We start from the raw sequence: 57671 nt of genomic DNA, 5'->3' as shown, positions 1-57671 counted from the left end.
TGGATGCCTGCGGCTGCCCGAGCCCGAGACGATCGGCGATTTCCCCTACGGTCAGAGGGCCGTCGCGCAAAAGCTCGACAATGCGCAGGCGGTTGGGCTCGGCAAGTGCGCTCAGCGTTGTCGTCGTTCCGCCCATATCGCAACTCTCCTTTCGTAATTAACTTACCATGCTCGGAATATTCCTGTAAAGGTATATAAATGGCGGAAGGCGGCCTGCGGGTGCGATAGCGTCCTATCCTCATTATTGCCTCCGTTAGGGGAAACCAGCCGCGCGAAACGGAGCGGCTTTAAACCCCGCATCGGAAAAACGTTCTCGAGGCGAGCGGGGCGCCGCGAGCCGAACGGCGGACTTGTCCCCGACACGGGATTGGCATACACTAATAACCGACCCGACCGTTATCGGGAAGGCACATCCTGTGCGATCGCCGGACAAGCGGTCGCTTGCCGCGAGGGGAGTCCGGACATGGCCGATTTCGAATGGTACCGCAGCTTCGTCTCGATCTACAAGCACAACTCCGTCTCGGAGGCCGCCAAGTCGCGCATGATGACGCAGCCGGCCATGAGCCAGCATTTGGCGTCGCTGGAGGCGGAAGTGGGGGAACCGTTGTTTTTGCGAATGTCGAGGAAGCTCGTTCCGACGGAGAGGGGCAAGCAGCTGTACTCGCATGTGGCGCCGCTCATCGAATCGTTGGAGGAGACGACGATGAGTCTCAAGGCGGCTTCCTTGCCCAACCTCAGGATGATCAAGATCGGAGCGGCGCACGAATATTACCAGGAGCGGATCGTCCCGCTGCTGCCGTTGTTTCAGACGTGCACGGTCTCCTACTTCGGAACGGCCGATCAATTGCTCGACCTTTTGAAGGAGGAGAAGGCGGACCTCGTCATCACGTCCAAAAAGTATATGGCGCCCGGGATCGAATACGAGAAGCTGTGCGACGAGCAGTTCGTCGTCGTCGCCCCCGAGTCCGTCCGGGCGCCGGAAACGGACAGCCTCAAGGATCGGGAGCAGTGGCTGTGCGGGCAAACATGGATCAGCTACGGGCTCGATTTGCCGATCATCCGCCGATTTTGGCGGGAGCATTTCAAGAAGCGTCCCCTGATCAAGCCCGTTCACATCCTTCCGAACTTGCACATGATTTTGAAGGCGATCCGAAGCGGCGCCGGAATAAGCTTGCTGCCGACGTACATGCTGGGCGAAACGGCCGGCGGTCCCGCGAACGTGGTGTACGGGGATATGAGCGTGCGCAACGAGCTTTATTTCGCCTACAAGCTCAAGCATAAGCATCTTCCCGAGGTCAAAGCGGCGATGAAGCTCATTCGCAAACATACGTAACGGTCGGCCGGTTCAGCCGGCCGGCTTTTTTTTGTATAAATAAAATTATGAATCGTGCATAATTTCATAATTTGTTTTATAGAACATCCCGGCTTACAATAACGATGTAACCAAAAAATAATAAGCGAGGGGTGCCGACTCGATGACGAAACGCATTTTGATCGTCGTTACGAATCATAGCGAAATTCATGAAGGGAAGCCGACCGGCATATGGCTGTCGGAATTCGCCGAAGCCTATGCGGGTTTTACCGATAAAGGATACGAGGTGACGGTAGCGAGCCCGCTCGGAGGAAAAGCGCCGGTCGATCCCGGCAGCGTCGCGGCGGATACGCCTCCGTCGTTCTTGGACGCGCAGCGGCATTTGGAGCATACCGCGAGGCTGGACGACGTCGACGCCGAGTCGTACGACGCGATCTTCCTGCCGGGCGGACACGGAACGATGTACGATCTTCCGGGCGACAAGAAGCTTCAGGAGCTGTTGAGACAATACTATGAGAAGGGCAAGCTCGTGGCCGCCGTCTGTCACGGCCCGGCCGGGTTGGTCGGCGCCACCTTGTCGGACGGACGGCCGCTCGTCGCGGGCAAACGCGTCAGCGCCTTTACGGACAAGGAGGAGGCGGAGACGACGCTGGATCGGTACGTCCCGTTCCTGCTGGAGAGCAAGCTGCGCCAGCTGGGGGCGATCTTCGTGGCGGCTCCGAACTGGACGTCTCACGTCGAAACGGACGGCAACCTGATAACGGGCCAAAATCCGCAGTCGACCGTCGCCGTAACGGAAGCGGTTATCGAACGACTGGGATAAAACGAAGAGGAAGGCCGGCCCGCCGATGCGGACATCGGCCTTCCCCGTCCCCAAGAGGAGGGATTTCGCAATGACGACAAACATGGCCAACCGGTCCGCCGCCGTATCGGGCAAAAGCTCGACGATCGCGCTGTACGCCTTGACGCTGGGCGCGTTCGCCATCGGCATGACCGAATTTATCATTATGGGGCTGCTCCCCGAAGTGGCGGCGAACTTGAACGTCTCCATTCCGGCCGCCGGGCTGCTCATTACCGGGTACGCGCTCGGCGTGGCGGCCGGCGCCCCGATCGTCACGATCGCGACGCACCGGATGCCGCGCAAATCGCTGCTGATGCTGCTCATGATCTTATTCATCGCGGGCAACGCGCTTGCCGCGCTTGCTCCGAACTATGCGGTGCTGATGGCGGCCCGCATCGTGGCCGCGCTGACGCACGGCTCGTTTTTCGGCGTCGGCTCCGTCGTCGCCGCCCAGCTCGTTCCGAATGAGAAGCGGGCCGGCGCCATCGCGATCATGTTCACCGGGCTGACGCTGGCGAACATATTGGGCGTACCGATCGGGACGTTCCTCGGGCAGGCGTACGGCTGGCGGTCGACGTTCTGGGTCATTACCGCGATCGGCTTCATCGCGCTGGTCGGCGTTATGGTGCTCGTGCCGCAGGTCAAGGCGGCGGCGTCCAGCCTCCGGCAGGAGCTTGGCGTGCTTCGCCGGCCGGCCGTTCACGTCGCGCTGTTGATGACGGTGTTCGGGTTCGGCGGCGTGTTCACGGCGTTCACTTACATTTCGCCGATATTGGTCGATATTACGGGCTTCGCGCCAAGCTCGGTGTCCTACATCCTCGTCTTGTTCGGCGCCGGGATTACGCTGGGCAACATCCTGGGCGGCAAGCTGGCGGACCGGAAGCTGCTGCCGTCGCTGCTCGTCATCCTCGTCGTGCTGGCCGCCGTCCTTGCCGTATTCGGCGTCGTCGATCAGCATAAGGCGCTTACGCTCGTCACCGTATTCGTATTGGGCGTAGCGGCGTTCGGCACCGTGCCGGGGCTTCAGCTCCATATGCTGAATACGGCCAAGGAAGCGCCGACGCTCGCCTCGACGCTGAACATCGCCGCGTTCAACCTCGGCAACGCGTTCGGCGCGTACTTGGGAGGCGCCGTGATCGATTCGGGAATCGGCGGCGGCCTGCCCGCCGTACCGGCGGCGGCTGCACTCGTGACGGTCGCCGGGATCGCGTTCACTCTGTGGGGAATGCGGCAGGCGAAGGCGGGCATCCGAGCTTGAGGGGATCGCCTTTCGGCGAAGCAAACAAACAGCCTCCCGCAATCGGCGGGAGGCTGTTTGTACGTGCTACCGTTATGTCTCGGATGCGGGCTCCGGCATCTCGGGCCGGTCGTGCTTTATGATGTCCAGCTTGCGAATGCGGTGGCGCTCCTTTTCCTTGACCCGGAACGTATAGTTGCGGTAATGCCACTCGCTGCCCTTCTTCATGTCGGGGTGCCGGCCGTACAGCCAGCCGCCGATCGTATCGGGCCCGTCGCTTTCGATCTCGATGCCGAGCAGGTCGTTGATGCGCGCAATCGGCAATTTGCCGTCCACGATCCAGTGCCGCTCGTCGATCGTCTCGATGTCCTGCCGCTCCTCGGCGTCGAACTCGTCGCGGATTTCGCCGACGATTTCCTCCAATATATCCTCGATCGTAATCATGCCCGACGTGCCGCCGTATTCGTCGACGAGGACGGCGATATGCGCGCGCTCCTGCTGCATGCTGCGCAGCAGCGACTTGATCGGAATCGACTCGGGCGCCGTCATGACGGGCACAATCAGCTCCGACAGCTCGACGTCCGGATTGTCCTCGTGGCGAAGAAAAAACTGCTTCGTGTTGATCATGCCGACGATGACGTCCTTATCGTGGTTGACGACCGGGAAGCGGGTATATTGCTCTTCCTTGATCGTGCGCAAATTGTCTTCCTTCGAACGGTCCAAGTACAGGCATACCATGTCCGTGCGGGGAACCATAATTTCGCGGGCCAGCAGCTCGTCGAAGGCGAAAATCCGGTTGACGTAGCCGTATTCCGTGTTGTTGATTTTCCCGTGTTCGTAGCTTTCCGCCAAAATGATGCGCAGCTCTTCCTCGGAGTGGGCGTTCTCATGCTCTTTGGCCGGCTTCATGCCGAACAGGCGGACGAGGGCGTTGGCCGAGCCGTTCAACAGCCAGATGAACGGGTACATCAGCGTATGGAACCACAGAATCGGCCGTGCGGTCGCAAGCGCGATCGCTTCCGCCTTATGGATCGCCACCGTCTTCGGCGCCAGCTCCCCGAGCACGACGTGGATATAGGTCATGACGAGAAAGGCGACGAGAAAGGAGAGGAGCGATATCGTGTCTCCCGGCAAATGAAGCGGCTCGAGCAGCGGATGAAGCATTTTCTCGACCGTCGGCTCGCCCAGCCAGCCGAGACCGAGCGCCGTAATCGTAATGCCGAGCTGGCAGGCGGACAAGTAAGCGTCCAGGTTGCTCGTTACCTTTCGGACCGCCAGGGCGTTTTTCCGGTTTTCCGCCACCATCTGGTCGACGCGGCTCGGGCGAAGCTTCACGATGGCGAACTCGGTGGCGACAAAAAACGCGGTGGCCGCGATCAGCAGGGCGACCAAAATCAAATTCAAGGTTAACATTCCATCCTCCGGTTCAATAGGTTAATTTAAATGAACTTATAATGAATAAGTTCTTATGAACTTATAATATCGAATGAAAGGGAGCATGCGCAACGTCCGATTTCCCCCGTTTTGGCGGAAAATGCCGGTTCACGGAAAATGGGACCGCCCGGGGAGGGATCGCTCGCCCGTTTTTGCGGGCTTTGACAATATTGCGATCTGGTCTTATCATAAGTTCATATGAACTCGTAAAGTGGGGAGGATGGACGTGGAGACGTTTTATTTAACGCGCAAACAAATGGCCGGCTTGCTGCTGTCGCTGAACGGAAATACGGACAAGCCGCCGATCGCCGTCCTGCAGGAGGCGTGGGCGAAGTCGCACAAAACGGACATGGAGCACGGGAAAACGCTGGGTGCGTTCGTCTCGACGTCGCTTCCGCCCATCTTCGAAAAAATCATCAAAATGAAGCGGACGGGGGAAGGCTTTTCCCTCACCGATATTGTGGCGTTAGGCAACCAGATCGAATACAGCCAATACTCCGCGACAGCGATGCAAAATTGGGTGAAGCGGGATTTCAAGGAGCTGATCGGTGCGCCCCGGATCGGCAAAAAATATTCGTTCGACCAGACGGCGACCTTGTTCATCATCGACGACTTGAAGGCTACGCTCGATTTCGAATCGATCCGCAAAATGCTGACGCTCGTGTTCAACAACCCGGAGGACGAGACGGACGACCTGATCGGGCCGCTCCGGCTGTATGCCGCTTACTCGGCCTTGTTCGAGGAGCTCGATCAGAACAACGACCAGGTGCTGGACTTGTCCGGGCACGAATCCGGCTTGCGCAACCACGACCATATGCTCGAGCATTTGCTGAAAAAGATGGCGGACAAATTCGCCGATACGCTGGCCGGACTGAACCGCGACCAGAAGGAGGCCGTCAGCAATACGGTGTTCGTGGCGATGGTGTCGGTGCAAACGTCGTATTTTCAGTCGCTGGCTCGCCGTTATTTGAACGCCACGTTGTTTTTGCGCAATTTGAACGGCGGTTCGTGAACATATTTCCGCGAAAACGGGACAACTTAACCTCTGTCGCATCATTTTTCCAAGCGGAGGGAGAGTCTTCCCGATGGAACACAATATGACTTACGGCTCGGACTATTCGTTCATCCCCGCCGTATCGATCGGAAGCGGGACCGGGCGCGAGGTGCGGCCGGATATTTGGTGCCAGACGGTGCAAATCGTCAACGTGCTGTTCGTCGGCGACCCCGGACGGCCGGACGATTGGGTGCTGGTGGATGCGGGGATGCCCAGGTCGGCCGACGCGATCGTCGCCGCCGTCCGCGAACGGTTCGGATCGGACCGCCGTCCGGCGGCGATCGTCCTGACGCACGGCCATTTCGACCATGTCGGGGCGATTATCGAGCTGGTGCGGCATTGGGAAGTGCCGGTATATGCGCACGAGCGGGAATTGCCTTACTTGACGGGAAAGCTCGACTACCCCGAGCCCGATTCGTCGGTCGAAGGCGGACTGATCGCCAAGATGTCTCCGCTGTTTCCGAACGAAAGCATCGATCTGGGCGACCGCGTGACGGCGCTTCCGGCCGACGGCTCCGTGCCCGGCCTTCCCGAGTGGCGGTGGGTGCACACGCCCGGGCATACGCCGGGACACGTCTCCTTGTTTCGGGAGCGCGACCGCACGCTGCTGGCGGGGGACGCCTTCGTAACGGTAAGGCAGGATTCGCTCTATAGCGTGCTCGTGCAGGAGCAGGAGATAAGCGGGCCGCCGAGATATTTGACGCCCGATTGGGCGGCCGCGCGCGAATCGGTCGTCCGGCTTGCGGCGCTGAAGCCGTCCGTCGCGGCGACGGGGCACGGCGTCCCGATGGCCGGCGAGCCGCTCGCCGAAGGGCTGAGCAGGCTGGCCGCCGAATTCGACCGGATCGCCGTTCCGGATTACGGCCGGTATGTGAACGATGTCAACCATTGACCGGATCCGGGAGGGGCTGCCGATCGATCGGCAGCCTCTTTTGGCGTACGAGGGCCGGCATTTTGAAGTGGACATTCGTAACTGTATGCAATATGATAACAGTATGCCGTTGTCGGCGCAGACCGAACGACGACACCGTTTTGTGGAAGGGGGACGGCGCACGGCTGTCGCCTAATTGTATTCGAAATAAACACAGTTTATGAAACGAGGTGGCATGGTGAACAACGTTGCCTTTTCGGTGCTGGATGTGTCCCCGATCGTCGCGGGCGGCACGGTCGCCGATTCGCTGCGCAATACGCTCGATTTGGCCCGACATGCGGAGAAGTGGGGGTACGAGCGCTTTTGGCTGGCCGAGCATCATAACTCGCCGAGCATCGCGAGCTCCGCCACTTCGGTCGTCATCGCGCACGTCGCCGCGGGTACTTCGACGATTCGGGTAGGATCGGGCGGCATTATGCTGCCGAATCACTCGTCGCTCGTCATCGCCGAGCAGTTCGGCACGCTCGAGGCGCTGTACCCCGGCCGGATCGATCTCGGTCTCGGGCGCGCGCCGGGCACCGACCATTTGGCAGCGGCCGCGCTTCGGGGCGCGAGCGGGAGAGACGGCCACGACTTCCCCGAGCAGCTGGAGGAGCTTCGCGCGTACTTCGCCGGACGGATGCCGGTGAGGGCGATTCCGGGAGAAGGGACGAGCGTGCCGATCTGGCTGCTCGGGTCGAGCGATTTCAGCGCGCGGCTTGCCGCGGAGCTCGGCTTGCCGTTCGCCTTCGCCGGCCATTTCTCGCCGCAGCAGCTGATGCCGGCGCTGGAGCTGTACCATCGCAACTTCCAGCCGTCGCGGGTGCTGGAGGAGCCGTATGCGATGGTCGCGATGAACGTCATCCTGGCGGACACGGACGAGGAAGCCGCCCGGCTCGCCACCTCCGGCCAGCAGCTGTTCCTGAGCTTCATCCGCAACAAGCCCGGTCCGCTTCCGCCTCCGGTCGACAGCATGGAAGAGCTGTGGACGGAGCGCGAGAAATGGGCGCTGCAGCAAAACTTGGGCGGCTCCATCGTCGGCGGGCCCGACACGGTGCGGACGAAGCTGGAGAAGCTGATCCGGGATACGCGGGCGAACGAGATTATGGCCGTCGCCCACATCTACGATCATCAGGCGCGCCTCCGCTCGTACGAGCTGCTCGCCGACCTCGCCGGCTTGCGGAAGCCGGCCGCCGGGACGGTTCGGGACTGATTTCGCGAAGAGCGGAGCGGGTGAAGCGGGCTGTGCAAAAATAAAAAAAATATCGAAAGCCGTCCCGGCAGGGACGGCTTTTTCGTATGGGCGAAATAGCCGGGATTTCGATTTCCCGTGTTCGACACAACTAGTTTTGAGACGCGCATATTTTGTTGTATTATGTCGAAATTGTTCAGAATATGTTCAGTGTAACCTGGTACAATGGGACTACGTAACTGACGGCCATAGGCCGACAAGTACAAGCTAACGTTTCCGAGGGGTGAACAGCTTGAGATCAAGCAGCATTCGGTTTTTGTCCATGATCGCCATCATCTCGATCGTGGTCGGTATCGTCGGGGTTTTTCCGGGCGGCAGCGCGCAAGCGGCGGCCACCTGGAGCAAGACGAGCAGCAAGGTGTTCCACAGCATCGCTTACGGCAAGGACGCGCAGGGCAACGACATTTATGTCGCGTTTTCGTCCGCGGAGAAAGGCAAGGTGTACACGTCGACGAATTTGACGGATTGGACGTCCACCGACATTTCCGCCGTCTCCACGCGCGCCATCAAGTTCGTCAACTATGTGAACGACACGTTTATCGCCGGCGCTCAGCGCGACGACATGGCGACCGGCGGCCAATTCCTCTATTCGACGGACGGCGCCTCCTGGTCGGGAGTCGTCAACTGGCCCAGTTACGGTTTCACGAGCGTCGCTTACGGCGGCGGGGTTTACCGGATGACGTCCGATAACGGCCGGGGCGTCGTAGGTTCGCCGGACGGACAAACGTGGTCCGATGCGATGGCGGGGTCCGGTCCGAGATATTACGATATTCTTTATATCAACAACAGCTTTCTGGCGGCAGGAAGAAATGCCGGGTATTCGCAGGGTGGCCTGCGGAAGTCGAGCGACGGCAGCGGTACGACTTGGGATGCCGAAGTCGTCCTGCCCAAGCCGCTGTACGGCCTGGCAAGCAACGGCACGCAAATCGTTGCGGTCGGAGAGGGGGGCAAGATTTACCGGACGGACGCCGATGCGAGTCCGACTCTTCCGACGATCGAGGCCAGCGTGCCCAATTTGTTCACCGCCCAGCTGAACAGCGTCGCTTACGGCACGGTTGACGGAGCGGGATTGTATGTCGCCGGCGGCAACGGAGGGAAACTTCTCGTTTCCGAGGACGGCCTTGCATGGAACGAGGAAGCATCCGGCGCCACCGGAGACTTTTACAAAGTGATCTACGCGGAAGGAACGTTCGTCGCCGTCAGCGGCTCGGGCGTCTATAAAAGAATCAATGCGGATCCTCCTTCGGTCACGACTTCGACGGTGACCGAGGTCAGCTACGGCACGGCCAAAATCGACGCCGAAGTGACGTCGGATCACGGGTACCCGGTCATGGAGCGAGGCGTCGTGTACGCGACGTCTCCGAGCCCGACGACGGCGAACGGCAAGAAGGCGTCCGATACGCTCCTCGGTTCGACGTTCCAAGTCGAGCTGGACGGGCTCGTACCCAATACGCTTTACTACGCAAGAGCTTATGCGATGAATGTGGGCGGGACAAGCTACGGCGAGGAGAAGAGCTTTACGACTCTCGATCCGGTTCCGACCGATATTACGCTGTCGAACGGCTCCATTGCCGAAAACAGTCCGATCGGCACGACCGTCGGCACGTTGGGCGGGGTAAGCGCCTATATGAACGACACGTTCGCCTTCTCGCTCGTTTCGGGGGATGGAGACACCGACAATGCAAGCTTTACCGTTAACGGCAGCGGCCAACTGCTCTCCGCGGCCAGCTTCGACTTCGAAGCGAAGAGCGCGTACAGCGTTCGCGTTCAGGCGGCCGACTCCAACGGCGATCCGATTCAAAAATCGTTTGCGATCGCGGTGACGGACGTCAACGAGGCACCGGTTGCCTATGACCGCCTCACTCCTGTAATCGCCGGTTTCGATAGTCCCGCCATCTCGGAGCTGTCGGCAGCCGATGCGGACGGCGATCCGCTGACGTTCAGCATCGTCGGCCAGCCGGGGAAAGGCGTAGTGACCTTGAGCGATGCCGACGGGGGCCGCACGTTCAGCTATATACCGAATGAGGGAGCCTCGGGGGCCGACAGCTTTACGTTCAAGGCGAACGACGGACAGCTCGATTCCGGCACGGCGACGGTTCAAGTGAACATCGTGCCCGCGGGCTTCCTGAATCTGGGCTCGTTGTCGGTATCGGCCGGCGATTTGAATCCGGCCTTCACCTCGAATCGGGATGTATATGCCTTGGAAGTCGGGCATGCCGTCGACAGCTTGACGGTAAGCGCGGCCGTCTATGAAGCGGACTATTCGATCGTCAGCATTCAAGGTGTCGATACGGGATCGGCCACGGTTCCGCTGCAGATCGGCAGCAATCCGATTACGATCCGGGTCGTGGCCAAGCATGACCCGACGCTCGGCAAGACGTACACCGTCAACGTCATGCGTTATTCCGACAACGCCGATTTGGCCGGGTTGATCGTCAGCGGAGGCAGCTTGACGCCGGCGTTCTCCAAAGCGGAGACCGACTACCGGCTTACCGTAGACTATAGTGTCAGCCGGCTCACGGTGACGCCTTCGTCCGAAGAGTCGCATGCGGCGATCCGCGTCAACGGGACGCCCGTCGCCAGCGGAACCGCATCGCAGCCGATCGATCTGGTCGTCGGCGCGAACCGGATCGAAATCGAAGTGACGGCGCAGGACGCTTCGTTCCACAACCTGTACGTCGTTACAGTTCAGCGCGAGGAGGAGCCTTCGTCGCCCGAACCGGCCGTGCCGTCCGTACCGGCTGTGCCGTCCGCGCCGTCCGTTCCGACGCCGCCTCAAGCCGGGCCGAACGACCGGATCGAGGTGATCGTGGACGGTCGAAAGCAGGAGCAGTCGGCCACGATGAAGGTCGAGAAGAAGGACGACCGAACGGTTGCAACGGTTCAACTGGACAATGACAAAGTGATGGAAGCGATCAATCGGGACGGGAACAAGGTGCTTACGATTCCGGTTCAAGCGAAAGCCGACGTCGTCGTCGCGGAGCTCAACGGTCAACTGGTGAAAGCGATGGAGAACAAGCAGGCCGTCGTCGACATTCAGACGCCGCTCGCCGCTTACACGCTCCAGGCTTCGCAGATCCGGATCGATCAAGTATATTCCGCGATCGGACGGAACGTCGAGCTGGGGGATATCGCCATCCATTTCCGGATCGCCGAATCGCCGGAATCGAAAGCGCAGCTCGTCGAATCCGCCGCTTCGAACGGGAACATGGAGCTGGTCGTCAAGCCGATCGACTTCGAATTGTCCGCTTCTTACGGAGACAGCCGGGTAAACATCGACCGCTTCGACAGCTACGTGGAACGGGGCATCGCCCTTCCTGACGGAATCGACGCTTCCCGCATTACGACAGGCGTCGTCCTGGGCGAGGACGGTACGATTACGCACGTGCCGACCAAGGTCGTCACAAGGGACGGCAAGCCGTACGCGGTCATCAACAGCTTGACGAACAGCACGTATTCGGTCATCTGGAATCCGCGGACGATGGCCGACGTCGAAGGGCATTGGAGCCGGGACGACGTGAACGATATGGCGTCGCGTCTTGTCGTGCAGGGCGTCGACGATTCGCGGTTCGAGCCGGACCGCAGCGTGACGCGGGCCGAATTCGCCGCCATCGCGGTGCGGGCGCTCGGACTCAAGCCGAACGCGACGGAGGGCGAGACGCTTCCCGCCGACGTGAACGGCGGTGACTGGTACGCCGGATACGTCCGTACCGCCATCGGCTACGGATTGATCGCCGGGTACGAGGACGGCACGTTCCGTCCGGACCGCACCATTACCCGCAACGAGGCGGCCGTCATCGCGGCCAGAGCGATGCAGGTCGCCAAGCTGGGCGGGCAATTCACGGACGAGGAGACGAGCAAGCGGCTCGCCGCCTTCAAGGACGGAGACGTCGTGGCGGAGTGGGCGAGGTCGTCCGTCGCGGCCGCGGCCGCAGGCGGGATCCTGCAGGGCAACGACGAAGGCTTCGTTCGTCCGCAGGACGACGTCACGCGCGCGCAGACGGCGGCGATGCTCCGCCGGCTGCTCCTCGCCGCAGGGCTTATCGATTCGAACTAATCGCTTCGGCGTGCAAGGAAAGAGGACCGCTTCTACCGGGAATTCCCGAAGAAGCGGCCCTCTTTTTGCTACTCGATGCCGTACCGCCCCAAAGCCTTCGTCGCCGTCTCGTACATGCGCCGCTGCAGCTTGTGGCCGTCGACGATGCGAACCCGTTTGCCGAGGAAGCGGATTTTGGACAGCATATACTCCCCTTCGTCTCGGGGGAACGACAGCGTGATCCGGTACGTATCCGAGTCGGCGTCGTATTCCACGTCCTTCTCGAAGCACGAGAACGCGTACAGGATGCGCGACAGCTCCCGGTTGTACAGGCGGACGACCTCGACCGTCGCCGTCTCCTGACGCGACTCGAGCAGCGCGGCGAGCTCGGCGGCGATGCGCTCCGCCACGCCTTCCGCTAACGGCTCCTCGCGCACAGCCGATACGTTGGCCAGCTTCGTGTTCATGTGCGTCCGATTCCGTCTATGGTACCAGAACAAATACCATTCGCGCTTCACCATCGAATATTCCAGCTTGTACGGGAATCCCGGCTGGTTCTCGTACAAGGTGCCGTCCTTCACCGCGTAGTCGAGCCGGACGCCGCTTCGGGCCAGCACGATCCGGCGCAGCGGGCGCAGCAGCGGATGGTACACGTGCCGTTCCCGGCTGCGCGCCTTCTCGATATAGCCGCCGGACAGGTCGGGCGCCGTCTCGTCTTCCAGCAGGGCACGCAGCTTGGCGAGGGTGACCGGCTCGAACGCCTCGGCCGCGGCGGGACGCGCGAGCATCGCCTTCAGCCAAGCCCGTTCATGGGAGGTGATCGGGATCGCGCCGGACTGCTCGAGCCGGGAGACGATCTGGTAATTAAAGATTTTCTCGAACGGGTTCATAATAACCGCGAATCTCCTTCCATTCCTCGATCATCTCCCGGCGCAAATGATCCGGCTCCAATACCTCGCAGCTCGAGCCGAAGCTGCGCAGCCACGGCTTGATCTCCGTCGTGCCGTTCACCTCGATTTCGTACACGAACGAGCCGTCGTCCTCCTCCGCGATGCGTCCCCATTGGCCCTGCAGCAGCACGCGCTCCTTCACGAAATCGGGCCCGCCTCCCTCCGGCTTGTAAAACCGCGCGCGAACGGTGACGCGCTCGCCCGTATCGATGAGCCAGCTGAACCGAAGCCGCTCCTCCAGCTCCTCCCGTTTCGCGGCATATGGCGTTTCGGGAACCGCCTCGGCTTCCGCGATCTGCGTCAGCCCTTCGAGCCGGTACTTTTTGAGGGCTCCGCGCGAATCGTGGCCGAGCAGGTACCATCTCCCGTACTGGTGATCGTAGACGACCTTGAGCGGCAGGACGCGCTCCTCCTTGCCCGACGTATCCCGCTCGAACAGCGGGTTCGTGTTGCGGGAGCCGTAGCTTTTGCGCGTTTTCGGGGAGAAGTACAGGAACCGGACGTACCGCCGTTCCCGAATCGCCTGCAGCAGGGCATACAGGTGAGCCTCGTCCAAGAGCCGCGGGTAGTAATGGTATTTGTACAAAAACGGCTCGGTCGCGGCCGTCTCCAGCTCCGGCTCGCGCCGCTTCAGCGCACGCTTCAGGCTGTCCCGCAGCAGGTAGCCCTGGACGGACGGCACCTGCGTATTGGCCATGACGTCGACGAAATCGTACAGATCGAGCAGCTCGTCGAACGTCAGCTCCTTCACCAGCTCGTCGCGGACCCGGTACCGGTACGGACGCCCGCCCGGCTCCCGGCGGATCGCGCCGACGTCCTCCAAATATTTCACGTCCGCGCGAATCGTCTTCTCGTCCGGCAGCGGCCCGTCCGCCGGCATGCCGCCGCAGCAGGCGTCGAGCAGCTCCGTCACCGCCAGCGGCTCGTCCCGCATCGCTTCGAGCAGCAGGGCGAGACGGACGCTCTCCGATTCCTTGAGCGATTTCGCCCGGTACAGGAAAAGCAGCATCGGGTCGGCCGAATCGTAGTAGCTGAAGCGCAGCGTCTCCGCAAACTCCCGTCCCTGCTCCTGCGGCAGCTGCCGATGCACCGAAGCGACGATGTCCTTCAGGCGGCGAATCGTCTTGTCGAACGTATGGACGGAGATGCCGAGCCGATCGGCGAACTGCTGCCGGCTGTATGCGCCGCTGGTCAGCACGAGCAGGCGCAGAAACTGGATTTCTTTGTCGAAGCTTTCCTTGGCCATGAGGGTCCTCCGCCGATTCACGTATGGTCTTTTTATTGTAGCAGGGAGGGAGTGCCGGCGGAACGGAAAGTTTGCGTTTACGCATCCCGCGGCAGGCAGCCTTCTTTACAAAATCTTCACGCCGGGAAAAAGCCCCTTTAACAATCGGGTCATAAAATGGCAAGGACAACCGATTGAAGGAGGAGTCCCACCCATGATCAAACCGGCGAAATGGAGCCTGTGGCTGTTCGCGCTGCTGCTCGCGCTGTCCGCGGTCCAGACGGCGACGGCGGCGCCCGCCGCCGCAGAGGCGGCCGGAAGCCGCACCGTCACCCTTTTCCATACGAACGACGTGCACGCCCGCGTCGAATCCACCAAGGACGTCAACATCGGCTATGCGGAGATGGTGGCGCTCGTCCGGTCGTACAAGAAGGAGCATCCGAACACGCTCCTGATCGATGCAGGCGACACGTTCCACGGACAGACGATCGCCAACCTCGTGCGCGGCGAGAGCATCGTCGACATCATGAACGCCGCGGGCTACGACGCGATGGCGCCGGGCAACCACGATTTCAACTACGGGTACGCGCGTCTCGTCGAGCTGAGCAAGCGCGCCCAGTTCCCGGTCGTGAGCGCCAACGTCAAGCAGGCGGACGGCGAGCGGCTGTTGGCCCCGTACGTCATCAAAGAGGCGGGCGGCTTGAAGATCGGCTTCTTCGGCTTGACGACGCCGGAGACCGCCTACAAAACACACCCTAAAAACGTCGAAGGCATCACGTTCGCCGATCCGGCGGCGGAGGCGAAAGCGATCGTGGCGGAGCTGAAGGGCAAGGTGGACGCGATCGTCGCCATCGCCCATCTCGGCGTCGATCTGTCGAGCGCCGATACGAGCATCAAGGTGGCGCGGGCCGTTCCCGAAATCGACGTCATTCTCGACGGCCACAGCCATACGGCGATGGAGGCGGGAAGGCTGGAGGGCGGCGTGCTGATCGCGCAGACGGGCGAATATTTGAAGCAGATCGGCCGGGTCGACCTGACGTTCGAGAACGGCAAGCTGACGTCGAAGAAGGCGAGCCTGATCACGAAGCAGCAGGTCGTCGAGCAAAACGTCCAGCCGGATCCGAAGGTGCTGGACATCGTCGGACAAGTGAAACAAGCGCAGGAAGCCGTACTGCAGGAGGTCGTCGGCTCCGCCGGCGTGAAGCTGGTCGGGGAGCGCGAGGTCGTCCGCAAGGGCGAATCGAACCTCGGCAACCTGATCGCCGACGCGATGCTGAGCGAGACCGGGGCCGACGCGGCGATTACGAACGGCGGGGGCATCCGCGCCTCGATCGAGGCGGGGCCGATTACGAAAGGCGATGTCATTACGGTGCTGCCGTTCGGCAACTACATCCAGACGAAGAAGGTGAAGGGCGCGGATATCAAAGCGGCGCTCGAGCTCGGCGTGTCCGCCTACCCGGAATCGCTCGGCGGGTTCCCGCAGGTGGGCGGCCTCTCGTTCGAGTTCGACCCGTCCTTGCCGAAAAACGCGCGCATTACGTCAATCGCGGTGAAGGGCGAGCCGCTCGATCCGGAGCGGACGTACGTGCTCGCCACAAACGACTTCATGGCGGCCGGCGGGGACAACTACACGATGTTCAAGGATTATCCGGTCGCGAACGACTTCTCCTCGCTCGAGGAGTCGCTCATCGCGTACATCCGCCAAGCCGGGGAACTGAAGCCCGCGACCGAAGGGCGCATCCGGGTGAAAGCGGCCGCCGCCGCTCCCCAGCCTGCCCCCGCGGCACAGAGGCCCGCTCCGGCCGCGCAAGCGCCCGCCGCTTCGGCGGAATCCGGCCCCGCCGCCGGCAGCGTCTACACCGTCCGTCCGGGCGATTCGCTCTGGGCGATCGCGAAGAAGTACGGGACGACGTGGCAGACGCTGCACAAGCTGAACCCGGTTCCGAACCCGAATCTGATTTATCCGGGACAGGTCATCGTGCTGCCTTGACGAGACGGATGGCCTGCATTCGAAAAAAAGCCGATTCCTCGAAGGAGAGGAACCGGCTTTTTCGGCGTTCGGCGACGGTCGGCCGCCGACGCAGCGCGTAGAGACACGGTCACTCCGTCCGAGGAAAAAAGGAAAAGAGGAGCGGAGGTCAAATATATAGGACATGCGAATACGAATCTCCTCCTTTCTCAAACATATGACGGTGCTTGTTTTGTTCCTCGCTTTTTTGCTGGGCATGCGATCGGTGTGGTCGGACATGTTCGATTCCGCCGAACATCCCGGTGTTGCGGGAGGCGTGCTTGATCTTCGCGGCCGGGAGCTGGCGAACTCTCCCCCTTTCCGATTGGACGGCGAGTGGGAATTTTACCCCGGCGCTCTCGTCACGCACGACGAGCTCAAGCGGCAGCCCGTGGACGGAATGCGGCATGTCCGCGTTCCCGGCGATTGGAGAAGCGCTTTCCCGGGCGAGCCGGGCACGTCGTTCGGCTACGGCACGTACAGGCTGACGATCCTCGTCGACCCCGGCTTGGATCAGCCGTATACGTTTTGGATGAACGGCATCCAAGCCTCCTCGGCCGTGGAAATAAACGGGCAAGTATCGGCCGAATTCGGCACGGTCGCCGAACGGGCCGAACGGTATCGACCGGATAGCCGGTCCTACACCGCTTCCTATACGGATGCCGATGCGACGCAAATCGAGCTGCTGATCCGCGTGGCCAACTTCGATCAGCCGAATACCGGAGGGATCGCCAAATCGATTCGCTTCGGCTCACAAGCGGCGATCGATACCCAGCGCTGGTATTCCATCGGCTTCCAGCTCGTCACGTTTCTTATCCTGCTGCTGCACGGCTTATACGCTTGCATTCTTTATTTGTTCGACGTGCGCCAAAAAGCGCTAATTACGTTTATTTTGCTGCTGTTTATGGCAAGCTTGACGATCGTGTCCGGGGACGATTACATTTTGCTGCAGTGGGTGCCGCTCGGTTATACGTGGATTTTGAAGGTCAGGCTGCTTTCTTATGTATGGCTCGCCTTTTTTATTTTGCTGCTTGCCGGCACATTTTCCGCCAGCGCCTTGAACGGCAAACGGTTTCGTCTCTATACCTCGCTCCTCGTTCTGTACACGGCCTTTATATTGGCGGCGCCGGCTGCGCTCGTCCATCATTCGAGTGCGGCGCGACTATTCTCGCTGATGTTCTTGCTTCCGACGATCTGGTTTGCCGTTCTGATCGTAAAGATGGTCGTGCGCAATAAGCATGGCGCCGGCTTCCTGATGATTACGGCCGCGAGCGTCATTTCGAGCATCGTATGGGGGGCGTTGCATAACAGGGGAGTCGTCGAGGTGAACGTGTATTACCCGGTCGATATCATTGCGGCCATCGTGGGCTTCTCCTCCTATTGGTTCAAGCGGTATTACCGCAATGCCGAGGAGAACGCCAAGCTGAACGAGCAGCTGCGCATGGCCGACAAGCTGAAGGACCAATTTCTGGCCAATACGTCGCACGAGCTTCGAACGCCGCTGCACGGCATCATGACGATCGCCCAAACCGTAGCGGATAAGGAGAAACAGACGATCGGCCGCGAAAGCGCCGAAAATTTGGAGCTGCTCGTTACGATCAGCCGCCGCATGTCCCATATGGTGGACGAGCTTCTCGACATCGCCCGTCTGCAGGAGAAGCGCATCGTGCTGCGCCGGGAGCCGGTGCGCCTCGATGCGGTCGTTTCGGCGGTGTTCGGCATGCTGCGCTATATGGCCGAAGGCAGGCCGGTGAGGCTGGAGCAGCGCATGCCGCAATCGATGCCGCCGGTCATGGCCGACGAGAAAAGGCTTGTGCAAATTTTGCTCAACCTCGTCCACAACGCGCTCAAATTTACCGACGAAGGGACGATTTCCGTCTCCGCCGAAGTCCGAAGCGGCCGGGCGTTCATCGAAGTGACGGACACCGGGGCCGGAATGGACGAAGAGACGCTGTCGCGCATTTTTTTGCCGTATGAGCAGGGAAACGGCGAGAGCGGCGGCATCGGGCTCGGCTTGAGCATTTGCCGGCAGCTGGTCGAGCTTCACGGCGGCAGCCTGGAGGCTTATTCCGAACCCGGCCGAGGCTCCGTCTTCCATTTCGAGCTTCCGCTGGCGCAAGAGACGGAGCTTCCTTCCGCGCCTCCGCAGCCGACGCTGTTGGCGGAAGCGGCGACGGCCGCCGAAGCGGGCCCGGTCGAGCGGGAGCAGACGGCGCCCGGGGCGACGGGCGAACGGATGAGCATTCTGGTCGTCGACGACGATCCGGTCAATTTGAAAGTGTTGTCCGGCATGCTGTCGGGGGGCGATTACCTCGTGAGAACGGCCGGCTCCGGCAAGGAAGCGTTGGAGCTGCTCGCCGCGGAGCCGTGGGACCTGCTGATCGTCGACGTCATGATGCCTCAGATGTCGGGCTACGAGCTGACGCGAATCGTGCGGGAGCGGTTCTCCGTTTCGGAGCTGCCCGTTTTGCTGCTGACCGCGCGCAGCGAGCCGGCGGACGTCTACGCCGGGTTTTACGCCGGGGCGAACGACTACGTCGCCAAGCCGGTCGATGCGCTCGAGCTGAAGGCGCGCATTCGGCTGCTCACGTCGCTCAAGCGGTCGGTCGAGCAGCGGCTGCGTCTGGAAGCGGCCTATTGGCAGGCGCAAATTCAACCGCACTTTTTGTTCAATACGCTGAATTCGCTCATGGCGCTGAGCGATATCGACACGAAGCGGATGCGCAGGCTCGGCGAAGCGTTCGCCTCGTATTTGCGGATCAGCTTCGACTTTTTGAATACGGGCGAGCTCGTCTCCCTATCGCACGAACTGGATCTCGTGCGAGCGTATGTCTATATCGAGCGCGAGCGGTTCGGCAGCCGGCTGACCGTCGAGTGGGACGTCGATCCGGACGTCGAGGCGCTGCTGCCTCCGCTGACGATTCAGCCGCTTGTCGAGAATGCGGTCAAGCACGGATTGCTCGGGCGAAACAAGGGAGGCACGCTCCGGATCCGCATCGGGCGCCGGGACGGCGCGACGTTCGTTGCGGTCGAGGATAACGGCGTCGGCATGACGCGGGAACGGGTCGGTCAGCTGCTGGAGGAGAACGCGGCGGCGACCGGAGGCAGAAGGGGAATCGGGCTGTCCAACACCAACCGCCGGCTCAAACGGCTGTTCGGGCAAGGGCTGACGATCCGCAGCGAGCCCGGCGAAGGAACGATCGTCAGCTTCGTGATCCCGGGAACGGATTGAGCCCATTGGCGAATGGATCCTTCAGCCTACTTACCTTGCGGAAAGTACCTGTACGAAAAGTGCGTACTTCTCGATCGGCGGCGACCCTTTTATACTCAAAGCGTACACCATTCGCAGAGAGGACGATCCCCGATGAAAACGCTCGTCGTCGTTACCCATCCAAGCCTGGACACATCCGCCGTCAATAAGCGGTGGGTGGAAGAGCTGAGGAAATGGCTGGACGACGTCTTGACGTACGGATGGGCTTACGGTTCCAAAGGCGGGGACAAGCTAAAAAACCGCAAGGTCGCCTTGGGCGTAACGGCGGGCATCCAAAAGGAGGATTACAGCGCGAACGGAAGATACCGCTATTCGCTTGAGCAAATATTGGTGCCGTTCGAAACGTCCTTCCGGTATTGCGGTGCCGACTATCGTTCGTTCTTTGCCTTCTACGGAACGGAAAACGAGCCCGGCGGGCTGGTGCCCGGCGCGGACAACGAAACGCCCGCCGCCCGATTGGAGCAGAGCGCGCAAGCCTATCTGAATTTTATCGATAGCCTGTAAACGGCCCGCACCGACAAGGCTGCACAAGAAGAAGGATTTCCTCGATTACGGGGAAGTCCTTCTTTCGAGTGAATCGAGCGGCGAAGGCTGCTGATGTACGGGTTCCGGGGCCGGCAAGCCGTTCTTTTTCCCCCACTCGCACATCATATCCAGCACCGGAACGAGAGAAAGGCCGCGTTCGGATAACGAATATTCGACTTTCGGAGGGATTTGGGGAAATTCCTGGCGGTTGACAAGCCCGTCGGACTCCAGCTCTTTCAGCATGACGCTCAGCGTCTTGAAGGAAATGGTGCCGATCCGCCGCTGCAGCTCGTTAAACCGCATCACCTTATGCTCCGAGAGCCAATACAGGATGATCATCTTATATTTGCCGCCGATTAAGGACAACGTGTACCCGAAGCCGGTGTCCTTCAGCTCGACGCCGGTCGGGACGCAGGTTTCGCCCTCGCGCATCCGCCACACTCTCCTTCAGGGAAGTCGTTCGCTCATGTACCGGAAATAATTGTCCACTTCTTCCGGGCCGGATTCCTTTAAGCGTTTGTAGCTTAACTTGAAATCGCTGCTGATCTCCGCAATCGCTTCTTTCTCGGGCGATTCTACGTCTTCGTATTTCGCGAGATAGTTATGAATCGCGTTCATTTCCGTTCTGGTCAAGTACCTGGCTTCCGAAATACAATTTCGAAACAGATCGGCTATAAGTCGCGTGTCCGTTGCAAAGTTCGTTATGACGGCCCATCCTCCTCCGATTGATACTGCGCCCCAACCCCATTAACAGCTCCAGCTCCATATTACCATATCGAATGGAACTTTAGCCCGCGGCCCAGCCGGTCGAGCCGGTACCCTCCGCTCTAAACGAAGCGGCTATCCCTTCCGCAGGAGCGGCAAGACCAATTGCATTCCAAAACCAGGACAAAACCACACTGATGTTGTGGTTTCTTGCTCTTTGAATCAAAACCAGATTCCTCGTCTGAAAATCGTAATATTTTCCCGCCTCATCTGAATAATATGATTAAACAAGGCCGAAGGGACGTCGACATCTTCCGTTTTCACCCAGCAAATAGCTCGACACCAAAAAACCAATTGACAAAAAATAAAGCGCTTTCTACAATGATAACGTAAGAACCAGATAAAACCAGTGTTCATCGTTCCTTCGACTAGCGACCGCACTCTGGATGAAAAGCGCAGACCGAGAGGAGGGTATACCAAGCGTTCGAAGACGCGTTCGGAGGGCATCCGGCATGCCTGTAAAAGATTGAATATTCAGTTAAAAAGGGGAGTGAAGTCCATGAGAAGAACGGGCGCTCTGCTGGCGTCGGTCGTCCTGCTGTCTTCGCTGCTGGCGGGATGCGGCGGCGGCAAGGAGCAGGGGAATGCCGGAGGAGAGGCGGTCGTGAAGCCGAAGGAGCCGTTTACGATGAAAATTTGGGGAGGGGGCGTGACGCCGCAAGAGTTCGACGACCGGTTCCGGGACGTCTTGAAGAAGAAGTTCCCGCACATTACCGTCGAATATATCCAGAACGGCAAAGGAACGACGATGCCGGAGCTCGTGGCGGCGGGCGACGTCCCCGATTTGATCCGTACCGACGTCCCTACCTTGGTGAGCGGCTATCTGGATTTGCAGCTCGGTTTCGACCTGACCGAGCTCGTGAAGAAGCATCAGTACGATCTGCCCCGGTTCAATCAAGTGTTCATCGACGAGATCGTCGATGCGGGGCGCTCCAAAGCGCTGTACGGCTTGCCGGTCCCCCCGTATTTCCCCCAGGCGCTCTACTACAACAAAGATTTGTTCGACCGGTTCGGCGTCGCGTACCCGAAGGACGGCATGACGTGGGACGAAGTGTACGATTTGGCGCAAAAAATGACGCGCACGGAAGGCGGCGTCTCCTACCGCGGCTTCAGCTCGAACCCGGTCAACATGCTGCGCGACAACCCGTTCTCGCTCCCGATTCTCGATCCGAACGAGGACCGGCTGGCCGATCCGGAGAAGTGGAAGCTGCTGTTCGACAACTTCAAGCGGTTTTACGAAATTCCGAACAACACGATCGAGAAGACGAGCTCCGCCGAGAATACCGCATTCTCCAAAGGCAACGTCGCCATGATGGCGAACCAGCACAGCGTCTACTTGACCATTCCGCCCGAGGTGAATTGGGATATGGTGTCGTATCCGGTGCTGCCGGGAGCGCCCAAGCTCATGCCGCAGCGCGGGCCCGCGTACTGGTCGATCTCGAAGACGAGCGAGCATAAGGAAGAGGCGTTCGAGATGATCATGGCGATGCTGTCCGACGAGGTTCAGATGGAGGATTCCCGGAAAGGCATTCCGACGACGCTCGTCAAGGAAGACATCAAGAAGGAGCTCGGCAAAGGACACCCGGTCTACAGCACGAAAAACATGCAGGCAATCAACGTCTACCCGCCGGTTCCCTACACGACGAAGCGCAAGGCCGGGCTGGCCGACGTGCCCGGAGCGACGCAGCAGACGCTGATGGGCACGACGTTCATCGACGTCGCCTCCGGCAAGACGGACGTCAATACGGCGCTGCGCACCCTCGAAGAGAAGCTGAAGGCGGAGCTCGAGAAGCAGAAAAACAAATAACCCGGGGTATCGCCAAGCCCCGGCACCAACGATAGGAGAGGGAGAGAGAGATGGAAGCGAAAATCGCCATACTGCCGGAGCCGAGAGTACAGGACCGGATTTTCAAGCCGTCGCATTGGGAGCACCTTCGGGCGCTCGGCGTCGTCGTCCGCAACGAGCGGGAGGGGCCGCCGCAGCCGGAGACGGTGAAGGCCGTCCTCGAAGGGGCGGACATCGCCATTACGTCCTGGGGGTGCGGCGCGCTCGCGGGAGAGCTGTTGGACCGCGCCCCGAACTTGAAGGCGGTTATCCACGCCGCCGGAACGGTCAAGGGGATCGTCACGCCGGAGCTGTGGGAGCGCGGCATCCGCGTCTCGAGCGGCAACGGGCCGCTCGGCGTCGGCGTCGCCGAGACGGCGCTCGGGCTCACGATCGCGTCGCTCAAAAACATGTGGCGGCTGTCGCATTCGACGAGCGGCGGCGGTTGGAGCGAGGGGAAGGAGAAGGTGCGGGAGCTGTACGAGGTGACGGTCGGCGTCATCGGCGCCGGGAAAGCGGGCAGCCACTATATGAAGCTGCTGCGTTCGTTCCGCGTCGACGTTCTCGTGTACGACCCTATCCTGACCGCGGAGCAGGCCGAGTCGCTGGGAGCGGCGAAGGTCGAGCTGGACGACCTGCTCGCGCGAAGCGACGTCGTCTCGATCCACGCCCCCTCGCTGCCGGCGACGTACCGGATGATCAACGGCGAGCGGCTCGCCCGGATGAAGGACGACGCCATCCTGATCAATACGGCGCGCGGGTCGATCGTGGACGAGGCGGCGCTCGTCGAGGAGCTGCGCAAGGGCCGGCTGTTCGCCTGTCTCGACGTGACCGATCCGGAGCCGCCGGCGCCCGATCACCCGCTGCGCACGCTGCCCAACTGCATCTTGACGCCGCATATCGCGGGCGCGGTCAATAACGGCGTATGGCGGCTCGGGCAATTTGCGATCGACGAGACGAAGCGGCTGCTGGCGGGAGAGCCGCTGGAAGGAGAAGTGAAAGCCGAGCAGATGAGCACGCTGGCGTAAACGGGAGCCGATCCCGGACGCGAAGGAACGAATCGAGAACGGGGAGGGATGCGTTGATGCGGGGAACGGCAAGGAAAGGCGGTCGTTCGGACGGTAGAGCGGGTGCGATGGCCAGAGCGATCTGCTTGCTGCTGGCGGTGGCGGTGACGCTCGGAGGGCCGGTGCTCGGTGCGAGCCCGGCGCGGGCGGAGGCGAACGCGGAGGAGATGCCGGGCGTCGTCACATACGATTTCGAGAATTTCGCCGTCGGGCCGTTGAACGGGCAGCTCGGCTGGACGAACGCGAGCCCGGAGGTGACGGTTACCGACCAAGTGTATGCGGTGAGCGGCACGAAGACGGTGCGGATCGCCGACAACGACAAGACGAAGGCGCTGGGCGCGAGGGTGACGTTTCCGGCTGTCGGGCGGGGCAGCGTGGAATGGTGGGCGAAGGCGGACACGGCCGACCGGCTCGTCATGCTGCTGGAGAGCGCGGGTCCGCAAGGGACGAAGCCCGTGGAGTGGATCGGCTTTCTGGCGAACCGGAAAATCGAATATTACGACGGGGCGACCCGCGTCAATACGAGCGAGACGTATGAGCCGGGCAAGTGGTACCGGTTCCATCTCGATTTCGACATGGCCGCCGGGCGCAAGTCGATCGCCGTGTTCGACGGCGACGACCTGCTGCTGCTGCGGAAAGATACGGCGGTCCGGGACGCGACCGTGACGTCGGTGAACGTATTCCGGCTCGCGACGATCTCGACCGGTCTCGGCACGTTTTACGTGGACGACGTGCGCATTCGCGACGCGGAGCTGGCTCCTCCGGGCAGCTTAAGCGGCGTCACCGCGCATCCCGATTCCGTAAGCGTGCAGGTCGGCCAGTCGAGGCAGGTTCATCTGATCGGCCATTATACGAATGGGGATGTGCGCATGATGGAATCGAACGAAGCTTCCTTCGTCTCGGATCAGCCGGGGGTGGCTACGGCGGAAGGCGGCAGCGTGACGGGGGTGTCCCCGGGCTCGGCCGTCGTAACCGCCTCCGTATACGGCGGGCTGCAGGCGGCGATCGACGTGAACGTGTACGACGCGAACGACGTGCCGCCGTACCGCGACTTGGCGCTCCGGCCGCTGCAGCGGACGACCGCCGTCCAGGGGCTGTCGGTCGTCGTGCCGGCCGGGGCGGAATGGGAGGCGCTCGGGAACGACATCGCGGCGAAGCTGCAAGCCCGCTGGAACGTGCAGGCAAGCGTCGTCGCGCCGGAGCGGAGCAAGTTTCGGGACGGCTGGTCGGGCAACGCGCTGCTGCTGGGCTCGCTCGGCAACAACGAGCAGCTCGCTCGGCTGTACGGCATGAGGATGTCGTATGCCGATGCGGTCTACCCCGGTGACGGAGGGTACCAGCTGCAGACGGTGATCGATCCGTTCGGGCTCGGCGGCAATTCCGTCGTCGTGGGCGCGAGCGACTTGGCGGGCGCTCGGGCCGGCGTCGCCAAGCTGCTGGAGAAGCTCGACGCGCAAACCGAGCCGGTCATTCCGTGGCTGGCGGAGGCGGTATTGTCCAAGCAGGCCGCCTCGTACTTGCCGTTCGACGGCAAGCCGACGCCGGCCGACGTCGCGGCCGCGCTGCAGTCGGTCGAAACGTGGCTGTCGAGGCTCAAGCCGACGACGGGCAACGAAGCGGATGCGGACGCGCTGCTCTATGTGTTCAACCGATTGAAGCTGTACGGGGAAGGCTACCTGCTGACGGCCGACCCGGGCTTGGGCGACATTTACCGCAAGCTGGCGAAGGGCTACGCCAACTTCGTCAACCGGTACCCCGCCGAAGCGAAAGGGCAGCTGAACGCCCGCGCGAACATGTGGACGGACGGGGACAAAGCGATCCAGCTCTGGTCGACGCTCGAAGCGTCGCCCTTGTTCACGGCGCGCGAGCGGAAGCAGATCGTCTCCGCGTTCGCCCTCACGTACGAAGCGAATGCGCAGGACGGCTACCTCGTCGGGGCGGCGGCGACCGGTCCGCGGTGGAATCATCAAATTTTCCCGGCGCTGTCGTTGATCGCGGGCAGCGACTATTTCGGCAAGTATTACGCCCTGCCGGAGGCACCGGGCTGGCGGCAGCTGGGCGAGCGCATTTTTACCGGCAATACGTCGTACATCAGCTTGGACGAAGGCTCGGACTACCTTATGCACGTGCCGATGACGAACATCGACTACGCGATGGCGACGGGCAATCTCGACTTCCTGACCCGCAGCCTGCGGCCGAGCGCCGACCTGAACGCGCTCATGATCGACAATATCGGGACGATGGCCGGCGGCGGGGACACGTACCCGTTCGGCTACAGCAACGCGTATTCGTGGGGACATTCGCAGGTGATGAACGCGGCGTCGTGGTTTTACGGCGATCCGGTGTATCAATACTTGCTCGAGCGGACGAGGAACGGGCCGTTCCCGGGGCAGCGGATGAGCGATCTGGACTACCCGATTCACCGCTATGCGGCGCTCAAGCCGGAAGCGGGCGGGGAGCCGCCGGAGGGAGCGTATCCGAAGGTGCAGGCGTATCCGGTCGAGCCGGGCATCTACGACGACTTGCGGGGGCCGGGTCAAGAGCCGCTCGACGTGGCGCTGGCCGACACGTTCCATAAAATGACGTTCCGCGAAGGGTTCGGGGCGGACGACAGCTACTTGATCGTCGACGGCTTCTCGGCGGGCGCGCACGGCCACCAGGACGGCAACGCGATCCTGAACTATACGGCCGACGGCCGGCTGTTCCTGGTCGACCGCGACTATATGGAGAATACGCCGGAGCATCATTCGGGGCTCGTCGTCGTAAAGGACGGGGAGCAGGAGAAGAAGCCGCCTCTCGCCAAGCTGGAATGGGCGGCGGACGTCGGCGGGATCGCGCTCAGCCGCAGCGTCGTGCCGAACTACAACGGAACGGACTGGCGACGGTCGATCGTGAGTCCGAACGGGGACTTCTATATCATTTACGACGATGTAAAGGTGAACGAGACCGGTAACTATTTGCTCAAAAACCAGTGGCAGACGCTCGGGACGCCGACGGTGAACGGCGGCCGGTACGAAGCGGAGCAGCAGGGCGTGACGATGGCGATCGACAGCTTGGACCGCTCCCGGCTGCTGACCCAAGACCGGTACGGCCATTTCCGCAAATATTGGAAGTCGGATTACCCGTACCCGTACGCCGACCGGGAAACGGTGCTGAGCGAAGTGCTGGAGGAGCAGCGCTACGCGGCGGGCGATACGGCCGCCTTCATCAACGTGCTGTCCAGCCGCAAGGAGGACGAACCGGCTCTCCACGCGCGGCGGTTGAACGAGACGACGGTCGAGATCAAGCAGGAGGGCGAGCGGTGGCTTGCGGTGCACGCGCCGCTCGATACGCCGGACGTCGCCTCCGACGGCAAGCTCCATCTGCTCGGCGAAGGAAGACTGCTCGCAGCCGAGGCGACGAATGTGCGGATCGGCTCCGAGACGCTGCGGTTCGACGAGCCCGTTCTGTTCGCGATGAATACGGCGAACGGCGAATGGGAGGCGTACTCGCTGCGCAAAGACCGGGTCCGCTACGACGAACGGGGCGAGCCGGTCCGGGAAGGGGCGCTCGAAGCCGGGGCCGTGCCGTGGAGCCGCCAGGCGGAGCAGCGTCTCGGGAAGGCGCTGAAGGAGAAGGAGCATCCGGGAACATGGGCCAAGGCGCAGCCCGATCGTCCGGGAGTGCATCCCGATTGGGAGCCGGTGTATGCGTTCCCCGAACAAGTGACGGCTGCCGGCTGGGGCGACTTGGACGGCGACGGCCGGGAAGAGCTGCTCCTCGGCGGCATCGGCGGCAACGTGCAGGCGATCGACGAGACGGGCGCCGTCCGGTGGGCGTTCGCCGCCGCGGGACGCGTCAACGAGGTGACGGTGCAGACGGTGAACGGCGAGCCGGTCGTCTTCGTCGCCACCGAGAACTGGTATGTGCACGCGCTCGACGCGGCGGGCGGAGAGAAGTGGCGGTACGAGTTCCCGCATACCGGCGAGCACCGCGAGCGCAAAGGCAACCTGCTCGGCATTACGAACGTGCGGGTCGCCCACGTGAACGGGACGGATCAGGAGCCGTGGATTATGGTGGGCACGCAGTTCCGGTACATTTACGGCCTGGATCCGGAGGGCCGATTGAAGTACGAGGATTTGCTCTATTTCTACGGAATCGAAGACATGGCGTTCGCCGACATGGACGGCGACGGCAAGGATGAGGGCATCTACGCGCTGGAGTACGCGTACTACGCCTACTGGGACGATAAGCAGGTCACCCGGGGCGGTTCCGGCGGCGGTCCGGGGTGGAAGGTCGCGACCGTGCTGCCCGGCGGCAACGGCGGCACGCTGCCCGCGATCGCGCTCGGGACGAAGCAGAACGAGGTGCGTCTCGTCGCGTATGCCGGCAAGCCGCAGGAGCTGTGGAAGCGGAACGTCGGCGGCGAGGTGAACGACGTCCGGTCCGGCGATTACGACGGCGACGGGGTCGCGGAGATTTTGGCCGGCTCCGACGGGTTCCAGTTGTACGCGCTCCGTCCCGACGGCACGGTCCGGTTCCGTACGGCGCTGGAGGAGCGGGTGCTGCACGTCGACGGCTCGGCCGGCGACGGCGGGGCGCGGTACTGGGCGGCGGCGGATCACGGCCTGCTCGCGGAGCTGTCCGCGGAAGGCGAGGTCGTGAGCCGGGTCCGGTTCGCCCATGACATCGCGGCGTTCCGGGGCGGAGCGACGGAAGCGAGGCCGTGGGTCGTGCTGGCCGACGGCGAGGTGATGCGCTACCGGGATTGACGGACGTTTCCGTCATGCGGCTTTGTAAACCGTAAGCCGGGAGCCGTTCGCCATGAGAATGCCTGGATTCCTTACGCGCATTCACGGTGGCGGCTTCGGCCGGCGGACCGTTCTCCATGCGGCTTTTCGCGCAGAAGGCGAAAGCGGATGCGAGGGCGGCCCGGCCGGCCGTTTTTCCTTGAACCCGGTATCCAATTCCGGTATGCTTGAAGAAGTCACCAAGTGCGTTCGGAGAGGGAGCGGTTTCTTTTTCCGAACGGAGCGGATATTCATTACCGAAATCGATGATGGCGGGATACCGATGGGCGAGAGACCGAATCGCAATACGTTTCAGGCGAGACTGGACAGTCTGGTCGAAGATATACGCAACGACATTCGCAACGGCGTGTTCCGGGAAGGCGATTACCTGCCTTCGGAGAAGGCGTACGCCAAGCGGTACCGGTTGAGCAACACGTCGGTCCGGCAAGGGCTGGAGCAGCTTGTCGCGGAGCGGCTGATCGAGAAAATTCCGAGAGTGGGCAACAAGGTCGTCCGCCGCACCCGCGAAGACGTCGTCGTCCTGAAGTTCGGCTGCCACCGGTCGCTGCTCCAAGAGGCGGCGATGAAGGCGCTGGTCGCCGAATTTCACAAGAAGAACCCGGACATCCGCGTCGAGCTCGTCGGCCTGTCCTCCGGGCTGAACTCGTATGCCGTCGTCAAGCCGATGATCGACGAAGGCGCCGTCGACCTGTTCACGATGAACTACAACGGCTTCGCCGACTTCCGGGCGAACGGCGGCTTGGACGAGCTGGAGACGGTCGAGCCGCACCCGCACGTGTACCCGTTTCTGACCGAGGCGATGACGCACGAGGGGCGCTTGAAGGCGCGGCCGTTTTTGTTCACTCCGCTTATTTTGTGCTACAACAAAGCCCATTTCCGCGAGAAGGGCGTTCTCGAGCCGGACAGCGGCTGGCGGTGGAGCACGCTGTTCGAGCAGGCGGAGAAGCTGGCGGTCGAGAACGAGCGGCTCGGCTTCTACGTCCATTTCCCCTCATCCAACCGGTGGCCGGTGTTCCTGCTCCAGAGCGGGCTCCGGTTCGACCGCGACGAGCGGGGGCGCATCGCCGTCGACGGCGCGCGGCTGATGGATTCGCTGCGGGTTTGCCGCGAGCTGATCTACCTGCAGAACCGGTTCCCCTTGTTCCTGTCGGAGAAGGACGCGGACGCGGAGGAGCTGTTCTTCAGCGGCAAAGTGTCGATGATCGTCACGACGTACTTGAGCTTGAACCATCACGAGCGCCCGGACGACTTCGAGTACGATCTCGCTCCGCTGCCGTACTTGAACGATCCGAAGACGCTGCTCATGCTCGTCGGGGTGGCGATCAACGCCCGTTCCGAGCGGAAGGAGAGCGCGCGGCGGTTCGCCGACTTCCTCGTCTCGTACGAGGCGCAGCTGCTGCTGCGGCAGCGGACGCTCAGCATCCCGAGCCTGAAGCCGGCGGCGGAATGGACGGGCAAGGAGCTCGGCTACCGGCCGTCCCGCTTCCACGTCTACCGCGACATCATCCCCACGTTCCGCACGTTCGGCGCGCTGAACTTGTCCATCCGCGAGCTGGACGCGCTGTACCGCGAGGCGAAGCTGTACTGGTCGGGCCTCGAGACGGAGGAGGCCGCCCTGCGCCGGCTGGAGGGGCTTCTGGAGCAGCTGGGGGGCGGGGAGAGCCGAGGGAGTGGCGGGTGAGCCGGGGCTTCCCCTGGAAGAGACGTCGATTGACGTCTTTTCTTTTTTATCGTTACAAAAATTCGATCAGAAGCTTTTCTTATTGCAGTCCGGTCCGGTATTACGAAGAGCGCCGCGGTCTCGGTGCCGGCCCCACCATGACGGCGGCGCGCAGGTACCCGTTTATACGGGGGTATACAGGCATTCTTCCCGCTCGGTCGTGATGCGCAGTATCCAGCCGTCTCTGATCTGAGACGCATTGCCCGGGGTATCGTCGGTCCCATAAAGGCTCCAGGTGCCGTTGGGATTTTGACCGAAAAAGTTGCTCATCATCGAAATCGGCGAGACCGGAGGCGCGGGCGGAGGGAATGTATCGTTTTCGATGCCGGCATAATTGGTCGGTTTATACGTGCCGGATACGATCGCTCCCGCAGCCGGAAGGAGGTTGGGCGCATCATCGTCGAAAGATAAGGTTAACCCTCCGACCGGCAAGGTGCCGGCATCGGACATCAGAATGGTGTTCGTGGCGCCGTCGGGCCCGACCAGCATCAAATCCAAATCAGCGGAATTCTGTGACGAAAAATCAAGCAAGGTGGCCGTTACTTTCACAATCGTACCCGTCATCCCGGATACGACGATGGAGGAGGGGTATGGAGTGGCGATCGAAGTCATGCCGGGTCCCGGAATCATGATGAGCTGGGGATTGGTAAGCTGCTGGGTTTCGCGAATGGTCGTACAAACTCTTCTGAAAGGCGTAGGGACGATCACGGGCGTTACCGTAACAGGAGCCGGTTCGACGGTGATCGGAGCGGGCGAGACCGTAATGGCCGGTTCGATGGTAACCGGAGCGGGCGAGACCGTAATGGCCGGTTCGACGGTAACGGGAGCGGGCTCGACCCGAATGACCGGTTCGACGGTAACCGGAGTCGGAGCGACGGAGATGACCGGATCGACCGTAACGGGCGTAGGTTTTAGCGTTATCGTGAGATTGTTTTTCTTGGCGATTTCGATCTTGCGGGTAGTGTCCGGCTTTCGTTTCGGTTTATGCGCAGCTTTTTTCTTCGAGCAAGCGCTGCCGCGTTCGAGCGGCTTGTGGCCCGACTTGGGGCGGTTATGGACGGAGCCCATCCGCGAAACACCTCCTGGTATAATGGCACAAGTTCAACATATTGTACGCAAGGATCGGGAGCGGGTTTGGACAGGAGCACACAGGCGGGTGAAATGGCCGAACACCTTGGCCGCTCGAGTCGTCCGATTACGCTGCGGACGGACGCGAAGAGCGGAAGCCGGCGTCTCCTATCGGGCGACTTGTTGTTCGCGAGGCGATTGTCCTGACGAGGTCCGGCCGGGACCGATCGTTGAGGCCGCTTTTTTCGATAGGCCATCCTCGTTCCGGAAGGAGCATCCCCGCTCCGCGTCGAACGATCCAATAACGAAACTTGCTGACCCCGAAAGGAACGACGCCGCCATGCCAAAGAACAACCAGTGGGCCGCCGTGCTGACGCGGCTGATGAACCGCGAAGTTCCCGTCTATATCCACCTCGCCGCCTCGAAAAACGGGGAGCCTCCTTTTACGTGCCGGGGGTACGGCGTCTGCGTCGACGAGCGAGACGGACGGATCCGCGTAGCCGTCTTGGCGAGCCAATGGAGGCGTCTCCGCGAGTACGGCGGCGACCGGCAGAAGCTGGCCGTCCTCGCGACCGCCGGAACGGACAACGAATCGTATCAGATCAAAGGCGGGCTCGTCGAATGCCGGGAGATCGCGGAGGAGGACCGGAACGTGCTGGAACGGCAGCGGGCGCTGACCGCCCGGCATTTTCCGGGACTTCTTCCGCTGGTGAACGTGCGCTCGGCCGATTGCGTCGCGCTCGGGCTGCGGGTCGACCGCGTATTCGTCCAGACGCCCGGACCGTTGGCGGGGTCGCCGCTATGAGGGAGGGACATGCGTTGCAGGTACCGCTAACCCGGATTGTATCCGCCTTCGACGGCGTGTTTCCGTCCGTGATCGTAACCGGCGATCCGGACGGCACGCCGAACGTCGCCAACCTGTCCCGGGTATGGCACGTCGAGGAAGGACGCGTCGCCGTCGCCGATCAGATGCTGAACAAAACGCTGCACAATTTGGCCGGCAACCCGTTCGCGCTGATCAAGCTGGCGACGCCGGACGATCTGATCCAGTGGGAGCTCGCGGTGCGCCATATCGGGACGGAGACGGAAGGGCCGCTCTTCGATCGGCTGCATCAAGACATCCGCACGGTTTCGTGGGTGGCGGGGGTGGCGAATGCGCCCGGCCTGCGGGCGGCGTTGGTGTTCGAGGTGATGTCGGTCCGGAGGTGCGTCGAGGAAGCGCTGTATCTGTCCCCCGCGCCGGAAACGTACGGCGAGCTGCTGAGCGCGCTGGCGCAGGAGCTCGAGCTGGACCGCTGCTCGTATTGGGCCGTCGGCGCCGCCGGCTCCGCGCCTTCGCTTCTGGCTTCCCGGGGCGTGCCGGGAGCGGGCACCGATCCGTCAGCGTTCGACGCCATGCGGCGGCTGGCCGCGCTCGTCGCGGTGGAGCGCCGCGTCATCCGGCTGCGCGGCATCGGCTCGCAGATGCGGTACATGCATACGATCGAGTCGGAGACGGGCAAGCGGGAAGGGGAAACGGAGAGTGGTCGGCAGCGGCCGCTGCCGGGAAGCTTGCTTGCGTTCCCCGTCTTCGACTCCGGTACGCTCATCGGGACGGTGTGCTGCGAGGAGGCTCGGCCGGGGGCGGACGCGTTCGACCGGTATCCGGACGACTTGCTCCTGACGCTGGCCGACAAGCTCGGCGAAGCGCTCGAGACGGCGGCACGCCTCCCGGAGTCGGACCGCGAGCCGCTGTTCCGGCAAGTCGTCGAGCGGGCGAAGCTGCAGGCGCAGCGGGAGGCGGAGCCGTTCCATACCGCACTCAGCGCCAGGGAACGCCAGGTAGCCCTCCACGTTGCCCAAGGACATACGAACGCGGACATCGCGAAGATTTTGTTCGTCAGCACGCGTACCGTCACGACGCATGTGGAGCGGATTTTTCAGAAGCTGCATATCGGCTCCCGCGCCGCTCTCGCCCGGTACGTCGCCGAAAGGAAGCTCCTCGAAGAGCCGAACGGCCCCCCGCCTTCGCAAAATACGTAATCTTACCGATACAGCGATTCCGCCGTCGCCGCTATGATGGGAAATGCAGCATTCATTTCCTACGAAAGCGGTGTGTTGAACAATGGAATGGTTAGTCTTGCTTCACGTCTTATCCGCCATCATCGGCTTGGGACCGGCGTATGCGTTCCCGCTGCTGCTGCGTCCCACCACGTCCGTCGAAGAGATGGAGCGGTCGCTCCGCCAAGTCGCGCGTCTGGAGCTGTTCCCCAAGATCAGCGGCACGCTCGCCGTCTTGTCCGGCATCGTCCTGTTCTGGATCGGCTCGTACGGCTCCCTTCTCCAGCTGTGGATCGGCGGGACGCTCGTCCTGTACATCCTCATCGAGGTGCTCATCGTCGGCTTCCTCGCGCCCGCCCTCAAGAAGCTGCAGGCGGCTCTCTCCTCCCCGGACGCCAGGACGCGCCCGGAAGCGCCCGCTCCCCTCGCAGCCATGTATGCGAAGGTGCGGAATTTGCACCTGTGGGCGACGGTGCTCGGCACGATCATCTTCATCCTGATGATTCTCAAGCCGCATTGAGGGAGGTGCGATCGATGTCCACGCCTATGGCCGCTCATTCGCTGCGCTTCTATCTGGACTGCTTGCGGATGGAGCGCGAGTCCCCTTCCTACGACTACTTGCGCCGTCTGACAAGACGGCATCTGGAGCGGTTTCCGTTCGAGAACATCGGCAAAATCCACTATTACGCCAACGGAGCCCGTACCGGGCTCGGGTGGCTGCCCGACGCCGAAACCTTCTTGACCCATTTCGCGGCGAGAGGGCTGGGCGGCAACTGCTATATCCTGAACGCACACTTCGGCGGCCTGCTCCGGGCGCTCGGCTTCCGGGCCGAGCTCGTCCGCGCCACCGGCGGCAACACCCATATGGCGCTGCGAGTCACGATCGACGATCGAGCTTACTATGTGGACGTCGGGTACGGCGCGCCCTTGTTCGAGCCGCTTGTACCGGAGGAGGAGCCGCGGTTTTCGCGGTACGGGGAAACGGTGGAGGTGACGAAGCTCGGCGACGACCGCTACGTCATCGATCGGCGCGCGAACGGCCAAAGCTTCGTCGTCAAGACGATCGAATGGACCGCGGTCGAGCTGTCCGATTTCGACGAAGCGATCGCCCATTCGCTTCGGGACGAGGACGAGAATCCGTTCATGCGCAGAATCGTGGCGACCGTATTCAAGCGCGACGCCGCGTATTCCGTCGTCAACCGGAAGCTGTTCGTCAAGACGGACAAAGGCTCGGAAGTGCACGACTTCCCGTCGCGGGCGGAGTGGACGGATATGATGCGCGCCACGTTCGGCTTCGATGCGGGCGTGGTGGACGAGGCGGTCGCCTTTCTCCGGGCTCGAGGCGTCGTGTTGTTCGATTGAAATGAAGCGGCGCGGAGCCGCGGTCTTCCGAACGGCGGGCGGTTGTGTCGCATCCGTAGGCAACCCCCGCCTTACGGTTCCGTCTGTTGCGGCGCGCCAGCTTCTACGCGTGTGCATTCGTACAGCCGGTCCACCTCGCAATCGAGCGTCGCGGCGATGGAGAGGGCGGTTTTCAGCGGCATGACCCGTTTGTTGTCCATAAAGTCGGCCAGCCGTTCCCGCCTCATCTGCAGCGCGTCCGCGAGCCGATCGACGGATATGCCCGCTTCCGCCAGCCGCTCGCCGAGCAGACAGCGGCCCAGTTCGATTTTCATGACGTTTCCTCCCGGACTTATTCGGACAGATGATCCTCCTTAGATTTCCACATGCTTGGAAATCCCATTCTGCGCCCTCCCCGAGTTGACAACGATCGGTTAGACAGCTAAGATGATCGCAAGCTCGCCTCCCCGCCGGCCGGGGAAGATTCATAAGAAATGTGCCGGCCGTAGACGTTGGGGTCTGCGGCTTCTTCCTATTCCCCCCAGTAAAGGAGTGTCGGCCATGTCCGATTTCCACGCCACAATCGTACAAGAGCTGCGCAAGCTCGCAGGAGGAGGGCGTCCGCATCCTATACGCCTGCGAGTCGGGCAGCCGGGCTTGGGGGTTCCCGTCCCGGGACAGCGACTACGATGTCCGGTTCCTCTACGTCCGTCCGGTGGAATGGTATTTGTCCATCTTCGAGAAGCGCGACGTCATCGAGCGCCCGATCGACGAGAGGCTCGACCTCAGCGGCTGGGATTTGAGAAAAGCGCTCCAGTTGTTCCGCAAATCGAATCCGCCTCTGCTCGAATGGCTGCAATCGCCGATCCCGTATGCCGAGAACTATTCGGTCGCGGAGCGGATTCGCGCCTTGTCGCCGCTCACATTCTCCCCCAAATCGTGTACGTATCATTATTTGAACATGGCCAAAGGAAATTACCGGGAGTATTTGCAAGGCGATCAAGTGAAGATCAAAAAATATTTCTACGTGCTGAGGCCGATTCTCGCCTGCGAATGGATCGAACGCTTCGACAGCATGCCGCCCATGGAGTTCGACCGTCTCGTCGACGCGTTGATCCCGGCGGACAGCGAGCTGTATACGATCGTCCAACAGCTGCTCGCGCGCAAGAAAGCCGGCGACGAGCTGGACCTCGAGCCGCGTCTGAACCCGATTAACGACTACTTGGAGGAACGGATCGGCTACTTCGAACGAACGGCCGTTCACTTGAAGAGTGTCGAAGTCGACCGGGACCGGGAGCTCGACGAGCTGTTCCGCTCGGCTTTGCGCGAGGTTTGGGGGTAAGGAGGGCGTGGCTTATGCGTCCGCTTCGGCTTCCTCCAGCCTCCGCTGCAGCTCTTCTTCCCTGGCATCGTCCAGAAGCTTCTGAAGCCTCTCGGAGAATGCCCAAGCGTAGATGCAGATGGACGACCAGCCGGTCACCTTTTGCCCCCATTGATTGAAGCGAAGGCGTTCTCCCTGAAACTCGACTTCCTTATGGTTCACCACGACCGCTTGGGAGTCGCTGTAATTTTTAAGGGTCAAGACGTCTCCCGGCTTGACGATCCCCCACTCGAACAGCTTATCCATTCGGGGCAGCTGGGTACGATTGCGGGAGGAGGAGCTGTCGGTCGTCTGCGTCTCGGAGGGAGGAGCCACTTCGACATACCGGTCGTCCAACGCCGGAAGCGGAAGCACCTTCTCGACCTGCAGCAAGTACTGGGAGCCCAGCTTATACGGAATAAGCTTGTAGCAGCTGATGGATACTTGATTGCCGACGAGCCAGGCGCAAGCGGATAATGTCTGGGGGTCGAAGTCCGAAGCGACCAGCACGATTCCTGCTTCCGGTTAAACGTTCGCTCGGCCTTATGCCTGCTCAGAAATTCTTCGATCTTCCGCTTGGCCAGCTCACGGGCCGTCAGCTCGGTATGACCGAACCTGTCCCGGTTTCGCTCGATGTAGGGGGCGAACAGGAGATTCACCACGTCGTCGACGGTCGTCATCCTCGCGTAGTTGGCCGCGTAGCGGATCGCTTGGAATTCGAACGGCTCCTTCCGGTTCCGGATATCGTCCCGGTCGCGCTTGATTTCGATGAGCACCAGATTGCCCTCTTGATCGACGGCTACCAGATCGCTGCGGCCTCGTTCCTTGTTGCGCACTTGCCGGCCGACGACGAGTAATGTCTCGTCGTCCGCCAAAATGTCGATATGGTCGCGAATGAAATCTTCGATCTGATCCTCCTTCAATCCCATTTCGCGAAACGTCGTTTGTTCCATATCCGAGTCGGTCTTGCTCAAACCGTTATGAATGTCGATCGGGACGATCATGGCAGCCTCCTTCTAGGCGAGCAAACGGGAAAGCTTCTCGTTCAAGGAAGAGCGGGTTTCAAAGGGCGAAGCGCCGCCTTCCTCCGGATCGACAAGCTCGAGGTCGCTTTCCGTATTCAGGGCCTCCAGCACTTCGTTCAAAGCTTCCGTCATGTCGATACAAGGCTTGATGAAGAAGGCGTCTTCCTGGAAGTCGTGGCTCGTCTCCGCATCCTGCCAGTAGTCCGATCCGAAGCGGATCAGGTGCACGTTGCGGGTGAGCGGCGTTTCCAGAACCGCATACGCCACCGCTCTCTCCTCGCCCTTCAGCACGAAGTACTCTTTCCTTCGCACGACGACCAGCTGCTCGAATTCCTCATCGTAAATATGGTTTTCGACCGCATACGGGACGGCCGTTCCCGCCTGATCGAGCAGGTCGAACAGGACGTTTAATTCCTTCATTAAGATCACGGCGTTCACGCTGGCGATTCCTCCTTCGGGTTGCGGCGGATTGAACGGCTTGGCCGGTTTGGCCTTGTTTTTCTTCAGATGCTCGGCTTGCGTCTTGATTTGCTTCAGCTCCTCGTCGATCCGGGCGATCGCAGCGTTACGCTTCATCGGATCGTGGAACAGTCCGCGTACATTGTGCTCGATTCCTTTTTTCAACAAGCTGCAGGCTTCGGTCAAATCCTTCATCGGCATCGTGCCGCGGGCAAAATCCTCGATGTCTCGGAGCAGCATGCGGTATATTTTCCAATAAAGGGGAGGGAGCTTCTTTTTTTCTTCGTCGGCTGCTTCGAATTCGGCGTCGTCGGCCTCTTCAACCTCATCTTCGACTTCCGCTTCATCGTAGTCGAGCTCCAAATCCGGCGAGTAAAGCCGCAACTTCTTCCGTTCTTCCAAAGTCATGTGATCGATCATCACGTCCCGCATCAGATCGCATACGGTTTTGCATTTGTCCGCTTTGTCCCGTTCGGTTTGCCGCTGCTTTCTGCCTGCGGTTGCGTCCTTCATGATTTGCACGATTTGCTTGAACGGCTGCTCCTGTACGTTCATCGACAACACCTTTCCGTTCTAGGTATGTATGTGGCCGGTACTTGCGTACTATCCTTTCGACGCCTGCTTCAACACCTCCTTCGCAGAGTCGTTTGCCGCTCCGTGAAATAGAGTACCGCCCCCTTTGGAGCGGACATTTGCGTTTTTGCGTTTTTCGAAAAAAAAGTTTTTTTGCAAAAAGCGGCCTCGGCTGTCGGTGTAGAATCGGATTGTACCGAAAAGAACCGCGAAGGAGCGAATCGCCCATGAGAACGTCCGTGAAAGACTACATCCCCGCGCTGGAGAAATACGTCTTCCAAGGCCACGAATTGCACCATATCGAAGGCTCGCTGTATCGATGCAACAACCTCTTCGTCGAAATCCATGCGTCGAAGCCGCGCACCCGGGACTATTTCTTCGAGATCCGCATGCACCCGTCCGCCGATATGTGCCTGTACGTCTGCGGCAAAGAAATGCTGGTCTTCTGCCTGGAGCCGGAATTCATGAGACAGCTTCCGCTGTCCAAGGCGAAGAGCGGCGATTACAGCGTCTTCACGCTGATCGCCGAGCATCCGCTGAACGGAGAGGCGCGGCTCATCTACAAGAAGGACGGCAAGGATGTAAATCCGATCGACATTACGAATTGGGCCGTCCCTCTCTACGAACCGCTCACGGCCGGGGCTTGAGGCCGTAGCGCTATGAAGCATCAGCTGGCTTTCTTATTGATCCTGGGCGCCTGCGAAAACCGGCACTTGCGCGAGGACAAAGTCGGGTTTACGAGCGACATGCGGGCTTATCCGGACAACGAGAAGCTGTGGCGGGCGGCCGGACGGCCCATCCCGCTTACGGACGCCGTTCGTGCGGCGATCGCCGAGCTGGGCCCCGACGGTTTGGACGTCGCTGTCGACGGGACTCTTTTTCCACCCGAAAACGATAAATACGAGTCCGGATGGGGGGACATTATTCGCGGCGCCTGCCGGGAAATCGATTTGACGATCGGGCTCGGCGGCTGCGGCTTCCGGTATGCGGAACGTACTCGAGCGGATCGGGAACGGCTCGCGGAGAAGCTGATGAACGGGGACATCCCGGTCCGGTATACGTCCCGCGTCAGGGGGAAGCGGCGCTGCATGTTGACGGATCGGCAAGTACGGATGCTGGCGGCGATGGCCTGCGCTTGGAATATTTTGACCGTCCGCCACCGACACTAAGAGGCGTCGAAACTTCGTTTCGGCCTACTACGAACGGCGGAGCGTGCAGCATGAGCGGACAACCAAGAGCCGGACGGACGTCCGGGCCATCATCGGGAACAACCGAACGTTTTTCGAAGAGAGGGTTTATTTTGGCGGCGATCGGCAGCTCGGTCGGACTCGGGAACATGTGGAAGTTTCCGTACATTACGGGCAAGCACGGCGGGGCCGCTTTTTTCCTGTTGTTCATTATTTGTCTGATCGTCGTGGGGCTGCCGATTTTGCTTGCGGAAATGACGATCGGCCGGGGCGGCCGGGGCGATGCGTCCACGTCGTTCTACAAGCTGAGCGGGAACCGGTATTGGAGCGCCTTCGGGCTGCTGTCCGTCATTACCGCGTTCCTCATCATGTCGTACTACGCGGTCGTGGCGGGCTGGACGCTGCAATATACGGTCGAATCGTTCACCGGACTGCTGTTCCGCGCCGGCATCGACTACAAAACGAAATTCATTTCCTTCGCCGGCGGGTATATGCCGCTCTTCTGGCAAGCCGTCGTCATGGCGGTATGCGGCTGGGTGTTGGCGAGGGGCGTGTCCGGCGGGATCGAGAAATTCAACAAAATTCTTATCCCCGGCTTCTTCCTCATCCTCGTCGTCCTCATGATCCGGTCGCTTACGCTTCCGGGAGCGGGGGAGGGGGCGCGCTTTTTCCTGCAGCCGGACTTCAGCAAGCTGGACGCCGAGTCGGCGCTCATCGCGCTCGGGCATGCCTTCTTCTCGATGTCGCTCGGCATGGGCTGCATGCTTACCTACGGCTCCTACGTGGACAAGCAGCAGTCGCTCGGCGGCGCCTCGCTTGCGATCGGTGCAGGGGACCTGCTCTACGCGTTCATCGCGGGGCTCGTCATCTTCCCGACCGTCTTCTCTTACGGGCTGGAGCCGGGCGAGGGCGTCGGGCTCGCGTTCATGGCGCTGCCGGCGGCGTTCGCGCAGATGCCGTTCGGCCTGCTGTTCGGCGGCCTGTTCTTCCTGCTGCTCGCCATCGCGGCGCTCACCTCGGCCATCTCCATCCTCGAGGTGCCGATCGCCTATGCGATGACCCAGTGGAAATGGTCCCGCAGCCGGGCGGCGGTCCTCGTGTCCGTCGTCTGCTTCCTCGTCGGCGTACCGTCCGCGCTGTCCGTCGGCGGCGTCCTCGGCACGTTTACGCCCGGCGGCCGGACGTTCTTCGACTGGACCGACTTCATCACCGCGTACATTCTCATGCCGCTCGGCGGCTTGGTCGTGACGCTCTTCACGGGCTACGCGTGGAAGCGGGCGGGGGAGGAGTCCGGCTTGTCCGGCTTTTGGTACGGGGCGTGGATGATCCTGCTGCGCTTCGTGTCGCCGGTGCTGATCGTGTTGGTGTTTTTGTATTCGGTGGGGTGGATTCGAGTGTAGGGGGAGGGTCACGGGAGAGGCGAGCATTTGAAGGAGCTGGTCCGCATGATCCCGCTGGACCGGCTTATGATCGAGACGGACGCTCCGTTCTTGACCCCGCGGAATTTGAAGGACAAGCCGGCGGATGGACGAAACGAACCGGCCTTCCTGCCGCACATTTTGCAAGCCGTAGCCCGATGCATCGGGAAACCGGCGGAAGAGGTCGCTCGGGCCACGACGAATACGGCGATGGCGTTTTTCCGGATTTGAGGTGGATTTCAAGGTTCCCCCAAGAGACCGTACACCATCTCAATCCGAAGTTAGCATAGCAAGCTGCTGCGCTTTGCAAGTGCAATTCTAAAAGGACAAGCAAAAGCCTGCCAATCGCAGCGATCGCGAACCGGCAGGCTTGATTTGTCGTTCTCCGATGTTCGGTCAGCCGGAGCATCGGGGCTGCTACACTTTCCGTCCGGTCACACGAGGTTCGTCCAGCACAACGCGATAGTCCATAATGTTGCCGTACCGGTCCGCTTCAATGGTGCAGCAGCTGGTCATCATGGCTTTAAGCAGTTCCCGGCCCCGCTGCACTCGGGATTTGGCTCCGGAATACGACAAGCCCAGATGCTCGCTCAATTCCTTTTGGGACATCCCCTTTAATTCGGACAGCTCGAGCGCTTCCCTGTACTTATCGGGCAACCGCCGAATCACATTCCGTAGGCCGGCGACGGCTTCCGTCTCGAGATCCGGTTCCGCATACGAGTCTTCGACCGCAAGCTGGTCCTGCAGCTCCTCCGTTCGCTTCGTTTTGCGAAAATGATCGACGATGGCGTTGCGGGCAATTTGAAACAGCCAAGCGCGAATTTTCAACTCGTCCCTTACATCGCCGATCCGTTGGTGCGCCTTGATAAACACGTTCTGAACGATATCCTCGGTATCGGGGTGATGGCGGGTCTTATGCTGAACGAAATGGCGGACCTGTACGTGGTACTGCTCCCAAAGCTGCTCGAAAGTCATCCGACGATTCGCACCTCCCGAAAAAAAAGCTGCCGTTTGTTGCGTCCATTCCCGTTTGCCTCCGTCACCATTAGTGTAAACCAATCGAAGGAGAGTGGGAAGTCATGAAATACAATTTGCTGGGCAATACGGGAGTGCTGGTGTCGGAAATCGGGCTTGGAACGATGACATTCGGGGGAGGAGACAAATGGGGGATATTCGGCTCGCTGGATGAAAAGGAAGCCGGCGTTCTCGTCGATCAGGCGATGGAGGCGGGAGTGAACTTTTTCGATACCGCCAATGTCTACGCCGAGGGAAGATCGGAGGAAATTCTCGGGAAAGCCTTGAAAGGCAAACGGCATCAGGCCATCATCGCAACCAAAGTAAGAGGGCGCACAGGCTCCGGCCCGAACGAGCTCGGGTTGTCGCGGCTGCACATCATCCGGGAAGTCGAAAACAGTCTCAGGCGGCTGGATACGGATTACATCGACCTGTATCAAATTCACAACCCGGATCAGCTGACCGATTGGGAAGAAACCCTTCGGGCGCTCGACGACCTGGTGCGCAGCGGGAAGGTGCGCTATATCGGTTCCTCCAATATGACCGGCTGGAGCATCATGAAAACACGCGGGCTGTCCATGCTCCACGGCCTCCACGCTTTCAAAAGCAGCCAGTCCTATTACTCCTTGGCCGCCCGCGAGATCGAACGGGAAGTTATTCCCGTCCTGCAGGATCAAAACATGGGCTTGATCGTATGGAGCCCGCTGGCGGGAGGATTTCTGTCGGGGAAATACGCCCGGGACGCTGCAAGCAACGGCGATGGCCGTCATGCCAAGCTGTCGTTCCCTCCCGTGGACGCGGAAAAAGCGTTCGCCATTCTGGACGTGCTTCGCGAAATCGCGGAAGCGCGCGAAACGACGGTGGCCCGTATCGCTCTCGCTTGGGTTCTCAACCAGCCGGCCGTCACCAGCGTCATCGTCGGCGCGAAGCGCCCCGATCAGCTGGCGGATAATTTGGCGGCAAGCGGCATCCTTCTGAATCCGGACGAAAGGTCCAGGCTGGACGAAGTCAGCCGGCTCCCGATCGAATACCCGGCGTGGCCTTTTATGGAGCAGGACGACTCGATCGTCCGAAAACGGTGACCCTCGGGCAAACAACGGCCTGCCGTCCCTGGCAGGGACGGTGGAGAGATCGCATCTGCGCTTAAAAGAGCAAGGTGCGCCGAACCTAGCGCCGCTTGGAGGAGATAGCGCTCGAAAGCGCACGATTACGCGGCAGGACGGCGCAGCCGAGTTGGAAACGATTCGAATTGATCGCGGGGCGCCCATACGAGGGGCCTCTTCCAGGGACACGAAAGGAGCTGCAGCTTACAGGCCGCGGCTCCTTTCGCTGGATATCGATTTATTCCGTCTCCCAGGCGTATCGGTACAACCCGAAGCTTAACGGACGGTTCAGCGAAACGGCGATGCGGCCGTCGCCATCCGGCTGCAGCACAACGGCGTCGCCCGCGAAATCGAGCCGGTCGCGACCTCCCGAGCGGACGAGGCATTCGAGCCGCAACGACGCGCCGCGGTCGCCCCACAGCCGGAACGAGCCGACGGCTTCGTCCGTGTATTCGCGGAACGCGAGTATCAATCCCTCGCGCTCGTTTACAGCGCACTGCAGGCCGGTCCAGCCCGTCCCGGACGGTTCGTCTCCGATCGGCAGCACATGGCCGCGGGACGTCGTCGCCTTCAGCCGGTTGAACAGCGCGATCAGCGGCGCGAGCGTCTCCGCGTCGCGCTCCGACAAGCCGGACAGCTCCATCCAGGCGAGCGGATTCGTAAACATCGTCACCGCGAAGCCGTACGCGATACCGCAGGCCGCCGGCGATAAGGGGTCGTCGCCGTACAGCGCTTCGTTGCGCCCCGGATTGAGGAATTCCATCTGCAGCTTGCCCGCGGGGACGTAAGGCGCAAGCATCCAAATGTTGCGCAGCGTCCAATGCGGGTAGTAGCTTCGGAAATCGGTATACCGGTTCTCCAGAAACAGACAGCCCCCCGCCGTATGGTACAAATAACCGAGCCTCACGCCGTTCGTCGTATCGAGATTGAAGTAAACGTCGCCCGACGCATGCCGGGTCATCTCGTCGAGCATACGCAAAAACCGCGCCTCCCCCAGCTTGCTGCGGATCGATATGCCGTCCAGCTTGAACGAGCGGATGCCGTATTCGTCCCGCATGCGCCGAAGCCAAGCAAGGTCTTCGCGCCAATGCGCGAAGTCGTTCGTCGAGTCCGGGGAGAACCAGAGGCCGAGCTCGATGCCGAGCTCCTTCGCGCGCTGCACGACGGGAGTCAGACCGTTCGGGAACCGTTCGGGATGCACATCCCAAAAGTCGGGCGCCTTCGAATAGTAGTCCGCCCATGTTCCGCCGGTGATGAACGAGTTGGCCGTAACGCCTTTTTGCCAGCCGTCGTCGATCTGGACGTGAGTGATGCCCAGCCGGGCGGCCTGCTCGAGCTCCTTCAGCATGAACGATTCCGTCACCCGGCTGTCGCGGGAGCGGTCGCCCCACGTATTGCTCATGACGAAGGCGTCGCTTTCGGGCCGGCGCGCTTCCAGACAATCGTAGTAGCTGCGGATGAGCCGACACTGCTCCCATTCGCCGCCGCGGTAGACGCCGATCGCGCTGCCGTAGCCTTCCACCCATTCGCCGTGAGCGAGGTCCCGATCGGAAATGCCGGAGCCGGTCACCCATAACGTTTTGCCCGCAATCCGAAAATCGCCGGCCGTACGGTTCAGCTGTCCGAATGGCGTAGGGCTTTCTTTGACGATCACGAGCCCGTTTCGGGTCAAATGATTGCGGATCGACAGGAAGCTGCCGTCGGGCGAATGTTTCTCGCCATCCGTATACAGCAAGCCTTCCTCCGTGCGGACTAAATTGTTGTGGTTGTCGGTCACATCGACCAGCGAAACCGACTTCCAGCGGCAGTGCAGCGCGGCGAGCGGAATATAATCCGTATAGTCCTCCGGAAGCTTCGGGTTCGGGGGGCCTTCGATCGCTGCGGCCGAATCGGCCGGCCGAGCGGCGTCCGAGACTTTGTAAAACAGCGTTTGGCGGATGATCGGCGCTTCGGGATATACGCGGATCAGCCACTTTACGGCGACACGACCGCAATCGGCCGTGACCGTTACGAGCAGATGCTCCGGTTGCCGGCCTTCGGCTTCGACATATTGCGGAGCGACATCGATCGTCGAGAGCGGATGCCTACCTTCGGACAAAGCCGGATGCCGGAACGCCGGTGCGGCGGCAGCGGCTTTCGGGTCCAGCCACTCGGTTTGGGTAAGCCGGTCCGTCACGGACAGCGAAAATACACCGTCGGACCGGAGCGCCCATGTGCGCTCGATCCGCGAGTTCCCGACGGTCAGAATACCGTCGCGGACGTTTGCGAAGCATTGCGAGGAAGCTTGCGGCTTCATGATCGTTTCCCGCCTTTATGATAAAATATTGTTGCCGTGTCTACTACAGCAAGTGTATGAAACCGGGATAGGGCGCGCAAGAGGACGATATTTCGACGTATAGGGGGAAAATATTGTGCTGTCGTCATTCGGGTTTCGCTATACCGAGCCGAATCCCGAGCTGCTGCGCATGTATTCGATCGGCTACCAGGTCGTCTCCGAAGCCGGGTACGACTTCCACGGTTTGCGGCGCAATGTGGAAGGAATGCTGTTCCAATATACGCTGTCCGGCACCGGCTACTTGGAGGTGGGAGACGAGCGGTACCCGGTTCCGAAAGGCCATGCGTTTCTCGTCGAAATTCCCGGCGACCACCGCTATTTCTACGATTCGTCGAGCGGTAAGCCGTGGGAAGTGATCTGGATTCGCTTCGGCGGGGTCATCGCCTCGGCGTATTGGGAGCAGCTGTGCGAGCGGGGCCGCGTGCTATCGTTCGGCAGAGACAGCGAGCCGATCCGGCTGCTGTTCCAGCTGTACGGCGAGGCGAAGGGCGGGAGGCTGGGCGGGGCGATCGAGCAATCGGTCCGCATCTACGAGTGGCTGCTTCACGTGTGGGACGAGGCCGTTCGGGAAGGAAGGGCCGAGCTGCCGCCGCATCCGACGGCCTTTTCCGGCGCGGTCCGGTTTATGAAGGAGCATTACCACCGGCCGATCACGCTTCAGGACATTGCAGACGCCGAGCGGCTGTCCAAATACCATTTCTGCAAGCAATTTCACCGTGAAGTCGGGATGACGCCCATCGCTTACTTGAACAAGGTGCGAATGGAGGAGGCCGTCTCGCTGCTGTCGACGACCTCGCTTCCGATCGCCGATATCGCGCGGATGACCGGCTTCGAAACCCCGGGCTACTTCGCCAAAGTATTCAAGCGGCTCGTGGGCGGCACCCCGACCGAGTATAGGGAGAGCAAGCATGAGCCGGCCGCGTCGGTGATGCGGATTTATTGAGGGGTTGGTCGGTGGGGGCCTTCTTAGCTAGAGCGTTTACCTCGATCCATCAGGAAACCAGATGTAGGCGGTCAGCGACGAAATTTCATATAAAAAGCTCAAGCGCCGGGCTTCCCTAGCCGACGCTTGAGCTTATTTTCTTTTATAAGACTTTTCCCAATCTTTAATAACTTCTGCCTGAGTCCAATACCGATCCCTTAGCCAGCGATATGTTTCCCATTCGTGTATCGCTTGCTGCTTGGTTTTGAAAAAGCGGTAGTCGCAAATAACCCAGGAACAGTACAACTTCCGGTACCATTTTCCGCTTGAACCATCACCCTTGAAGCGGCGCACGGCTTTGCTTGCCTGCCGTTTGCTCCAGCGGGTACCGGGGGTATGGTGATCGGTCCATACGGGTGATTTTTTAACACTTCTGCTCATGTGGCTCTCTAACCCTCCTTGCGGGAAGCTAGAGGCCGTCTAGTATTAGCATAGGTCACCTCAATCCGAAGCCAGATGCTGCTGATATCTAAAAGTCCTTCATACCAAATAGGTTTCTTTGTTGACAAGCTCCTGTAATCAAAATTTTGTTTCAAGCTTACTGCGAGAGATATCATAATTCTCATCATCGAAGCAGACAAAATAAAATGTTCTGATCGTTTCCTGCTTGAGCGTGGAGGAATTCAAAAAATCGAACACAGTTTGAGGGATATTTCAGTTGCGAGCGCAACCCATCCGCCCCCCCCCCCCCCTTCAGAGGCTTTATTTTGGCCATAGAATGTGTTTTGTAAGGCATGCAGGAAACTGTCATACTTTGTATATTCTTTTCCGGTCCCAAGTAATATAATAATAGAAAAATAGGCATTTTGTTCTAGGAGAGTCAGACATATGGCTTATATGGTTCCGGAAACGATTCCGAGAAGCGCAACCGCAGGAGAGCGCATTTTATTCGAAACGCTTAAAGATCATTTGCCGAGCGACTATATCGTCTACTACGAACCCGAAATTCGGGGGAGAAGACCGGATTTCGTCCTTATAGGTCCCGATCTCGGATTGGTTATTCTGGAGGTAAAAGATTATACGAAAGGCACTTTGTATCAAATTAACCATGACGAATGGCTGCTGCGCAATACGAGCGGAGAACTGGTCAAGACGAAGAGTCCGTTAAAGCAAGCGAGAGATAATGCTCGTTTCTTAACCGATCATTTGAAGAAAGATCGAAACCTGCTCCAGGAAGCCGGAACCAATCTCAAATTCCCGTACGGGTACGGCACCGTTTTCACCAGACTCAAACAGGAGGATTTCGTTAGGCTGAATTTGTATCAGGTGATTGAACCTTCGTTCGTCCTGTGCAGAGACGAAATCGACCCGGACGAGGAAAGCTTCTCGCCGGATATCCTGCTCGAGAAGATTCATGGCATGTTTACGGTTTGGCATAAACGAAAAGACGTATTGACGCATGAAGACATCCAGGCGATTCGTTTTCACCTGTTCCCGGAGGTACGAATTAGCGCCGAGTTCAAGCCCCCCACCCAGCATCAAGATCAATTGCTGCTGTCGCTGCATAATATCAAAACGATGGATCTTCATCAAGAAAATATGGCCAAGCAAATCGGCGACAAACACCGGTTGATCCGAGGTGTGGCGGGAAGCGGCAAAACGCTAGTGCTGGCCAGCCGGGCCAAGATGCTCGCCAAAACCGAGCCGGATTGGAAAATTCTCGTTCTATGCTACGGCATCCCGTTATCCCGGAGCTTGAAGCAAATGATTGAGCGAATGATGAATGAGCCGGACGATTTGTTCGATCTGATCAATCCGGCCCCCTCGGTTAACGAGAAAGGATCGAAGATCGAGGTATATAATTTTCATGAGTGGCTTCGGAACAGCCTGCGCATGAAAGACACCGATATACCCGCGCTCTTGGAGAAAGCGAGCAAAAACGAAGCGATTTTGCCGACCTACGATGCGATCATGATCGACGAGGGGCAAGATTTCGAAGCGGATTGGCTGAAGCTGCTAGGCTGCTGCTTGAATCCAGATACCCAATCGCTGCTTCTGGTAGAAGATCGGGCGCAAACGATATTCAAAAGAAAATCGAGCCTGGTACAGGATATCGGTCTCGATTTCCGTGGGCGCTCCAAAGTATTGTCGATCAATTACCGGAACACGGCACAAATCGTGCAATTTGCTTGGGACTTTTACCAAGAGCATTCTCAATTGAAAAAGACCGTACAGGAAGGCTCGATCGAAGGCGTCGAGATTATTCCGCCCCAATCGACGAAGCGGAAAGGCCCGGAGCCCATTATCAAGAGCTTCCGAAATATCGGGGAGGAAATGAACTTCGTCTCCAAATCGATCACGTTTCTTCAACAGGAGAAGCGAATTCCGCTGCAGGATATAGCGATTCTGTATCGGGTCAAAAATAGCCATCAAATTTCGTATATCGACGAAATCAAGCGAAGTCTGGAAAGTCACGAATTGCCCTACACCTGGATTACGGAAAACGCAGAATCGAAGCGAAATTTTGTGCGGGATGAGCCTACTGTCAAAATCTCCACCATCGATAGCGCAAAAGGGCTCGATTTCCGCGTGGTCTTCATCGTGAATGTGGAGAGCATGCCGTTTCCTTTGGAAGAAGTCGAGGAACGTGAAGTTTCGCTATTCTACATTGGCATGACACGAGCATTGGAATGGCTGTTCCTCACCTATAGCGGTGAATCCAAGTTTACGCAGTACCTTGATGCGGTGAACAAGCGGCGGAGCGAGCGTCCGACGTCGGGGGCACAGTTGGGGTGAGGGCTCTCATTCCAAAGGGTGATAGTTAGCAGATCATGTTGGAGCGGCCGGAGTCCTAAGCGAATCGGTAGAAGATTCTCGATATATTCAACACGTAGAGGTGGTACATGATATTCATTCGAGCGAGAAATTCCATCACGCCCGGCCTGTAAGGGATGAATGTGCTCCCCTTGGCTCCTTTGCAGGCTGGGCCTTATCCCAAGGGGCGTGATGGTATGAGAAGCAAGTACAGAAACCGAACTCGTGCTTATTACCGGCATCATCGAAGCAGAGTGATTCAGCGTAAAAGCAAGATTGCCAAGGAGCTCGGTTGGCATGTAAAGCATGTAGGGAGATTTGCCAAGGGCAAGGTCCATTGTTCGTGTTACTATTGCAGGGAAAAGACAAGCGAATTAGGGTTGCCTAAGTCTGATCTTGTAAGGTTTGAATGTAAATACGAGGAGTAAGCAGTGTTTTCGTATGGGTCAGCCGGAGTTATTCCGGTTGGCCTTTTTTATAACAATTTTGTTTTTGTAAGGTAGAGGGCTATAACTCGTTTATCCGCGAAACGGTTTGTCTATCCCCGTTGTGGCAATAACCGCACCTTCATCCGGTTCATCTCCCATAGAAGGAATTGACTGGAAAACGTCGAATGATGTTAAAGTGAGTCGAAAGTCTTGGAAAATGATCCGGTCTACCTAGGCGAACCTGATAAGGCAGATCAGAAACGGTTGCTTACGATGGTAGATAAAAACTTGGTTTTTGTCTGAAATGGCTACAATGGTGGTTTGATCTTGAAATGAACGATTAGTAGATAATCTTAGAACGGAGGATTAAGATGGGGAGAACTTATAGATCCGAAGGGAAGCAGGTCGCGTACTTCTTCAGGGGCTTATTTATTTTAAGCGGGTTATCGATCTTTTTCTATACCGACCTGAAACAGATATGGTGGAGTTTTTTTGTTATTCTGTTCGTTAGCGTTCTCGTGTCTGAAGTTTTGGGGAGCCTGTGGGTTCGTAAAAGAAGGCAAAGTAAACAAACTCGAAAACGACAGTCGCCTAACACAACTACCAAGTCCATGAAAACAAACGTGAGCCATAAGCAGAATACGGTTCAGGATTTAATGGAGGCCGATGTTCGGGCGCTTTCCGGCAACGATTTTGAAAAGCTGATGGAGCAGTATTACCGTGATCAAGGCTACCAGGTGGAGCGAATCGGGGGTTCTGGCGATCATGAAGTGGATTTGATTCTGAAAGGCAAAGAAGGATATAAAATTGCGGTTCAATGCAAGCGTTGGAAGCAGGATGTCGGGAATGACATTGTACTTCGCCTGAAGGCAGGCAAACAAGTTCATGGCTGTTACGACGCTTGGATCGTAACGACAAGTAATTTTACTAAAGCGGCCCGAGAAGCTGCTGAGAGGCTTAACATTAAACTGATTAATGGTTTGATTCTTGACGATATGCTGAAGAAGTGGAAGCGAGAAAAGGCAGGGAAAGCAAGTCCCGTGTTAAAAACGAGCAAACGTTAAAGGGCGAGTGAACAAACACAGATTTGAAAGGGTAAGCCGACGAAAGAACAGTCTGTGGCCAATTTCTTTTCGATGATTTTGTTACGAACACGTGACGTGAAATAGACAATCTTTTAAGCTGAAAAACCAATCCAGACTACCTAGGTGATCCCGATGACACTTCCTGCAAGCTTAACGGGCATCTTCGCCCATAAACAAAAATCATACAAAATGGTTCTCGTGCTCGCAGTCCTCGACATGATGGAGGAACAGAAGAAGCAGGAGGTACCGATAACGCTCGCGAGGACGCAATTCCTAAAGCAGCTCCAATCTCGAGAGTCGCAAGGTCTGCCTGTTGACACACCACCCGAGAGCTTGGGGCCACGCTGGAGCGAAATACAGGGCTATCAAATCAACAGCCTGATCCGGACACCCATCGAGGCGTTATCTTCAGTCCTCGTCCACGACACGGGCAAACATACGCTTCGATTCGTTGATAGCCTACGCGCCCAGTGGTCGGAATCGGTTGCTCAAGAACTGCGCGAGCTTGCTTTACGTGAGCTGGACGCTTATTACGAATCCCAACAACCCTTGACCAGCGTGTCGCTTCGCGAACATCTGTTGAAGGTGATGTCAGAGTATACCGCCGCGAAGCGCGAACCATTCTCCAGTCACCCGCTGGGCACGTTCGTGCGGCATACGATTCCGCAAGAGCTCCATGGGCTGCCTTTTATCGACCGACAGCTGCGCATCCAAGGCTCGGTCGGGATGGGCAACTGGGCAACGGTCCCATGGATCGCCATCATGGATCGGCGCATAACGGAAACGACTCAGCAAGGAGAATATATCGTTTACCTGTTCGCGCATGACATGAGTGCCGTCTATTTGGCTTTCCACCAAGGCGTTACCGTTCCTTTAAAGGAAAAGGGGAAAGTTGAAGCTTACAAGTACCTTCGACAAAAGGCTGCTGAAATCCAGGCGAAGCTACCACTTGGGGGGATGCGAAAGGACCAGGATATCCAACTGATGTCGACCGGACTTGGCCAAGACTACCAAGCTTCAACCGTGGCTTATTACCGCTACGACCGAGACCGTATGCCGTCCGACGAGCAATTACTCGCAGACCTCAAGAATGTGGTTGAAAACTATAAACTGTACGTGGAGCTCACTCTTAACCAACCTGATGGTGGACAGGAGGAGCAGGTTCTCAATCCGACTCCAGATGAGGTGCTTCTGCCCGTGACACCGATCTCAGTGCCGGCACAGCTGAAAGCGATTCAAGCCTATATCCAGCAGAAAGGCTTCCACTATCCTGAGCATCTCATCGAGAACTTTTACTTATCGATGAAGACGAAGCCGTTTGTTATTTTGGCCGGTGTATCGGGTACGGGGAAGACGCGTCTGGTTAAGCTCTTCGCTGAAGCACTTGGGGCAACGAGCGCCAACCGACAATTCACTCTAATCCCGGTTCGTCCCGACTGGAGCGATCCGTCTGACCTGCTCGGATACAAGGACTTGTCTGGTGTGTTCCGCCCAGGCAAGCTGACAGAGGTGCTGGTAGAAGCAGCTCAACCAGTCAATCGGGATAAGCCATACTTCATTTGTCTGGACGAAATGAACCTTGCCCGAGTCGAGCATTATTTCAGCGACTTACTCAGCATTCTCGAAACGCAAGATTGGGAGGACGGACACATTGTGACCGCGCCGCTCATTCAGCAGGAAGCGTTGTCGCTGGAAGAAGATCGGGAGAGATTCGGGGATTTGCGTCTTCCCGACAATGTGTACCTGATCGGAACCGTCAATATGGACGAGACGACCCATCCGTTCAGCAAAAAAGTGCTGGACCGCGCCAACACGATCGAATTTAACTATATTAACCTTGCTCAATTCCCGAGCGCCGGAGACGAGGGTGCCGAGCCACAGGCCACGCCTGCATCGAATACCTTTTTACGTACCGAATATTTGCAGCTGGTGGATGTTTATCGAGATTACAAGTCCCTAGTCGAAGAGACGACCGAGAAGCTGGTCTCCATAAACGGCATTTTGGAAGAGATTCATTCGCATGTCGGATTCCGTATTCGTGACGCCATCTGCTTTTATATGATTTATAACGAACGGTTCCAATTGCTGAACCCAGATGCGGCGTTCGACTTTCAACTGCTACAGAAAATATTGCCCCGTGTGCAAGGAAGCAGCTCCTCCGTAAAAAGAGTGCTGCTCAAGCTCATGGAAGAAGCACTCGGCCGTCGACTAGCCACACAGGAACTAATGGAGGATGCCTCCGAGCTGTATGCTTCGGTTTCGAAGATCGATAGCGCAAAGTACCCGCTTAGCGCCAGAAAAATCGCCTTCATGCTGCGGAGGTTAGAAGAAGATGGCTTCACGTCCTACTGGCTTTCCTAATACTCAGATCGAATTGCTGCGAGTGGAGACCAATCTGTTCAACTTGTACATCCAAGGCAAGCCGTTTCATCCGACCGTGGAGACGTTGCAGCTTCATCGCCAGTCCGGAGAAGAGTGGGTGGAGGCGCACTTTCAGATTTCATCGTTGATGTCATCGATTGCGGTCGAGTCGATCGCTGTCTTTTCACAAGAGCGGGGGGAATTGGTCCCATGGGTGTCGGGGAATCCTGTCCAACCGATCTTCTACGAGACACAATCGTACGAACTCGTTATTGAGAAAAAACAAGACATAGCGTTAAGCTTCCATCACGATAGCGCCTATATCCGTCAAGCGATCAAGCCGTTAGGGAGCAGGTTGCTATCCGGTATCTTGAATTTCCAAAACGAAGTCGGCCACACCGAGCTAGAGCTTCGATTGAATGGAGAGGCGGCATTCCGGTTGCAGCTTGAGATTTTCCCGTCCAAGATGGACTACAAGCGCGACTATCAGATGATCCTAAACGATGTGAATGAAATCATCTACAACCTTTCCTTTGATTTCTTGCGGAAGACGTATCACTTAACGGGGTTAAAGGAAACGCAGCATCAGAGTTTAACCGAGTTTTTCGCCATTCTGCAGCATGTGTTCAACCAACTCGTACAAGCCGTCGAGCGAATTCAGCAAGCGCCCCATTCCAAGCTCCAAGTGGAGAAGCGGCTCGTTGAGGCCGCGCGGGTTCGTAAAGCGGGGAGGGAGAACGTTACTTATCTCGCTAAACATCCGCAGCTGCTTGTAGAAGATGCGAACAACGGATTGATCTCGGTTGGTGCTCAGCGCTATACGCCGAGCCATGCCCTGGAGACGAAACGGTATGTTGATTACGATACGCCGGAGAATCGGTTCGTCCGTTGGGTGCTGCTCCGTATTCAGCAAAAGCTTAAAGATTTGAAGACGAGATTAGCACAGAAAGGGCGTTTAGAAGACCCGCACCTGGTGCGGAAAATTAGTTTGATGCAAACGCAGCTCCAAAGGTTGTTGAAGCTGGACTTTCTGAACGTGGGCGATATGCGGCAAATGTCCATCTCACTCGTCCTGCAGATGGCGGTCGGTTACCGCGAGGTGTATCGGTATTACCTCATGCTGATGAAGGGACTCGCGATCCAGAGCGATCTGTTCCGCCTGTCTATGAAAGATCTTGCTTTGTTGTACGAGTATTGGTGCTTCCTGAAAATCCACCACCTGCTCAGCCAGCAGTATGTGCTCGTGAAGCAGGACGTCGTCCGAATCGATCGCAGTGGACTGTTCGTTACGCTGGACAAAGGGCAGAGCTCCAGGATGGTGTACCGGAATCCGAAGAACGGTGAGACGTTCACCTTGTTCTATAACGCCTTGTCGGCTGGGGACCAGACACCGACGCTTCCCCAGAAGCCCGATAACATCCTGACGTTGAAGAAAAACAACGCTTTGGTGGAGTACAAATATATTTTCGACGCTAAATATCGCCTGAACCCAGCTTATGAGGGTACACCCTACCACCGTTCCTACAAGATGCCCGGCCCCGAGGAAGACGACATTAACACCATGCACCGGTACCGGGACGCGATTGTCTACATGGATGATAAGGAGAAACAATACGAACGAAGCATGTTCGGGGCTTATGTGCTGTTCCCGTATCATGACGAGGAACGGTTCCAACAGCATAAGTTCTACAAAAGCATCGAGCAGATCAATATCGGCGCTTTCCCGTTCTTGCCGAACTCGACGAGCCTTATGGAGAAGTTTCTGGACGAAATCATCAAGGACAGTCCAGAGAAAGCTTACGAGCGAGCAACCCGCCCTCGGGGAACGAAGGAATACTACAAGAACAAGTTCTCCGGCAAAAACGTTCTGATCGGCGCCTTGAGCCAGAAGGAGCAGTTGGACGCTGCCCTAGAGCATCGCTTTTACCATACGCCGCTAAACAATATTACGGATCATAAACTGCTGACACAGATCGAATACGTGGCGCTGTATCAGTCCATTCAGTTGTTTGGGCGGGATGAGGCCGGGATCCATGTATACGGAAAGGTGGCCGATTGGAAGGTGGTACCGAGGCGGGAGATTACGCTGATTCCTTCGCGGCATGGCGCCGCGGATGAGTTGTATGTAGTTTTCACGATCGAGGAGTGGGTGAGAAGGGCGAAGCCGATTTTACCGGGTGGGAACGGCGTGCAGCGGGTTATGTATGCGAGTAAACATGTGTTTGATCGGGCGGGGGACTTGGGGGAGTTGTACTCACGGTAGCTTTGAAAATACATTGGTCAAGTAAGATATGTGCCCGCGTACAACACATCTGGAGTGTATAGTTTCAACTTACCATATTGACGAATAACGGGAGATAAACCCATGCCGTTAAATAGTTCTAAATAGATTTTAATGGTACAAATGTATTCCAGATATTCATTGGAAAATGGCCAGGTGCAAAATATTATCTGACAACTTTTTTGTTGGTTAATTAATATTCACTTTTTTTGTGCTAACAAACTCGTAGCAATTCAGGCTGACACTGAATGACTTTTGTATATTTTCTTTAATTTGCCGATGTGATAGAATAAACAGGAACAAACGTTCCTATCTATCTCTTTTTCGATTTGAAAATAATGGGATAAGTTGTGAAAAGGGATGTGAGTCCAAATGCCAAGAATTCGAAAAAAAACGTTTTCAGTACTCGCAATGAGGATCAGAACTCCCAAATTGAATTTTCAATCAAACGACTTACAAGTAAATCGTTTTGATTTAGATGATGTTGAAGCCTACCTAAACTACATTAAGGCGTTACAGACACGCCCCCAAGATTTGGGGGACAGATTTATTTTTCTCGAACAATTTGATGATAATTATCATAATAATTATTATAGTGGTTGGTTTATTTCAGCTCGCTACGGTGAGATACCGGATTGGATTGATGCAAGGACAATGGAAAGAAGGGCTAACAACAAGAGAATTACTGAGGGCGAAGAGAATAGAACTTACTTTGTTCTTGAGAAAACTACAGGCTTACTTTTACTTCAATCTGATAACAAGCGCATTGCAACAGGGGCGACGGTTGATAACTACTTGCGTTCTAAAATTGATGGATTTGAATCATACATTAATTCCTATAATCGTAGTCATGTAGGAAGATTGATGATAAATAAAGAAACGTTTATTCAACTTGATTACTCGATAGATACAACTTTTATGGGTGAAGTAAGAAGATTGGCGCGAATTAAAAAAACAACGATTCAATGTACTGTTGCAAACGCAAGACAGAATAATGTTGTAACGGCAATCAGTAATCAATTAAATGGTGTTGAACAGTACGACGAAGTGGAGTTTTCTATTGTTAATAAGGAACGAAGAATGGGTGTTCGGGGGATTGAAACTTTTCTTGAGAATTTGCAAGATCGCGAACTATATAGGAATGTAATTGTTCAAGGAACGACTACAATGGGGCGTCCTAAGACAATAAGTTGGGAAAATCATGCTAAAAAATTTGAAGTTAAAGTTCAGATTAATACAAATGGTTTAGTCTATCAGGATGATATGATTAATCAATTAATTACGTTGGCTACACAAAACCAATAGGGTGATGGTTATAATGAGTATTGAAACGAAGGTGAAAAAAAAGGGGAAAACGAATGATTTCGTAATTGCAATTTGGAAAGATTATCGAAGATATTCTTCAAAAGAGGAAGTATCCTATGATTGGAATGTTCCCAAATTAATCGCTTGTTTGGTGGCATTAATTGCAATAATTGTAATCAAAGATGCCATAAGTGTAGTTTCAATCCTGAAAGATTTTAATAATATTGCTCTCACGGTGGTTGCAATACTGGCTGGATTTAACACAGCCAGTCTATCAGTGATTGCCGCTTCTAATACCAAGGTACTTGGGAACTTATATGCGTCGGTAAGACAAGACGGCGTTGAAGGTTCTTCGAACTTACTGAGGCAAACGGTATCTCTTTTTGGTTATTCAATAATTATTGAACTTGCAATATTGGTCATTGGAGCAATTCTAATTTTCGTTTTTAATGGACTCAGCACTGCGTTAACTCATCTCCCCGATCTGAGGTACTCAGATTTATACGAAAAGTTCCTCGTAGCAGTACTCTCTTTGCCCTGGATTTCCTTTGTTTTCCATAGCCTGTTCATATCGATCCGAAACATTTCTATTTTGTATAACTATATACTGTACCTTGGACATCAAGCGAAGGAAGACAATGATAGCGAGGGATTCTAAAATAATAGTATAATAGAAAGAAAGTGAAACTAACAAGTGTTGAGAATACTTCGCTGGTAGTAAGGAGTTGAGGGGTTGAAAGATTGGATCCCCCGTGGTTTACCAAAAACAATTAAAGACGGCAGAGATGCCGTTTTTTTGTATTATGAATTCTATAAGGTGCAAGCAATTTACGTCGTTGAATAAAGAAGATCTAGTATTTTTGGCGGCAGTGCAAGCGGATAAGTGGGGAGATCGTATCATGCTGTCGGAGATCGCGAGGGTCTGTCAAGAATTTTCGTATTATGAGGTTAGCCAGCTTAATCTGGTTAACCTCTTTTTGATTATAATAGCTGTAGCCGGGGAGAACGATCAAGAATTGGGGCGAATGAGCCCGTTACACAAACTGTTGACCCGCTATTGTGCAAACCATGATTAAGCTGGTTGAGACAATCTTGATCTCGTATAACACGCGAAGCTATTGTCAACGCCGGAATTAATTTGACCCACTAGCGCCGGGATAATTTTGACCCACCTGTGTGCCGGGCGTCGAATAGATTCCGGTTTTTAGTTTTTCCTTGAGCCGGTAGCTGTTCCCTCGGATGTTCACGACATGGGAGTGATGCAGTAAGCGGTCGAGGACAGCTGTTGCAAGAACGGGATCGCCCATAAGTTCGCCCCACTCGCCAAAGC

General features: G+C 58.4%; 44 protein-coding genes and 2 pseudogenes (1 of these 46 running past the window's edge). 32 read left to right on the top strand and 14 right to left on the bottom strand.

Annotation, left to right across the window (positions count from 1 at the left end):
- On the bottom strand, nucleotides 1-136 hold the start of the coding sequence (locus DLM86_RS30055) for an ArsR/SmtB family transcription factor (protein WP_110843750.1). The gene continues 209 nt to the left of window position 1, outside the view; the window shows 136 of its 345 coding nt (coding positions 1-136); it begins with the start codon at nucleotides 134-136; its stop codon lies off the left edge, out of view.
- Between the two features lie 327 nt (nucleotides 137-463).
- On the opposite strand from DLM86_RS30055, the gene DLM86_RS30050 reads away from it, so the two are divergent.
- The 3 genes from DLM86_RS30050 (at nucleotide 464) to DLM86_RS30040 (ending at nucleotide 3411) form a co-directional block, all read left to right on the top strand.
- Nucleotides 464-1333 (top strand): LysR family transcriptional regulator, encoded by an 870-nt coding sequence (locus DLM86_RS30050; protein WP_110843749.1) that lies wholly within the window; start codon nucleotides 464-466, stop codon nucleotides 1331-1333.
- A 142-nt stretch (nucleotides 1334-1475) separates the two neighbouring features.
- Entirely contained in the window at nucleotides 1476-2135 is a 660-nt protein-coding gene (locus DLM86_RS30045) for a type 1 glutamine amidotransferase domain-containing protein (RefSeq protein ID WP_110843748.1), read from the top strand.
- Nucleotides 2136-2205: 70 nt separating this feature from the next.
- Nucleotides 2206-3411: an MFS transporter gene (locus DLM86_RS30040; RefSeq protein ID WP_110843747.1), complete on the top strand. Its 1206-nt coding sequence runs from the start codon at nucleotides 2206-2208 to the stop codon at nucleotides 3409-3411.
- A 72-nt stretch (nucleotides 3412-3483) separates the two neighbouring features.
- On the opposite strand, the gene DLM86_RS30035 is transcribed toward DLM86_RS30040, so the two are convergent.
- Nucleotides 3484-4803 (bottom strand): hemolysin family protein, encoded by a 1320-nt coding sequence (locus DLM86_RS30035; protein ID WP_110843746.1) that lies wholly within the window; start codon nucleotides 4801-4803, stop codon nucleotides 3484-3486.
- A 247-nt stretch (nucleotides 4804-5050) separates the two neighbouring features.
- On the opposite strand from DLM86_RS30035, the gene DLM86_RS30030 reads away from it, so the two are divergent.
- The 4 genes from DLM86_RS30030 to DLM86_RS30015 all read left to right on the top strand — a co-directional run bounded on the left by DLM86_RS30030 (nucleotide 5051) and on the right by DLM86_RS30015 (nucleotide 12097).
- On the top strand, nucleotides 5051-5836 hold the full coding sequence (locus tag DLM86_RS30030; RefSeq protein WP_110843762.1) for a DUF1836 domain-containing protein: 786 nt from the start codon (nucleotides 5051-5053) through the stop codon (nucleotides 5834-5836).
- A gap of 73 nt (nucleotides 5837-5909) precedes the next feature.
- Entirely contained in the window at nucleotides 5910-6770 is an 861-nt protein-coding gene (locus DLM86_RS30025) for an MBL fold metallo-hydrolase (protein WP_110843745.1), read from the top strand.
- Between the two features lie 214 nt (nucleotides 6771-6984).
- Nucleotides 6985-8001 (top strand): LLM class flavin-dependent oxidoreductase, encoded by a 1017-nt coding sequence (locus DLM86_RS30020; protein WP_211326608.1) that lies wholly within the window; start codon nucleotides 6985-6987, stop codon nucleotides 7999-8001.
- Between the two features lie 271 nt (nucleotides 8002-8272).
- Nucleotides 8273-12097 (top strand): S-layer homology domain-containing protein, encoded by a 3825-nt coding sequence (locus DLM86_RS30015; RefSeq protein ID WP_110843743.1) that lies wholly within the window; start codon nucleotides 8273-8275, stop codon nucleotides 12095-12097.
- Between the two features lie 68 nt (nucleotides 12098-12165).
- Here DLM86_RS30015 and DLM86_RS30010 read toward each other — a convergent pair whose 3' ends face one another.
- Both DLM86_RS30010 and DLM86_RS30005 read right to left on the bottom strand, forming a co-directional pair.
- Entirely contained in the window at nucleotides 12166-12966 is an 801-nt protein-coding gene (locus tag DLM86_RS30010; RefSeq protein ID WP_110843742.1) for a WYL domain-containing protein, read from the bottom strand.
- Entirely contained in the window at nucleotides 12941-14272 is a 1332-nt protein-coding gene (locus tag DLM86_RS30005; RefSeq protein WP_110843741.1) for a helix-turn-helix transcriptional regulator, read from the bottom strand. Before DLM86_RS30005 ends, DLM86_RS30010 begins: the two co-directional genes overlap by 26 nt.
- Before the next feature lie 193 nt (nucleotides 14273-14465).
- Between DLM86_RS30005 and DLM86_RS30000 the strand changes: the two genes are divergently transcribed.
- The 3 genes from DLM86_RS30000 (at nucleotide 14466) to DLM86_RS29990 (ending at nucleotide 20034) form a co-directional block, all read left to right on the top strand.
- A complete protein-coding gene (locus DLM86_RS30000) occupies nucleotides 14466-16241 on the top strand; it encodes a 5'-nucleotidase C-terminal domain-containing protein (RefSeq protein ID WP_110843740.1) in 1776 nt (591 codons plus the stop codon).
- Between the two features lie 295 nt (nucleotides 16242-16536).
- Nucleotides 16537-19491, top strand: a complete 2955-nt coding sequence (locus tag DLM86_RS29995; RefSeq protein WP_342773128.1) for a hybrid sensor histidine kinase/response regulator — start codon at nucleotides 16537-16539, stop codon at nucleotides 19489-19491.
- Nucleotides 19492-19623: 132 nt separating this feature from the next.
- Nucleotides 19624-20034, top strand: coding sequence for an NAD(P)H-dependent oxidoreductase (locus DLM86_RS29990; protein WP_110843738.1), 411 nt, complete (start codon nucleotides 19624-19626; stop codon nucleotides 20032-20034).
- Between the two features lie 45 nt (nucleotides 20035-20079).
- On the opposite strand, the gene DLM86_RS29985 is transcribed toward DLM86_RS29990, so the two are convergent.
- Both DLM86_RS29985 and DLM86_RS31865 read right to left on the bottom strand, forming a co-directional pair.
- Nucleotides 20080-20487: a winged helix-turn-helix transcriptional regulator gene (locus tag DLM86_RS29985; RefSeq protein WP_110843737.1), complete on the bottom strand. Its 408-nt coding sequence runs from the start codon at nucleotides 20485-20487 to the stop codon at nucleotides 20080-20082.
- A 15-nt stretch (nucleotides 20488-20502) separates the two neighbouring features.
- Entirely contained in the window at nucleotides 20503-20688 is a 186-nt protein-coding gene (locus tag DLM86_RS31865; RefSeq protein ID WP_146250330.1) for a hypothetical protein, read from the bottom strand.
- Nucleotides 20689-21319: 631 nt separating this feature from the next.
- Between DLM86_RS31865 and DLM86_RS29980 the strand changes: the two genes are divergently transcribed.
- The 4 genes from DLM86_RS29980 to DLM86_RS29965 all read left to right on the top strand — a co-directional run bounded on the left by DLM86_RS29980 (nucleotide 21320) and on the right by DLM86_RS29965 (nucleotide 30183).
- A complete protein-coding gene (locus DLM86_RS29980) occupies nucleotides 21320-22627 on the top strand; it encodes an ABC transporter substrate-binding protein (protein ID WP_110843736.1) in 1308 nt (435 codons plus the stop codon).
- A 50-nt stretch (nucleotides 22628-22677) separates the two neighbouring features.
- The gene (locus DLM86_RS29975) at nucleotides 22678-23673 is read left to right on the top strand and encodes a hydroxyacid dehydrogenase (RefSeq protein ID WP_110843735.1); all 996 of its coding nucleotides are present in this window, start codon (nucleotides 22678-22680) and stop codon (nucleotides 23671-23673) included.
- A gap of 56 nt (nucleotides 23674-23729) precedes the next feature.
- Nucleotides 23730-28463 (top strand): hypothetical protein, encoded by a 4734-nt coding sequence (locus DLM86_RS29970; RefSeq protein ID WP_158289723.1) that lies wholly within the window; start codon nucleotides 23730-23732, stop codon nucleotides 28461-28463.
- A gap of 301 nt (nucleotides 28464-28764) precedes the next feature.
- Nucleotides 28765-30183: an extracellular solute-binding protein gene (locus tag DLM86_RS29965; protein ID WP_158289722.1), complete on the top strand. Its 1419-nt coding sequence runs from the start codon at nucleotides 28765-28767 to the stop codon at nucleotides 30181-30183.
- A gap of 162 nt (nucleotides 30184-30345) precedes the next feature.
- Here DLM86_RS29965 and DLM86_RS29960 read toward each other — a convergent pair whose 3' ends face one another.
- Nucleotides 30346-31290 carry a hypothetical protein gene (locus DLM86_RS29960; RefSeq protein WP_110843732.1) on the bottom strand — a complete coding sequence of 315 codons (945 nt, stop codon included), beginning with the start codon at nucleotides 31288-31290 and terminating at the stop codon, nucleotides 30346-30348.
- Between the two features lie 340 nt (nucleotides 31291-31630).
- Between DLM86_RS29960 and DLM86_RS32270 the strand changes: the two genes are divergently transcribed.
- The 4 genes from DLM86_RS32270 to DLM86_RS29945 all read left to right on the top strand — a co-directional run bounded on the left by DLM86_RS32270 (nucleotide 31631) and on the right by DLM86_RS29945 (nucleotide 34692).
- On the top strand, nucleotides 31631-32095 hold the full coding sequence (locus DLM86_RS32270) for a hypothetical protein (RefSeq protein WP_158289721.1): 465 nt from the start codon (nucleotides 31631-31633) through the stop codon (nucleotides 32093-32095).
- Between the two features lie 14 nt (nucleotides 32096-32109).
- Nucleotides 32110-33312 (top strand): LuxR C-terminal-related transcriptional regulator, encoded by a 1203-nt coding sequence (locus tag DLM86_RS29955; RefSeq protein ID WP_158289720.1) that lies wholly within the window; start codon nucleotides 32110-32112, stop codon nucleotides 33310-33312.
- 82 nt (nucleotides 33313-33394) lie between these two features.
- Nucleotides 33395-33850, top strand: a complete 456-nt coding sequence (locus tag DLM86_RS29950; RefSeq protein WP_110843730.1) for a DUF2269 family protein — start codon at nucleotides 33395-33397, stop codon at nucleotides 33848-33850.
- Between the two features lie 14 nt (nucleotides 33851-33864).
- Nucleotides 33865-34692 (top strand): arylamine N-acetyltransferase, encoded by an 828-nt coding sequence (locus tag DLM86_RS29945; RefSeq protein WP_110843729.1) that lies wholly within the window; start codon nucleotides 33865-33867, stop codon nucleotides 34690-34692.
- 71 nt (nucleotides 34693-34763) lie between these two features.
- Here DLM86_RS29945 and DLM86_RS29940 read toward each other — a convergent pair whose 3' ends face one another.
- Nucleotides 34764-35006 carry a helix-turn-helix domain-containing protein gene (locus tag DLM86_RS29940; RefSeq protein WP_110843728.1) on the bottom strand — a complete coding sequence of 81 codons (243 nt, stop codon included), beginning with the start codon at nucleotides 35004-35006 and terminating at the stop codon, nucleotides 34764-34766.
- Between the two features lie 226 nt (nucleotides 35007-35232).
- Here DLM86_RS29940 and DLM86_RS29935 point away from each other — a divergent pair.
- Nucleotides 35233-36013 (top strand): annotated as a pseudogene (locus DLM86_RS29935) (nucleotidyltransferase domain-containing protein).
- A gap of 12 nt (nucleotides 36014-36025) precedes the next feature.
- On the opposite strand, the gene DLM86_RS32905 reads toward DLM86_RS29935, so the two are convergent.
- On the bottom strand, nucleotides 36026-36541 hold the full coding sequence (locus tag DLM86_RS32905; protein ID WP_245955030.1) for a hypothetical protein: 516 nt from the start codon (nucleotides 36539-36541) through the stop codon (nucleotides 36026-36028).
- A 35-nt stretch (nucleotides 36542-36576) separates the two neighbouring features.
- Between DLM86_RS32905 and DLM86_RS32900 the strand changes: the two genes are divergently transcribed.
- On the top strand, nucleotides 36577-36888 hold the full coding sequence (locus DLM86_RS32900; protein WP_245955022.1) for a hypothetical protein: 312 nt from the start codon (nucleotides 36577-36579) through the stop codon (nucleotides 36886-36888).
- 159 nt (nucleotides 36889-37047) lie between these two features.
- Here the strand turns inward: DLM86_RS32900 and DLM86_RS29925 are convergent, their stop codons facing one another.
- Nucleotides 37048-38070: a hypothetical protein gene (locus tag DLM86_RS29925; RefSeq protein ID WP_110843727.1), complete on the bottom strand. Its 1023-nt coding sequence runs from the start codon at nucleotides 38068-38070 to the stop codon at nucleotides 37048-37050.
- 245 nt (nucleotides 38071-38315) lie between these two features.
- Here DLM86_RS29925 and DLM86_RS29920 point away from each other — a divergent pair, with 245 nt between their 5' ends.
- From DLM86_RS29920 to DLM86_RS29905, 4 genes and pseudogenes are all read left to right on the top strand, one after another.
- On the top strand, nucleotides 38316-38735 hold the full coding sequence (locus tag DLM86_RS29920; RefSeq protein ID WP_110843726.1) for a hypothetical protein: 420 nt from the start codon (nucleotides 38316-38318) through the stop codon (nucleotides 38733-38735).
- Nucleotides 38736-38747: 12 nt separating this feature from the next.
- Nucleotides 38748-39257 (top strand): hypothetical protein, encoded by a 510-nt coding sequence (locus DLM86_RS29915; RefSeq protein ID WP_110843725.1) that lies wholly within the window; start codon nucleotides 38748-38750, stop codon nucleotides 39255-39257.
- Nucleotides 39258-39307: 50 nt separating this feature from the next.
- The gene (locus tag DLM86_RS29910) at nucleotides 39308-40675 is read left to right on the top strand and encodes a sodium-dependent transporter (RefSeq protein WP_110843724.1); all 1368 of its coding nucleotides are present in this window, start codon (nucleotides 39308-39310) and stop codon (nucleotides 40673-40675) included.
- Between the two features lie 15 nt (nucleotides 40676-40690).
- Nucleotides 40691-40924 (top strand): annotated as a pseudogene (locus DLM86_RS29905) (TatD family hydrolase); the annotation flags it as partial.
- Nucleotides 40925-41110: 186 nt separating this feature from the next.
- Here the strand turns inward: DLM86_RS29905 and sigZ are convergent.
- Entirely contained in the window at nucleotides 41111-41668 is a 558-nt protein-coding gene (gene sigZ / locus DLM86_RS29900) for an RNA polymerase sigma factor SigZ (protein WP_110843723.1), read from the bottom strand.
- Nucleotides 41669-41772: 104 nt separating this feature from the next.
- On the opposite strand from sigZ, the gene DLM86_RS29895 reads away from it, so the two are divergent.
- A complete protein-coding gene (locus DLM86_RS29895) occupies nucleotides 41773-42789 on the top strand; it encodes an aldo/keto reductase (protein WP_110843722.1) in 1017 nt (338 codons plus the stop codon).
- Nucleotides 42790-43048: 259 nt separating this feature from the next.
- Here the strand turns inward: DLM86_RS29895 and DLM86_RS29890 are convergent, their stop codons facing one another.
- Nucleotides 43049-45106: an alpha-galactosidase gene (locus DLM86_RS29890; protein ID WP_110843721.1), complete on the bottom strand. Its 2058-nt coding sequence runs from the start codon at nucleotides 45104-45106 to the stop codon at nucleotides 43049-43051.
- A 115-nt stretch (nucleotides 45107-45221) separates the two neighbouring features.
- Here DLM86_RS29890 and DLM86_RS29885 point away from each other — a divergent pair, with 115 nt between their 5' ends.
- Nucleotides 45222-46088, top strand: coding sequence for an AraC family transcriptional regulator (locus DLM86_RS29885; RefSeq protein ID WP_110843720.1), 867 nt, complete (start codon nucleotides 45222-45224; stop codon nucleotides 46086-46088).
- A 132-nt stretch (nucleotides 46089-46220) separates the two neighbouring features.
- Here the strand turns inward: DLM86_RS29885 and DLM86_RS29880 are convergent, their stop codons facing one another.
- Nucleotides 46221-46508 (bottom strand): hypothetical protein, encoded by a 288-nt coding sequence (locus tag DLM86_RS29880; protein ID WP_110843719.1) that lies wholly within the window; start codon nucleotides 46506-46508, stop codon nucleotides 46221-46223.
- A 447-nt stretch (nucleotides 46509-46955) separates the two neighbouring features.
- Here DLM86_RS29880 and DLM86_RS29875 point away from each other — a divergent pair, with 447 nt between their 5' ends.
- The 6 genes from DLM86_RS29875 to DLM86_RS29855 all read left to right on the top strand — a co-directional run bounded on the left by DLM86_RS29875 (nucleotide 46956) and on the right by DLM86_RS29855 (nucleotide 56999).
- Complete coding sequence (locus DLM86_RS29875; protein WP_110843718.1) at nucleotides 46956-48863, top strand: 3'-5' exonuclease; 1908 nt, start codon at nucleotides 46956-46958, stop codon at nucleotides 48861-48863.
- A gap of 817 nt (nucleotides 48864-49680) precedes the next feature.
- Complete coding sequence (locus DLM86_RS29870; protein WP_110843717.1) at nucleotides 49681-50373, top strand: restriction endonuclease; 693 nt, start codon at nucleotides 49681-49683, stop codon at nucleotides 50371-50373.
- 153 nt (nucleotides 50374-50526) lie between these two features.
- Entirely contained in the window at nucleotides 50527-52755 is a 2229-nt protein-coding gene (locus DLM86_RS29865; RefSeq protein ID WP_110843716.1) for an MrcB family domain-containing protein, read from the top strand.
- Nucleotides 52727-55018, top strand: a complete 2292-nt coding sequence (locus DLM86_RS29860; protein WP_110843715.1) for a restriction endonuclease-like protein — start codon at nucleotides 52727-52729, stop codon at nucleotides 55016-55018. Before DLM86_RS29865 ends, DLM86_RS29860 begins: the two co-directional genes overlap by 29 nt.
- A 390-nt stretch (nucleotides 55019-55408) precedes the next feature.
- Nucleotides 55409-56341, top strand: a complete 933-nt coding sequence (locus DLM86_RS31860; RefSeq protein WP_146250329.1) for a hypothetical protein — start codon at nucleotides 55409-55411, stop codon at nucleotides 56339-56341.
- A gap of 13 nt (nucleotides 56342-56354) precedes the next feature.
- Nucleotides 56355-56999: a hypothetical protein gene (locus DLM86_RS29855; RefSeq protein ID WP_110843714.1), complete on the top strand. Its 645-nt coding sequence runs from the start codon at nucleotides 56355-56357 to the stop codon at nucleotides 56997-56999.
- A 475-nt stretch (nucleotides 57000-57474) separates the two neighbouring features.
- On the opposite strand, the gene DLM86_RS29845 is transcribed toward DLM86_RS29855, so the two are convergent.
- A partial coding sequence (locus DLM86_RS29845; RefSeq protein ID WP_158289719.1) for an ATP-binding protein occupies nucleotides 57475-57671 on the bottom strand: 197 nt, incomplete at its 5' end.

This window comes from Paenibacillus flagellatus (assembly GCF_003217775.1).
Classification (GTDB): domain Bacteria; phylum Bacillota; class Bacilli; order Paenibacillales; family NBRC-103111; genus Paenibacillus_AB; species Paenibacillus_AB flagellatus.
This window is presented reverse-complemented; position numbering and strand designations above follow the sequence as displayed.

Excerpts from the sequence above, each read along its gene's own strand:
- DLM86_RS29965 (WP_158289722.1), top strand. The coding sequence starts at position 28,765 with ATGGGCGAGAGACCGAATCGCAATACGTTTCAGGCGAGACTGGACAGT.
- DLM86_RS29990 (WP_110843738.1), top strand. The coding sequence starts at position 19,624 with ATGAAAACGCTCGTCGTCGTTACCCATCCAAGCCTGGACACATCCGCC.
- DLM86_RS29865 (WP_110843716.1), top strand. The coding sequence starts at position 50,527 with ATGACACTTCCTGCAAGCTTAACGGGCATCTTCGCCCATAAACAAAAA.
- DLM86_RS31860 (WP_146250329.1), top strand. The coding sequence starts at position 55,409 with ATGCCAAGAATTCGAAAAAAAACGTTTTCAGTACTCGCAATGAGGATC.
- DLM86_RS29925 (WP_110843727.1), bottom strand. The coding sequence starts at position 38,070 with ATGAACGTACAGGAGCAGCCGTTCAAGCAAATCGTGCAAATCATGAAG.
- DLM86_RS30010 (WP_110843742.1), bottom strand. The coding sequence starts at position 12,966 with ATGAACCCGTTCGAGAAAATCTTTAATTACCAGATCGTCTCCCGGCTC.
- sigZ (WP_110843723.1), bottom strand. The coding sequence starts at position 41,668 with ATGACTTTCGAGCAGCTTTGGGAGCAGTACCACGTACAGGTCCGCCAT.
- DLM86_RS30050 (WP_110843749.1), top strand. The coding sequence starts at position 464 with ATGGCCGATTTCGAATGGTACCGCAGCTTCGTCTCGATCTACAAGCAC.
- DLM86_RS30025 (WP_110843745.1), top strand. The coding sequence starts at position 5,910 with ATGGAACACAATATGACTTACGGCTCGGACTATTCGTTCATCCCCGCC.
- DLM86_RS32900 (WP_245955022.1), top strand. The coding sequence starts at position 36,577 with ATGCCTGCTCAGAAATTCTTCGATCTTCCGCTTGGCCAGCTCACGGGC.
- DLM86_RS29940 (WP_110843728.1), bottom strand. The coding sequence starts at position 35,006 with ATGAAAATCGAACTGGGCCGCTGTCTGCTCGGCGAGCGGCTGGCGGAA.
- DLM86_RS29970 (WP_158289723.1), top strand. The coding sequence starts at position 23,730 with ATGCGGGGAACGGCAAGGAAAGGCGGTCGTTCGGACGGTAGAGCGGGT.
- DLM86_RS29920 (WP_110843726.1), top strand. The coding sequence starts at position 38,316 with ATGAGAACGTCCGTGAAAGACTACATCCCCGCGCTGGAGAAATACGTC.
- DLM86_RS32270 (WP_158289721.1), top strand. The coding sequence starts at position 31,631 with ATGCCAAAGAACAACCAGTGGGCCGCCGTGCTGACGCGGCTGATGAAC.
- DLM86_RS30045 (WP_110843748.1), top strand. The coding sequence starts at position 1,476 with ATGACGAAACGCATTTTGATCGTCGTTACGAATCATAGCGAAATTCAT.
- DLM86_RS29950 (WP_110843730.1), top strand. The coding sequence starts at position 33,395 with ATGGAATGGTTAGTCTTGCTTCACGTCTTATCCGCCATCATCGGCTTG.
- DLM86_RS29880 (WP_110843719.1), bottom strand. The coding sequence starts at position 46,508 with ATGAGCAGAAGTGTTAAAAAATCACCCGTATGGACCGATCACCATACC.
- DLM86_RS29870 (WP_110843717.1), top strand. The coding sequence starts at position 49,681 with ATGGGGAGAACTTATAGATCCGAAGGGAAGCAGGTCGCGTACTTCTTC.
- DLM86_RS29945 (WP_110843729.1), top strand. The coding sequence starts at position 33,865 with ATGTCCACGCCTATGGCCGCTCATTCGCTGCGCTTCTATCTGGACTGC.
- DLM86_RS29985 (WP_110843737.1), bottom strand. The coding sequence starts at position 20,487 with ATGCGCGAGGGCGAAACCTGCGTCCCGACCGGCGTCGAGCTGAAGGAC.
- DLM86_RS30040 (WP_110843747.1), top strand. The coding sequence starts at position 2,206 with ATGACGACAAACATGGCCAACCGGTCCGCCGCCGTATCGGGCAAAAGC.
- DLM86_RS30035 (WP_110843746.1), bottom strand. The coding sequence starts at position 4,803 with ATGTTAACCTTGAATTTGATTTTGGTCGCCCTGCTGATCGCGGCCACC.
- DLM86_RS29910 (WP_110843724.1), top strand. The coding sequence starts at position 39,308 with ATGAGCGGACAACCAAGAGCCGGACGGACGTCCGGGCCATCATCGGGA.
- DLM86_RS29980 (WP_110843736.1), top strand. The coding sequence starts at position 21,320 with ATGAGAAGAACGGGCGCTCTGCTGGCGTCGGTCGTCCTGCTGTCTTCG.
- DLM86_RS30020 (WP_211326608.1), top strand. The coding sequence starts at position 6,985 with ATGGTGAACAACGTTGCCTTTTCGGTGCTGGATGTGTCCCCGATCGTC.
- DLM86_RS29875 (WP_110843718.1), top strand. The coding sequence starts at position 46,956 with ATGGCTTATATGGTTCCGGAAACGATTCCGAGAAGCGCAACCGCAGGA.
- DLM86_RS29915 (WP_110843725.1), top strand. The coding sequence starts at position 38,748 with ATGAAGCATCAGCTGGCTTTCTTATTGATCCTGGGCGCCTGCGAAAAC.
- DLM86_RS30005 (WP_110843741.1), bottom strand. The coding sequence starts at position 14,272 with ATGGCCAAGGAAAGCTTCGACAAAGAAATCCAGTTTCTGCGCCTGCTC.
- DLM86_RS29960 (WP_110843732.1), bottom strand. The coding sequence starts at position 31,290 with ATGGGCTCCGTCCATAACCGCCCCAAGTCGGGCCACAAGCCGCTCGAA.
- DLM86_RS29890 (WP_110843721.1), bottom strand. The coding sequence starts at position 45,106 with ATGAAGCCGCAAGCTTCCTCGCAATGCTTCGCAAACGTCCGCGACGGT.
- DLM86_RS29895 (WP_110843722.1), top strand. The coding sequence starts at position 41,773 with ATGAAATACAATTTGCTGGGCAATACGGGAGTGCTGGTGTCGGAAATC.
- DLM86_RS29860 (WP_110843715.1), top strand. The coding sequence starts at position 52,727 with ATGGCTTCACGTCCTACTGGCTTTCCTAATACTCAGATCGAATTGCTG.
- DLM86_RS30000 (WP_110843740.1), top strand. The coding sequence starts at position 14,466 with ATGATCAAACCGGCGAAATGGAGCCTGTGGCTGTTCGCGCTGCTGCTC.
- DLM86_RS29855 (WP_110843714.1), top strand. The coding sequence starts at position 56,355 with ATGAGTATTGAAACGAAGGTGAAAAAAAAGGGGAAAACGAATGATTTC.
- DLM86_RS29975 (WP_110843735.1), top strand. The coding sequence starts at position 22,678 with ATGGAAGCGAAAATCGCCATACTGCCGGAGCCGAGAGTACAGGACCGG.